The following is a 57,671-nucleotide window of genomic DNA, read 5'->3' as shown; positions in this document are numbered from 1 at the left end:
ATCCCCCTGTCTTAATTTTTTTACTTTTTATTGACAAAAGAACACATTTCCACAACTTTGCTGTCACGACATCAATAGCATGTCGCTTCTATCAAACATCACCTTATACTCATCCAATCTTTACAATGAAAAACCAGCACAAAAACATGCCAGTAACACACTGCCATTTCTCAGAAAAATGCCACCGATTGTTGATGATTAAACGTCATCAGCTTTATGGAAAGGAACGCCCTATAGCACAAGTCGCTTTGGCATTTTTGATTTTATTAAGCATTAGCTCGGGTTCTGAGCCCGTCACATTGTGGGCAGCAAACAAAGCGGCGGATTCCGCCACACCATAGACGCCAACGGTGTTATAAACGTATTCAGAACGAGAACTAAGGAAGGTCTCCATAGTAGAGAGCTGATCGGCTGAAAAGGTATGAAAGGCCCAATCATATTTTTCCGCTAACGCGATAAGATTTACTTCATCCGCTTTAATATCAATGCTACTGAGTGAATTAATATCACTTGGGGTTAAACCTTTTTGATCTAACGCATCGAGCATTAAGCTTTCAAGAAACGCCAGCGGACAACCACGCTCACACCCCATACCAAGAGTGTAAACCGGATTCAGATAAGGTTGTGCCGTCGTCATCACCAATTGGGCACCAAGCGCTTGTGCCACTTGTGCTCCCCACTCATTGGCTCCCCCCTCGTGACCAGACAAAAGCGGGATGACAAATTTGCCTTCTTCATCCAATACCAACACCGGAGGATCTTGACGCTTATTTTGGATCACAGGAGCAAGCGTTCTCATCACAATGCCAGTGGCACAGATAAAAATCAGCGAATCCCCCTGTTCAAATGCCCTTTGCACCTGCTCCGCGAATGGCTTTGGTTTATAGTCTAGGACACTGTCAGGCCAAAAAGTCCGTAAGCGCTGGGCCAGTTCTTTTCCGGCTGGCGTTAACGCAATCACTCGAATCATCGGGTGCCTCGCTCCGATTTGGTCACGACAAAAAGTGAAAAGTACGGCCCAGCACCATTTTCCAAGGTCGATACATCATGAACAATACGCTCATTGTCGCGACCGATATATTCTAGGTATTTCGCATCCTGTAGCCGATTGGTCTTACGCAAGGCCATTAAAATACGCGGACGCGCTCGCCCTGCTTTCATAATGACGACACTATCATGTTGCTCAAGTGCATTATCAATTTGCTCTGGCGAATGACGCCCACTCACTACAGCTAACGATTCTTTTAAAACCGTTAACGGGTGATTCAGGGCTGATGATGCCGCATTGATGGAGGACACTCCAGGTACTACCTGGCATGTAAAGCGTCCTTCTAAGCGCTCTAATAAATAGGCAAAAGAACCAAAAAACAAAGGATCCCCTTCGCATAAAAATACCACATCCTTACCTTGCGATAATTCATGGGCAATAGCCGTAGCACCGCGATCATAAGCGTCGTTAGCCAGCTGACGGTCGGTAGACATGGGCATCACGATGGCTATTTCATGCTGTTTATGGGCCACACCAACAAACGCTTCACAGGCAATGCTTTTCGCTTGAGAGCCTCCTTCGGCATTCGCAAGATAACTGATCACATCGGCGGATTGAATTAAACGTAAGGCTTTTAGGGTAATTAACTCTGGGTCGCCTGGTCCGACACCGACACCAATAAATCGACCCTGTTTTTCTTCTGTGTCCATGCCATTCATTGGGCGTTTTCCTTAAAGGCATTCGTGCTTTCTGTGAGAACATGATGATAATGGGGCGCGACTTTACCACTAAGCTTAGAAAAATGAAAAAGACTCACGGGCAAATTTGGACGAAACATGCGTTGCCCAGCTAGTCGCTCCCCCTTACTGATAGACAATTGCACACTCTGTTCATTTGCGTCTTGCTTTAGATCACGTTGCAGAACAAATTGCATTACTTGGTATTTAGTCTCTTCGGTCACAGCACTCACTGTCAACGTGCCACCAAGCGGTAAAATAGACCAAACACTCTCAAGTAAAACGCAGAGCTCCCCATCACTGCCGCCAATAAAGACTTTATTCGGTAAGGATAAATCCACCAGCGCATCAGGAGCCCGCCCTGCCACAATAGACAAATTCTGTACAACACCAAAGCGCTCTTGATTGGCTCTTAAACATGCCAAACGCTCGGCATGATGCTCAATGGCAATGATCCGACTATGAGGATGCCAATAGGCCAACTCCACACTGACGCCACCACAACCTGCACCAATATCCCAGACAGTATCATCCTGATTGATATTCATGTAAGACAAAACCGCCAGACGTACTTCCCGCTTGGTTATCATGCCTTTCCCTTCACCTTTATCGGTAATAAAAGACACATCTGGAATACCTGGGGCACTTGGGTAAATTGACGTTTGTTGACTGGTTTTCACCACGATCACATTCAATGGATCAAACATAGCGTCATTCTCAAGCCCCTCTTTGGCAACAAAGGTTCGTACTTTTTCGTGGGTATAGCCTAGCGCCTCACACACCGTTATTTCACTGTGATCCATCCCAGCCATGCTACATTCTTGAGCGATTTGTTTCGGTTGACTATATTGGTCAGTCAGTAACACCAAGGTTTTGTTCGACTGCAAATGGCGACGTAAACTGGCAAGTGGACGGCCATGCAAACTCACGACATGAACGTTTTGCAAAGACAAACCAAGGCGATGACAAGCCACTTGCACGCTGGACACATTGGGATAAAAACATAAGGATTCAAACGGAAAAGTACGTACTAACCAAGCCCCAATACCGTAATAAAGAGGATCCCCCGACGCTAAGACCACCACCTGCTCAGCCCCTTGGGTTTGCCACTGACCAAACAACTCTGCCAATTGTGTTAGCTTAGGTAACGCCTGTCGCTGGGCCTGATGAGCATAGTGAGCAATGGTGTCATGTTGACGAGAGGCCCCCAAGACAATGTCCTTGGCAGATAAATTCGCAAGCAGTGATTGCGCTTCTTCCGAGAGTATCGCCTGTTCCGCGACCCCAAGGCCAACAACGTGTATTTTCATCTGCACTTTTTCCATCAATTATATTTACTGCCCACTTCCATTAATAATACTCTTGAATATTGCAACGCAATAAAGCGTTACAGCTGGCGGAAGTCACTGCACTACCCCCCATGCGACCAAGCAACGTTATGCATTCGATGCCAAGCCTTTCATGGGCTTGCCACAACGCCTCTTTCGACTCAGCCGCTCCCACAAACCCTACCGGCATACCAATAATTAAAGCGGGCTTGGGCGCCCCTTGTGCAACCATCTCCAATAAACGAAACAGCGCTGTCGGCGCATTACCAATAAGTACTACACTGCCCGCTAGAGTGTCTTGCCATAAACTCAAGGCCGCCATAGAGCGAGTTTCCCCTTTGTTTTTTGCCAGTTCAGCAGTACGAGGATCGTTTAGAAAACACAAGGGTTCACGCTCTATCATGCGTTTGGTCACACCTTGCTTGACCATCTCCACATCACACAAAATGGCACAATGTTTTGCTAACGCCTCTCGCCCTGATTGGGTGGCATGTTGGCTAAAACGCATTTGGGTCGACACATCAGGAAAGCCTAAACTGTGCACCACTCGCATCACTACTTGTTGTTGATCTTGAGTAAAAGCCGATAAATCGGTCAGTTCGCGAATTTGCCGAAAGCTCTCCTGCTCAATCGCCTGAGGGTTGTTCTCATATTGATAAGCTTTGTCGGAAACCCGTTGAGAAAAAGTATCTTGAGTCACTGTTGGTTGTCTTTTTGTTGAGTTTTAAAAGTTGGAATGATGTTCCCCCAAGCCGCTAAACACGCTTGCAGGCACTTATCTGTGTCGCTGAATTCTTGATCCGCTTCCGGCAAGCGTGGCCTTGTGTGTAGCAAAACAGGGATAGATAACGCTCGGGCCGCTTCCAACTTAGCATAGGTGGCGCTGCCCCCGCTGTTTTTACTGACAATGACATCCACTTGTTGAGCCTGCAATAATTGCTGTTCTTCTTCGAGGTGAAAAGGCCCAATGGCCTTTACCCAATGTACTGCCCTAGGCAGATCAAATGCAGGCGTCACTGCCGTTCGCCACACCACATATTCAATACTTGGCAACTGTAAAATGCGCAGCAACGAGTCTTCACTCACTTGACCCGCACTCAGTAATGGACGCTTAAAATGGGCTAATTGCAAAATAAGCGCTTCATCGTCGTCATAATAACGCCATTGATCTCCCGCGACAGCTTGCCACGCTGGGCGATGAAAACGCCAACAAGGGATACCAACTTCCCTAGCGGCCTCAACCGCTTTGCTGCTCATAGTTTGCGCGTAAGGATGGGTGACGTCCAAAATAGCAGCAACATTCTGTTCGGTTAGATAGTTGGCTAACCCACCAAATTGCGTAAAGCCACCGACCACTAATTCACAGTCCACTTTAGGAACGCGCACCAAGCCAGCCAAACTGTATATCACACTGATGCCCGCTTGATGCAGCGCATCCGCCAGCCGTCTGGCATCCGCCGTTCCACCAAGTAGCAGCAGTTTTTTTGTTCGCTCTTTTGCATCCAACGCCATCATCCCCTCTATTCAATCTTTGTATCGGTGGCAAAGCCTACAAACTGGCCTTTGCGATCAATCGACCACACTTCCAATGCCATATGATCAGGAATATAGCGGCGAGCAAACAACAACGCCTGCTGACACACGGCATCCGCCAAATTTTCTTGGTTGCCATTAGCATGTTGCTTAAACAACGCCAAGGCTTCCACACTGGTATTGGCCCCTCGCATACGCGTTTGTAGTGATTCATCGGCACCCAGAGTCGCCGCAAGATCCGCCAAGGCCTCTAAATTAATACTAGAGACTCGACTGTTTAAATCCATATGCTGTTGGGCCAGTTTACTGATTTTACCAAAGCCGCCACAAATACTGAGTTTGCTTAATTGAATCGAGGCAGCGTGCTCCACTTTTCGAATATGCTTTAACACGGCGCCAACAAAGTCACCCATTTCAATCAAGGCCATGTCTGTTAAGCCATAATGCTGTTTTATTGCCACCTCACTGGCGTTGCCCGTCGTGGCCGCAATATGTGTCAGACCATTGGCTCGGGCCACATCAATCCCTTGATGGATCGAAGCAATGTAAGCAGCGCAAGAAAAAGGCCGCACAATTCCCGTGGTGCCAAGAATAGATAGCCCTCCCACAATGCCCAAACGAGGGTTCATGGTTTTCAGGGCAATTTGCTCACCATTGACCACGCCGACAGAAACGGCAAAGCCGCCGCTATAATCATAACGTTTGGCGAACTCGCTCAAATGATTCACCATCATGTTTCTAGGCACGGGATTAATGGCAGGTTCACCAACGGCTAATACAAGGCCCGTTCGGGTTACCGTACCGACCCCTTGAGCCGCAAAAAACTGAACCCCTTGCTCGGCTGTCAAACGCAGCTCAACGAACACCGTTGCACCATGGGTCGCGTCTGGATCATCTCCTGCATCCTTAACCGTTGACGTTCTAATACCCTTTTCCAAGGTTAAGTCCAACGCTTGATAGGACTCAATGGTCAGTTCAACCGTTTGCCCCTTAGGTAAAGTCACACTCACCTGTGAGGTTTGATGACCACCTAAAAGTGCTTGTGCCGCGGCCACACAACAGGCTGTTGCACAGGTTCCTGTGGTCAACCCTGTGCGAAGGGGAGCAGGCTCGTCAGCACTTTCTGGCCACATAATTACCTAGCCTTACTCGCTCACTAAGGACGAAGCTTGCTTTAAAAATAACTGCGCAGTCGCTTCCACATTAGAGGGAAAGAACAAATGTAGATAGCTCGCTGTTAACGCCTTTTGCTGATAAATAGGCTCCCCTGGCGCAGGATGACGCTGACGGCGACCATAACCCACAGGTGTAGGAGTATTGGCGCTACGGGACCGATGATGGGCATGTCCACGAATATCACCTTCTGGCATAACAGCTGTTTGCATGCCTTGGCAGCCACGCTTCCCCCGCATCGCGCCTTGCCCCTCCAGAATGCCTAACATGTGGTACTCTCTTTCCTCTAAATCCGTCAGGGTTTCTAAACTATAAAGCATGCCACCACACTCGGCTAAAATCGGCTGACCGGATTGGTAAAATGCCTGAATGGACGTGCGCATACTGACGTTTTCTGACAACGCCTTAGCATGCAATTCTGGGTAGCCACCTGGCAACCATAAAGCATCAGCTTCGGGCAACCCTGCATCATTTAATGGCGAGAAAAAGACCACCTTTGCCCCTAGATCTGTTAATACATTTACATTGGCATCGTAGATAAAGCTAAAGGCTGCATCTTTGGCAACGGCTATGGTTTTTCCCTGCAGTAATGGCTCAGTCTTTATAGTATTTACTGGTTTTTTCGCGGGTTGAAAAGACACGACTTTAGGCAGCGCTAATAAGCCTTTATCCTCACTTTGTTGCAACCAATCGACAGCGGCTTCAAAACGCAGTTCTAATTCATCTTTGACTTCCTCGGCTTGCACTAACCCTAGATGGCGCTCTGGCAACGTCACCTCTTCATCACGTTTGAGCGTTGCTAGTAAGGGCAAATTATCAGGCAATGCATCACGAATAAGTTGAGCATGGCGCTCACTGCCACAGCGATTTGCGATCAGACCCGCAATTTCAACATCATGACGAAAGTTCGCTAGGCCGGAGGCAACTGCCGCCGCAGTTTGTGCCATGCCCTTTACGTCCATCACAATAGCCATAGGGATATCAAAACGCGCGGCTAAATCGGCACTGGAGGGGTCGCCATCGAACATGCCCATCGCCCCTTCAACAAGAATCAAGTCCGCTTCTTGGGCGGCACGATAGAGTCTATCTTGGCAGTAATCGTCTCCGGCCATCCAAATATCTAACTGCTCAACAGATTGTTGAGACGCCTGAGCCAGAATTTGTGGATCCAGATAATCAGGCCCCGTTTTAAACACACGTACCACCTTACCCTGCTTCGTAAAATACCGAGCCAAGGCCGCTGTAATGGTCGTTTTCCCCTGATTGGAAGCTGGTGCGGTTAAAAAAAGTGCCGGACACTGCGCGGCAATTGACCTGGTCATGATGGTGTCCCTAAAATCGAATTCAATAATATGTATTGCGCCCCTAATTGTTGGGCAATGTCTTGTCCACGACCACGTTTAATGGCCGAGTTTTCGGTATCGATCAGTACACAGTCACCCAATAAAGCCCCATTGTCAGACCCTGAAAAGTCTGACAAATCCGCTTGGGTGCGGCCATCGGTCAAAATATAGGTGCGACTTAATAAGCCCGTTTGACGCTTATGTTGCAGGCTTAAGTATTGCCGAGCCTTGTCGATGACCAGCCGAAACGGTGTGCCGCCACCCGCGCTTAATTGATCTAGTAACTCGGTGATCTCTTTGGGGGCGCGTACTCTAGGTAAAACCGATGAGACCCCGTCCTGACCAAAACCTAAAATGGCCATGTACTCTCGAGCAAGATAGGCACGCTTTGCAATGTCAATAATCACCCCTTTGGCTTTTGCAAAACTCCCTTGACTCAACGTAGAGGCAGAAGCATCCAACAAAACAAGGTGCAAAACAGGCTGGCCTGTATTGGCCATTTTGGATGTTAGACTTTCTGGTGGCCAAGTTTGCGGGTTTTTCGTTAGACTTCGAAACCAGTCCACACTCACACTATTTGTGGAAGCATCAGGGCGATAGCCACCCTGATGTTTACCTCGGTGCTTTCCCGGCGTCACCTCACTGATCAACGAACTAGACGATGGGGAGCGAGCGGAAATATCACTTGCGGGAAGCGGTATTCGACCATGACTCTCTGCACTTTTTGGTGTCATACTACCCCATTCGCCTTGTGAGGCTTGATCCTCTTTCTGCTCGCTGCGGGTGTTGTTTGGCGCTTGTGAAGGCGGCATTTTTGGATCTTTAAAAGAGTCAGCGGGGCGGCGCGATGGCGGCACAATAGAAGGAGGGACTTGCTGATGAGGCTGTCGACGGTGGTCCAACACAAACGCTTCAACCGCTTGAATATCATCAATCGAAACCGTCAGTGCCCCGCGCCAAGCGGCATGCGCCATGGCAGCTCGCACCCAGACAATATCGGCTCGCACACCATCCACATTGGCTTCATAGCACCGAGTGGCAATATCCATACGCAAGGCATCAGCACAGCGTACTTTTGTTAGCAACTCTCTGGCTGCTTTCACACTGTGTCTGAGATTACGCTGTTTGTATTTGAACGCGTCACAGAAACCTTTAGGGTCTTGATCATACTCATCACGCAATCGCACGATTTGTACTCGTTCTTCTAAACTGTATTGGTTACTCAAGGACACCATCAAACCAAAACGGTCTTGCAACTGTGGACGCAATTCCCCTTCATCTGGGTTCATCGTACCGATCAATAAAAACTTTGCCTCATGTTCGTGGCTAATACCATCACGTTCGACACGATTCACGCCACTGGCAGACACATCCAACAATTGATCAACCAAATGGTCTGCCAACAAATTGACTTCATCCACGTACAAAACACCGCCATGGGCACGGCTTAACAACCCAGGTTTGAACACCACCTCCTTGTCTTGCAAAACCTGCTCTAGATCTAACGCCCCTAACAGACGATCTTCACTGGCTCCTAAAGGTAACGTCGTAAACGGCACAAACGCCTCATTATTCAGCGTTGGCATAACACCGGATAAACCACGAGCTAGGGTCGACTTCGCCGAACCACGTGGCCCACTAATGAGCACTCCACCAATTTTCGGATTAATCGCTACTAGAATAAGAGCAAGCTTCAAAGACTCTTGTCCGGCAACGGCGGTAAAGGGAAAATTACAATGGGCTAAACTGCTCATGTTGGCGTTACCTGTTTCATATGATCAAAAAGAGTGGCATAAACCCAATCAAGCACTCGATGAGTGACATGAAAAAACCGCCCTATTGTAGGCGGTTTTTATCCAGTTTGTCTTGTAGGGACACTAGAACAGGCCTCATTTTAAGTCAAACGCAAAGCTCTCAGCTAAACATTAACCATATGACATGACAAACATCTGTCTATTTGCTCACACATCCCCTAAATCATGCTTAATCGCTTCTGGACAATACTGTTTCACATGCCGCTCAACTAATCCTAAATCAAACTGCTCTAATGCCTGTTTGATTGCATGACGCTGCTGACTTGGCATGTTGTGATAGATGGCATGAAAACACTTTTCTGCTCGCTGCATATCACCTTCCTTGGCAGCCAGTAGGAGTGGTCGCCAATTTTCAGGGGTTAAACTCGTCACCAATGGGGCAGCTTTCATATCCTCAGCAGTCTGAAGGTAATGACCGTCATTACGTTCATCCGTCTCTTGTGCCCCTTCGTTATGAACAAAGGCCAAATCCTCAATATGGTTGACCAAACTTTGGTAAAGCTCTGCTACTTTGTAAGGTTTAGATACCACCTCCCAAAAGCCGACATCGATTAGGGCTTGGTGTTCTTGAATCAGTGTCGAAGCTGTTACGGCGATGATGGGAATATGCTCTACTTGAGGAAGCGCCCTGATTTCTTGCAGCAACTCACGTCCATCCATCTTGGGCATGCGAATATCGGTCAACACCAGATCGGGAGAATGTTGTTTGAACAGCGCCAGAGCTTCTTCTCCATTCTCAGCTTCCCAAACCTGACACCCTGCTTTTTCGAGTAATGTAACAAGAATATCCCGAGACCAATCATCATCATCTGCCACCAAGACCTGAATACTTCGATTCAAATGCAAATGGCTCATATCTTCACCAGATAATATCGGCATAATATCTTCCACCTCCTCTTTAAGAGGCAACAGGATAGTCACCTTCGTCCCTTCCTCTAAAACACTGTCGATGTTTAACTGCCCTTCCATTAACTTCACCAAAGTATTTGTTAACGCCAAGCCCAGCCCTGAACTCTTTTCAGCACCGCTATTTCGCGCTTGAACAAAGGGCGTGAACAAATGTTCGATGAGTTGTTCGTCCATGCCTACCCCCGTATCCCGAACCGTTAGACGCAAGATTTCGTTTTCATATAAAGCACTGACAGAGATATCACCCTGATGCGTAAACTTCGCCGCATTGGTTAGAATATTATGGAAGATGCGTTGTAACTTAACAGAATCCCCCCAAACACACAGACCTTCATTAATTTGATTGTCCACCTTAAGATCAAGACCTTTGTCTTTGACCATTTGGCGAATCACGTCAATCGCTTGGTTAATTTCTTTATGTAGTTTGATTTTGTGGCCTTGCAGATCCAAACGACCTGCCTCAATACGCGCAATATCAATAATATCATTGAGCATATTTAATAAGCGCTCACCTGCGGCAATAATCGCTTTGAACCTAGTATGAGCAACGCCCTCAAAGTGTGTATCTTCACTCAATAGTTGCGCGTAGCCAATAATGGCGTTTAGCGGCGTACGAATTTCATGGCTCATATTTGCCAGAAAATAACTTTGGCTTTGCTGTTGTTGAGCTTCTTTTTGTAAAGCAGGGTCAATATGCAGCTCATTAATTATGGTCGAATTATGATGATCTTTTTTAGAAGCAGAGGCCACATGGCTAGACCATTCTGTCTCAAATTCCTCCTCCAACTCCCCTTGATTTTCTCCTAGGTAATAAAGCGCTTCTTCTGTGGTCATCGACTTATTTTTACGAGAGGTCTCTTTTAAGAATGACTCTTGCAGCGCCACAAGGTGATAAATGCAATGAACGGTGCCAGCAATACAGGTCGGCTGATTATTTCCATCGCTTTCAACCACACTTCCACGCATCTCTATCCAATGAGCAACACCATGTTCAGAACTCATACTCAAACGTAAGCCAGGCTCTGAACTCCCTTCTTTTATTGCCATCAGCCAGTCAATAAAGGCTTCTTTATCATACTCACTTAAGTGCCTTAACCAATCATCTTTTGTTTGTACTTGTAGATGCAGTTCATCAAACCCTTCAATAAAATCCAAAGACAGTTCAAAGCGATCAGATGGAATAAACCATTGCCATAACCCAAACTGGGCATTATGAATGGCTCTAAAATGTCTCTCTTTTTCCAATGACAAAGCTCGCCACTGTCTAGCCAACAACAACGAACTAATAAAGAAGACCACAACAAACAAAAACAGCACCCAATCAAACAACTCAAAATCAGGCATTCCAAGCGCCTCCGCTATAATTTTTCAGGTCGATGAAAGTGATACCCTTGCCCCCATTCCACCCCTAATTCCCGTAGGGCCTCTACAATTTCTTGATGTTCAATAAACTCAGCCACCACAGGTTTTTTCAGCATTTTAGCCAGTTTAACAATAGAATCGACCATACCGTGATGAATGCTATTCACATGCATATCTCGAATAAACTCACCATCTATCTTGATCACATCGAACGGTAAGTCGGTTAGGTAAGAGAAAGACGAGAACCCTGTGCCAAAATCGTCTAGAGCAATACTGCAGCCAGACTCATGCAGCAAGGACATAAAATAGCGCGTTTCCGTGAAGTTATTGAGCGCTTCAGTTTCGGTAATTTCAAAGCAAAATTTATCCCCCTCCAATTGATACTCCTGTAAAGTATCTAGTATAAAAGAGGCAAAATCCGGCTCTCTCACAGACAAAGCCGACACATTTAGAGCCACTTGGTCAATGCTATTCCAAAGTTCAGGACGTTCAGCCAATTGCATCATAGTGTTCTGAATAACCCAGCGATCTATTTTGGAGACAATACCAAAGCGCTCTGCTGAACGGATAAAATCATTCGGATAAATAAGCTCACCCGTTTTGTCATCTCGCAGTCGCACCAATATCTCAATGCGTTTTTTCTTATCTTCATTATCGCTATCAAGGGAAAAAACCTGTTGAAAATGCACTTCAAATAAATCTTTCTCTAACCCATCGATGATGGTTAACGCCCAATTTAAATTACTACGACGTTCATCAAGGGCCAGTTCTTTTTCATCAACTACTACTCGCTGATAAGAACCAGATTGTTTCGAAGCGTAACTCACCTCATCGGCAATCATAATGACCTGTTCAAAGGTCACCATTTCTATAGTAATGGGAATCGCAATTTGCGTAATGGATGTCGGAAAGTTTCGACCATCCCAAGTAAAAACAAAATGCTCTATTTCCGTGTTGAGCTGTTCAAAAAAGGCTTCGATATCTTGTGCGCGGCTTCGGCCTACCGCGATGGCAAACTTATCGCCCGTAAGGCGCGCACAATAATATTTTTTGGGGTCTGCAATTTGATTGATAATCTGAGCGACTTGAAACAACAAACTATCGCCCGCCACGCAACCGCAAGCATCATTAATCAAACGAAACTCATTAATATCAATGAGGACAAAGTAAGGCACACTCACATTCGACTTATGCTGAACACCTGAAATCAGGTGGGTCACGTGCTCTTCTAAGGCATCTCGATTATAAAGTTTGGTGACAAAATCATGCTGGGCAAGATAGTTTAAGCGATCTTGCATATAACGGCGCTCGCTAACCTCTTTTTGCAAACTACGGTTAACGGCATTGAGATCTTGAGTTCGTTCACGCACTCGCTCTTCGAGCGTGTTATTTAACTCTTTAAGTTGTTGCAATAAATGGAAGCGCTCTAATTGGTTTTCCACCCGAGTTCGAACTTCATCGACTCGAATAGGCTTGGTGATGTAATCATTCCCACCAGCAGCAAACCCTTTAGTAATATCATCAACAAGGGCTGTGACAAAAATAACCGGCAAATCAACTAATACGGGGTTCGCTCGAATCCGACGGCAGGTTTCAAAGCCATCAATCCCGCCCATCATGACATCAAGCAGTACCAAATTCGGCTTATTTCGCTCTAAAAGCTCTAATGCTCGCTCACCGGAATTGGCAACCATGACCTGACATTCTTCGCTGGCGATAACGTCGCTCAGTACACGCAAATTCTCAGGAACATCGTCTACAATTAAAACAGTCGACATCTTTTTCATACAGACACCCTAATTCCATCCCTATAAACTCATCACAATTACTGTAGACAGTTACATTTGATAGATCGTTCTATAAATCTAGTCGATTCTGTTCCATTTGTTTGTCTTATTTTGTTGCGCATGGACAGATGTCGTGAAAAAAACCTCATACGATAAAAAAACGCCTTGACCTGTGACTTAACTCAAAGGTTTATACTGACTACTCATCCACTACTTAATGTCATCGCTCATGGAGAGGGTCATTACTATGTATCGAATTGGCGAATTGGCAAAGGCCTGTAAAATCAATAATGACACACTGCGTTTTTACGAAAAGAACGGCTTACTGAGCCCATCTAATCGTTCCGATTCAGGCTACCGTCTTTATTCGGAAAAAGACAAGGAAATACTGCAGTTCATTCTCCGCGCAAAAGGGGTGGGATTTAGTTTGGCGGAGATACGCGAGTTATTGTCCATTGAAGTGGATAAAGCCAATAACGCCTGCGCGGATGTTAAAGAATTAGTGGATGCAAAGTTGCTTGATGTGGAGCAGAAACTCGCCGAATTAACACGCTTTCAGACCTCCCTAAAACGTTTATCAGACGCTTGTTGTGGCGGCGAAAAAAGCGCCGAGCACTGTACGATTTTAGAGGCTCTGGAGTCTGATACCAGCCAGATTCGCCATGAACATCACCATTATAAGGCGCACTAAGATGATTTTTTTAGAACATTTCTACGTGCTTTTTTTAGAGTCTGCTCCTTGGCTACTCATCGGCCTTGTCCTTGCAGGCATGTTAAAGATGTTTGTTTCCATGTCTTGGATGACAGCCCAACTCGGGGGACATGACTTAAAAACCACCATAAAAGCTGCCTTATTTGGCGCCCCACTTCCCCTCTGTTCCTGTGGGGTGATTCCGGCAGCCGTGGGCTTGCGTCGTGCGGGGGCATCAAAAGCAGCCACCACCTCTTTTCTCGTGTCGACGCCTGAAACGGGAGTGGACTCCATTTCAGTGTCTTATGTATTGCTTGGGCCATTCATGGCTATTGTGCGCCCTATTGCTGCGGTTTGCAGTGCCATTATTGCAGGAATATTGGTTGGTAAAGACGAAGTCAAAGACAGTCAAACCACATCAATACCTAAAACCTGTTGCTCAAATCAACAACAAGAGACTAATACAAGCGGTTGCTCATCGAACACGAAAACAACCTCTTCTTGTTGCGGTCAAGACCATAAAGGAAAACAAGAACCCAGCAGCATTGTCAGTAAAATACGCTCGGGGCTTGTTTACTCTGCAACAGAATTGCTCGATGACACCGCCCTTTGGTTATTGATTGGCCTTGGCTTCGCAGCGTTAGTGCAAGCCTATTTACCAGACGGCTTTTTAGCGCAATGGGGCAACGGGCTACTGGCCATGCTGGTGATGGTAATCGTTTCTATACCAATGTATATCTGTGCGACCGCTTCCACCCCCATCGCGGCGGGGCTTCTCTTAGCAGGCGTTTCACCAGGAGCCGTGTTGGTTTTCATGATGGCAGGGCCCGCAACAAACATCGCAACACTTGGCGTTGTCAGCAAAGAGCTCGGTAAACGAGCCCTAATGGGGTATTTAACTGGCGTATTGGGTGGTGCACTCTTCTTTGGTTACTTGGTTGACCTAGCGGTCGCACAATTTAACATTCAAGTGATGCCACAAGTCGGCCAAGAAGAGACTCTACTACCCACTTTGGTAACACTATCAGCTGGTGCATTACTTGCTTTACTCATTCTCCTATCGTTAATCAGGAAAATGAAAAATCGAATCACTGATAGCGATTGTCATCATGCCCATGGTCACAATCACTAGATGCTTTATTAATAAAGAAGAGACCTTTGCACGATGTCACGAGCGACGCCGAGACGCGGCAAAAACAGACGAGAAAGCGGAGTTTATCGCTATAAATGAGCATTTTGAGTCTGTTTTTAACAAAGTATTGGCAAGTGCAGTAGTCGTGCAAAAGTCTCAAAGAAGATTGTTTCCTCTGATCAACTTGTAACGGCTATCCAAGCGCTAACATTACAAGCGACTTTTACCATAAACAAACGAGCCATTTTCAACAGAGGCTTGCGGGCCAGGAACCGCCTCTCCCGTTTGTGGTGAGATAGGAAAAATAGCATTGATCTGCCCCGTACCAGAGCTACCAAAGTATGGGGTCACCACTTCTACTTTTTGATCATAATCCGACCAACCTAATGCGCCCAATAACATGGCGGTATCATGCATAAATCCTTCACCGTGTCCTTTTGCGGCGTATTCAGGCAGCATTTCACAGAATGTTTTCCACTCTGCGTTTTCCCACATCTCAACGACTCTGTGATCCAAGGTTTCTAAGAATGGACTCCACACTTTGGTGGAAAAATCTGGAGCTTGCCCATTTTGCGCGAAACGGTGAGAAAGCGAACCACTGGCGAGGATCGCCACGGTTCCGTCATAGTGTTTTTCAATTGCTTCACGAATCGCCCACCCCAAACGAGCCGAGTCATTGAGATAATGCACCGTTAATAACGCCGATACAGAGACGGCTTTAAAGTGACGATCTTCATTCATGTATCGCATTGGCACTAACGTTCCGTACTCAGGTGCCAAGGTGGTTGCATCATGAGCTAAGGTTTCCACCCCTTGCTCATTACATACCTGAGCAATGATACGACCTAACTCCGGGTTACCATCCAACGCATACGGCATATTATTGATAAAGTGAGGCAATTCATTACTTGTGTATACGCCTTCCCAGTGTGGAGCACAGTTAATGTGATAATTGGCATTAACCAACCAGTGCGTATCAAACACGACAATGGTATCCACACCCAGTTCTCGACAACGCTTTGAGATCTCGTAATGCCCGTCAATAGCGGCCTGACGAAATCCTTTTTTAGGGCCATCAAGCTCTGAAAGATACATAGAGGGAACATGCGTTATTTTTGCAGCAAGGGCTAATTTACCCATACGTTTTCTCCGCTTTTTATCATAATTATCGATACAAAACTTCAGGTAGTACAAGCGCGATGGAACTGACAAACACGATCAATCCCAAGCGAACCATGTCTGCGCACCAAAAGGTGCGCTATACCTTTAAAAATTGTCTCTGTTTTTACAGTGACCATATAATCGTGAAGCGCTTTGAAAATAGGTTAAAAGTCAACTTTCTCTTCAAGGTTGGCTGAGTACTCAATAATAAAATGCAGAGAGAACCTAGCCTCTCTGCATGGTAATAGTGTCCTAGACACCCCATTTTGGAATGTGGTGACTGCCCATACTGATACAGACGTTTTTAGGTTCACAGAAGACTTCGAAACTGTAATCTCCCCCTTCTCGCCCTGTGCCAGAGGCTTTCATACCACCAAATGGGGTTCGAAGATCTCGCACGTTTTGGCTGTTGACAAACATCATTCCTGCTTCAATTTGACGCGCAATGCGATGTACTTTGCTGACATCTTGAGTCCATAAGTAAGAAGCCAGTCCGTAATCATTGTCATTGGCCATCTTCACAACGTCTGCTTCGTCCTTAAATGGGATAATCACAGCAACGGGGCCAAAGATTTCTTCGCGAGCAATTCGCATGGTATTGGTAACATCACGGAAGGCGGTTGGACGTACAAAGTGGCCGCCTTTAAGATGCTCTGGAAGCTCATCAAGTGGTTTATCAGGCCCCCCTGCAATGAGCTTGGCTCCCTCTTCAATGCCCAACTTGATATAGCCAGTGACCTTTTCCCAATGCGCTTTAGAGATCAATGAGCCCACTTGAGTTTGCATATCGTTTGGATCGCCGACTTTGATTTTGGCGGCACGAGCAGCGAAATCATCACAGAACTTGTCGTAAATAGTTTCTTGAACAAATAGACGGGAACCGGCAGTGCAACGTTCACCGTTAATGGAGAAAATGCCGAATACGGCGGCATCGAGGGCTCGCTCATAGTCGCAATCATCAAAAATCATTACGGGGGATTTACCACCCAGCTCCATGGAGAATTTCTTCAGACCCGCATTCGCAATGATGTGTTTACCCGTTGCCGTGCCGCCGGTAAACGAAATGGCATTGACACTTGGGTCCGTGATCAAGGCGTTTCCGGTTGTCCCACCAAAACCATGAACCACATTAAATACGCCCGCAGGAACCCCGGCTTCAAGGGCAATCTTACCTAAAAAGTCTGTTGTCAAAGGAGACAGTTCAGACTGCTTTATGACCGCCGTATTCCCCAATGCAAGACAAGGTGCTGTTTTCCAGGTTCCGGTCATAAAAGGAACGTTCCACGGAGAAATCAAAGCACACACACCAGTTGGCTGGTACAAACTGTAGTTCAGCATTTGGTCATCCATTGGATAAGTATGACCGTTCATTTGGCGAGACTTCTCGGCAAAGAAATAGAAATTGTTAGACGCTCGAGGCACAAGTGCATTACGAGTTTGATACAGAGGAAGACCCGTATCAGCGGTTTCTAAAGCAGACAATTCATCGACATTCTGAGCAATCAAATCCCCCATTTTTTCAATGATTTTAGAACGCTTAGCAACGGGCATGTTGGCCCAAGCTGGAAACGCAGCTTTCGCAGCGGCAACCGCTTCTGCGACTTGTGTATCGGACGCATGGGCCACTTCGGCAAGCACTTCTCCCGTCGCAGGGTTAAAGGTTTGAAACGTCTCCTTGCTTTCAACCCATTTACCATTTATTAAGTTCTTAATCATCGTCTTCATTCTCCAAGCTAGAAATTAGGTATTTTCTTTGTTACACCCAATTTAGTTAACATGTTAAATAAATTAAACTTAACTGCAATAAGGTGTCAAGCCTACACCGTTAAAGAAAGCAAATTAATTTGCGAGAGAGAAGGACACGGCTAAGCAGTACAGGTGCATTGGCTAGCAACATTGTTATGTGCGAGCAGGCTTGATACACAACCTTAATGGCTTCAGTGGCATTAAGCTCATCAACGATTCATCGATTAAAGCGCATATTGATGTTGACAAGGATTTTTTTTTACGCAAACATGATTAACATGTTAACTACATTTGGCAAGAATAATAATGTTTTACTATAGGCAAAAAGAATCAGATACAGCCATTGAAAAAACGGCCCAAGCCAGTGTTGAGATTCCCTTAGACGACACTGTCCTTCCTCCGACATCTGGCAGCGTCATAGGCGTAGCGCTGAATGATAAAGCCCTCGTTAAAACGCTTGAAACAAGCTTTCACGAGAAGCCCCATGTGCAACCACCGAAAACACCCGTTTTGTATATCAAAACAGACAATACGCACATAGGCTATGGCGCTCCAATCAAGGTGCCTACTGACAAAGGCCCCATTTATGCTGGCCCTTCTCTTGGCATTGTCATCGGCAAGCAAGCCACACGGGTAAGTGTTGAAAATGCACTTGATGTGATTCAAGGATTTACGGTAGTGAACGAAGTAAGCTTGGCAGAAACGTCGTTTTATCGCCCAGCCGTCAAGGCCAAATGTCGTGACACTTTTTGCCCTATTGGCCCTTGGGTTATTGATAAGGAATCGGTCCAGAATCCTAACAGTCTCACTATCCGCACTGTCATTAATGATCAGCAGGTCCATGAAACCAACACAAATCAGCTCATCTACTCTATTGAAGAGGTCGTGAGTTATATCAGCGGATTCATGACTCTTGAGGCAGGTGACATCATCATTGCTGGAACGCCACTGCGTTCTGCAGAGCTTGAAATCAAGCCTGGCGATAATGTGATGATAGACATCCAAGGCGTTGGCCGACTCAGTAACCCAGTGGAAATGGAATAGGAAAAAGACATGAAGAGTGCTCGTATACTATTTAACCATGAAACTTTGCATGTCACGGTGAATGAAAAAGACCAAGTCGTTACGCAAGAAGGCAAGGTGCTTGAGGAAGGTTCCTTCACTTGGCTGCCCCCTTGTGACGGAAAAATCTTTGTGCTTGCTATTAATTATGCTGACCATGCGGCCGAGCTGTCATTCAAAGCACCCGATGAACCACTTGTGTTTTTAAAAAACAACAACTCGTTGATCGGTCATAACCAACACACCTATCGACCAGACAATGTGGATTACATGCACTATGAGTGTGAGCTGGTTGTCGTCATTGGCAAACAAGCCAAAAACGTTTCTGTCGACGACGCGATGGATTACGTGGGTGGGTACACAGTGGGTAACGATTACGCCATTCGTGACTATTTGGAAAACTACTACCGTCCAAACTTACGCGTTAAGAGCCGTGACACATGCACACCAATCGGTCCCTACCTTGTCGATGCGAAAGATGTCAAAGACCCTCACAACTTGGTTCTTCGCACCTATATCAACGGCGAGCTCAAACAAGAAGGCAATACAAAAGACTTGGTTTTTAACATCCCTCAATTAATCGCTTACCTTAGTGACATCATGACCTTGTCGCCTGGGGATATGATTTTTACCGGCACGCCAGAAGGCTTGGCCGATGTGAAATCAGGGGATGTGATTACGACCGAAGTAGAAGGCGTTGGTATTCTTAAAAATACCATCATTTCAGAAACGGAATACCTAAAAACGATTAATAAACAATAAGGGGAGAGACATGCTTTCTAAAGATATTATTACCTCCTGCGCACAACGCCTTAACCAAGCGGAAAAAGAGCGCAAGCAGATTCGTCAAATCTCCCTTGATTACCCAGACATCACTTTTGAAGATGCCTACGCCATCCAGCGTGAGTGGGTGCAGATCAAACTCAATGAAGGCCGTAAAATTATTGGCCATAAAATTGGCTTAACCTCTCGTGCCATGCAAATGAGTTCTCAAATTGATGAGCCAGACTACGGCACACTATTGGACGATATGCTCTATCACGATGGCTGTGAGATTGAAACGGACAAATTCATTGTACCACGTATCGAGGTCGAATTAGCCTTCATTCTCGATAAACCGTTAAAAGGGCCTAACTGCACGATTTTTGATGTGTACGATGCCACAGGCTACGTTGTTCCAGCATTAGAGCTGATCGACGCACGCAGCCAATCTATCGATCCTGAGACTAAACGCCCAAGAAAAGTTTTTGATACGATTTCAGACAATGCTGCTAACGCCGCCATTATTCTAGGCGGCCGTCCTATCAAAGTGGATGAAATGGATTTACGATGGGCTGCTGCTATCATGCAGCGAAATGGCATTATAGAAGAAACTGGTGTGGCAGCTGGCGTGCTCAATCACCCAGCTAATGGTGTTGCTTGGCTCGCCAATAAACTGGCCCCGTTTGATGTGGAATTAGAAACGGGTCAGATTATTCTAGGCGGTTCTTTCACGCGCCCCATTGCTGCAAGAAAAGGCGATACCTTTAACGTTGACTATGGTCCACTGGGTTCTGTGTCTTGCCATTTTGCCTAGGAGGTTATGAATGTCTGCCCCAAAAAATACCTTTAAAACCGCGCTAAAAGAACGTCAAGCACAGATTGGCCTCTGGCTAGGACTCGCCAATAATTACACAGCGGAACTGATTGCGTCAGCTGGATTTGATTGGTTATTGATCGATGGCGAGCATGCCCCCAACACATTGCAAACGATGGTTGGCCAAATGCAAGCCATTGCCCCTTTTGCTAGCCACCCTATTGTTCGCCCTGCGTGGGCAGATCATGTGGCCATTAAGCAAATCCTAGATATTGGTGTGCAAACCATTTTGGCCCCCATGGTAGACAGTGCTGAACAGGCAAAACAAATTGTCAAAGCCACCCGCTACCCTCCAGAAGGCATTCGTGGCGTTGGCAGTGCACTAGCACGGGCTTCACAGTTCAATAGAACGCCTGATTATCTAAAAACCGCCAATGACGAAATCTGTGTGTTGGTGCAAATTGAATCCGTTCAAGCCGTTGCAGAGCTGGACAACATTCTGGCGGTTGAAGGGGTCGATGGCGTATTTATTGGCCCGGCGGATCTTAGTGCGTCCCTTGGTTATATTGGTCAACCCAATCACCCTGACGTGGTTAAGGTAATAGAAGAAAGTATTGCTAAGATTGTAGCTGCTGGCAAAGCCCCCGGCATTTTGATGGCAGACAAGAAACAAGCAAAACATTATTTATCTTTAGGAGCATTATTTGTCGCCGTTGGTAGTGATACTGGCTTACTGATGAATAGCACCAAGGCTTTAGTGAGTGAGTTCAAAGGTGACCCCAACTCACTAGAAGAGGCAACAGCATCCGTCTATTAGCGTCTGCTGCTTGTAATCTGGATGTCGATCTCCTCCCATACGGCATTCAGTTTTATGATCATTACTTGATCACCCTTACTTTTGCCAGCACTATGACAATTCATAGGCTGGCCTTTTTTAACAGCAATTATTCATTAATAAAAATAAGAATGCTTTACCATGAACAAAGAATGGATACCGAATATTAATATTGGTCAAGACTACGATAAAGCCTATCAAGACGCGACCATTCACTTTGATGTGCTAGGCAGGATGGCGGACTTTTTTGGCCGCGATATGCCCATGCATTTGCATGCCGAGTATTGTCAAATCCACCTTATTCTATCCGGTAAAACGCTTTTTAATATCGATCAAAACGTGTTCAAAGCTGAAGACTGTGCCGCTTTTTACACCCCACCCGCGACGCCTCATGCGTTTTTAACGGAACCAACTGCTCCTGGTTACGTGATTACCATCCATAGTAGCCATCTGCAAAAAATTATGGTTGAGCTAAACAAATACAGCAATCAAGAATCCTTGCTGATGCCCTTCTGTATTGATAAACAAAAGGCATCAGAAACAGATAACGTGTATTGGGAACAACTATTAAACCTTTTTAAGATGCTCAAAGCAGAATGGGGGAATTCTTCGCTCTATCAACAGAACAGCATCGAATCTATTGTAAAACTTATTTTTATCAATATGTTAAGACTGTCTGGTGAAGAACATCCCAAAAAGCAACACAGTCAAAATGAGATTCTTTGTTTTAGAGAATTCAGTACTCTTATTGAAAAATACTTCCTCAAAGAAAAACAAATTCAATTCTATTGCCAGCAATTGAACATCAATGAAAGCCGATTAAACTACCTGTGTAAAAAAATCACCGGTGTCAGTCCAAAGAAAATGATCAATAATCGGATTCTTTTGGAAGCTAAACGCCTACTTACCCACACCAACAAAAACTTAACTGAAATATCCTACACTCTGGGCTATATAGATCCTTCTTATTTTTCTCGCTTCTTTATTAAACACGCAAATATCAGCCCATCAGAGTTTCGGAAACACCACAGAACAGAGCCAACTTAACCTTGAATTCAACCAATTGAAGTGGATTGATAAACACTCGCCTCTTGGCAATTCAAGATACTCAGAGCCACTAGTATTTAAAGAGGCAGTGAACACTAAAATATCGATTGCGCGACCACTGCTATTAATCATGTTATCGAAGAACGAGCCTTATGAATTCGTTAAAAAGTAGACTGTTAATTCCCTTGCTTGGCTGCCTTGTGGCATTTGGTCCTTTATCCATCGATATGTACCTACCAAGTTTGCCAACCATCGCCTATGATTTAGGAACCAGCAATCAAATCATTCAAACAACCATTACTGTTTTTCTATTAGGGATGGCATTAGGCATGTTGCTTTTTGGCCCTCTATCAGATTTATTAGGTAGGAAAAGCCTCTTGATCGTGGGCATTATCTGCTACCTTTTAAGCAGTTTTGGCTGTTCTATTGCGGCCTCAGGTGAGAGTCTTATTGCCTATCGTTTTTTACAATCCCTAGGCGGTGCGGCAGCCTCTATCTTAGGTAGAGCGCTGGTAAGAGACCTATTTGAACTAAAAAGAGCCGCATCTATTCTTTCTTATATGCACGTCATTTCGATGATGGTGATGCTCGTTTCTCCTATTTTGGGTGCCGCCATTGTCGACCATTTTGATTGGCGTTGGATTTTTTACGTTCTAGCCTTATTCTCTCTTATCACGCTACTTAGCAGCATCTGGATTCTGCCTTCTGAACAGAGTAAGAAAAAGCAATCCTTTCACATTACTCACTATGTGGAAAACTATCTCATCTGCTTACGGGCACCTCTCGTGGTTCAATACGCACTAACTAATGCGTTCTCGTTTGCTGGTATGTTTGCTTTTATTGCGACCTCCTCTTTTATTTACATAGAGCATTACCATATTTCAAAGCAGCACTACGCTATGCTCTTTTCGGCCAATATATTCGCCATCATCCTAATCACGTTACTGAATTCATATTTAAGTAAACGCTTCACTGTGAAAGCGGCTCTTTATTGCATGATATTTGTTTCTTTCTCTGCAACACTAATGATCTGGTATGCGTACTTTTTCACTCAAGTGCCTATGACGCTATTTATTGCTGCAACCATGATTTATATATCGGTTACCGGCGCTATTGGCGCTAACAGCTTGGCTATTCTGTTCTCCCAATTACCTGATAAAGCCGGCACCACGTCAGGATTATTGGTTGCTGTTCAATTTGCCATGGGGAGCCTGATCAGCTACATCGCCAGCTTGCTTTTCGATGGCTCCCCGCAAATTTTACTTATTATGATGGGAAGTTGCGGCATACTATGCAGTAGCTGTTTTATTAGCACATTGATAACGCGAGCTAAGCAGGTTTGATATATTGAACGTAAAACCGCCCGATGATCACACCAAGCATTTTGACTATCGAAAAGTGTGTCTTAATTTTGTGAGTCTATCTATTTCACTTAGGGTATTGTCAAGAAATCCCTGCCATTTCTAGAGATATTCGTCTTGGTGTTTTTCTAAACAGGCAAGCACCCCATTCTAGAAAAGTCCTAACTTTTGTGAAAAAAGCACATTCATTAAATCTTTCTCCCGTCTAATACTGTTCCAATCAAAACAAAAACAAAATAGAGAGAAAAATGATGAAACGTGCTAATCCTTTATTAAAAGACCTTCAAGCTGTTCTACCAGACATCGCTAAAAACGCGACAAAAACCGAAGAACTCAGAAAAGTACCATCTGAGAATATCGACCTTCTTAAAAAAGTTGGATTACATAAAGCCTTTTTACCAAAAGCCTATGGTGGCTATGAAATATCGCTTCCTGAATTTGGCGATTGTATTGCTGCATTGGCGGGGGCTTGTGCCAGTACGGCTTGGGCGTTCAGTCTTTTATGTACCCATAATCATCAACTTGCTTTGTTTCCAAAACAGCTACAAGATGAGGTTTGGGGAAATGATCCAAATGCACTAGCAAGCAGTAGTATTGCACCCTTTGGCCGCTATGAAGAAACGGAAGGCGGTATCCTATTCAATGGTGATATGAAATGGAGCAGTGGCTGTGATCATGCCCAATGGGCCATTGTTGGCTTCTTACGTGATAATCAAGAAGGGGCTAAAGATTACTGTTTTGCGGTGATTCCCGCGACCGATTACACCATCGACGACGATTGGAATGCGATGGCAATGAAAGGCTCAGGCACAAAGACGCTGCAAATTAGAAATGCCTATGTTCCAGAACACCGCATTCAAAAAGCCAAAGATATGATGGAAGGTAAATCCGCTGGTTACGGCCTGTATCCGGACAGTGATTTATTTTATTCACCCTACCGCCCTTATTTTGCTTCTGGCTTTTCGGCCATTTCTCTTGGTATTGCCGAACGTATGCTCGAAGTTTACAAGGAAGTGACCAGCAACCGTGTGCGAGCCTACACTGGTGCAAAAGTGCATGCCGCTATTCCCGCGATTCTTCGTACCGGTGAATCGACTCACCAAATTCTTGCCGCTCGTGCTTTCCTAGAAAAAACATGGGAAGAGCATGCTGAATACGCTAAAGCCCATCGCTACCCTGATCGTTACACTCTCGCCCATTGGCGTACAAACCAAGCCTACGTGACAAAAATGTGTATTGAAGCCGTTGATAGATTATTTAATGCCATTGGTGCATCAAACTGGTTATTGGATAAAGAGGCACAACGTTTATTCCGCGATGCTCACATGACAGGTTCACACGCTTACACGGATTATGACGTTTGCGCTCAAATCCTCGGTCGTGAAGTCATGGGGTTAGAGCCGGATCCATCACTACTATAATCTCACTTTAAAAACAAAATACATACATAATAATAAGAGAGAATACTATGAGCTTTGACCCTAAAGAATTCCGACGTTGTCTGGGCAATTTCGCGACTGGCGTTACTGTTATGACGGCTAAATCATCCGATGGAAAACAAGTTGGCGTCACTGCAAACAGCTTTAACTCGGTGTCACTTGATCCACCACTTATTCTGTGGAGTATTGTTAAAACCTCCAGTAGCTATGCCATCTTTGAACAATCAGAGCACTTTGCCGTCAACATACTAGCGGCCGATCAAATAGACTTATCTAATAACTTTGCAAAACCCAGTGACGATAAGTTTGCCAACATTGAATACACTTCGGGAGTCGGCGGTTCTCCTATATTGTCAAACACTGCAGCGAATTTTCAGTGTGAAAAATACCAAGTTGTCGATGGTGGAGATCATTGGATAATGATTGGTAAAGTCGTCGCTTTTGAAAATCACGGCCGTGCGCCCCTGCTTTATGTGCAAGGAAGCTATGCTGGTGCGGTGTCATTTACTGGAGCAAAAACAGCTGCCAATAATGTAGCATCAGGAGAGACTCTAGCAAGACTCCATGACAGCGCGATTTATCTCATGCATAAGGTGCTGCAAAAAGTCCAAATGAACTACTTGCCCAAACAGTCTTCTACGGGATTAAGCACGGGTGAAGCACGTATTTTATTGGTACTGAGTGATGCTAAAAACATTACCAGAGAGGATCTAGATAACCTCGTCACCATTCCATCCAGGGATGTCACAAATGCCCTTGAAAGCCTTAAATCCTTTGGACTAATCAATGATAACTTTGAATTAACGGTAAAAGGGTTTGATGCCGCTGAGCATCTGTGGGCGATTTCTGATCAACAGCAAAGTACACTGTTTGCTGACTTTGACCATAAAGAATTAACCACATTCAAACAAAGCCTTCATCATTTAATCAAACAGCTTTCCTGACCATTTGCTCCTTTCGTAGATAACAACAATTTAGTCCAGCAGCTTGGTAAACCATTTTACTGAGCTGCTTATTAAACTTCGTACTTATAAAAAAGCCTATCTTCACTCTATACTCTGACAGGTACTTGTCACTTAAACCATTATATATTGCTTGTTGCCATTCATAACTTAACATGTAAAACTTTGATTTTATAACGAAACTCAGGAATGCGGTTGATTTTTCATTTTCGACTGCAAACCACTCAAATCGTCTTAGGATCCCCAATTATCTCATGAAGAAATTAGAAGACTCTTTACCCCTACAGTTGTTAAGGGCACGTGAATCATCAATGAACTTCTTTCGTCCGGTACTACAAAAAGCGGGGTTTACGGAACAACAATGGCGGGTACTAAGGGTTTTGAACGATCATGAAGAGTTAGAAGCTAGGCAGCTGGCTCATCTCTGTTGCATCCTTAGCCCAAGCCTAACTCGTATCGTCACACGTTTTGAAGAAGAGGGATTCATTGCGCGAAAAAAATCCCCCCAAGATCAGCGTATTTCCCTATTATCATTGACACCTAAAGCCATCTCAGTGGTTGCAGAGTTTCGTCCAGAGGTCGATGCCGCTTACCAGCGTTTGATTGGCAAATTAGGTGAAGATAAGCTCAAAGAATTAAGCCTTCTGTTAAGTGATGTCATTGCCCTAGAAAGCCATGTCGAATAACCAACTCAGCAGGCATAGCGCTTATGCCTGCTCTATGATCCTATTAGCAATACGGTTAGTTATCGTGACTTCACCTTGGGTTTACGACGCTTCGCTGACTGAGCCACGCCCCCCGCTGCTTGATGACCAGACGGCTTTCCACCATGGGCATTTTTACGACGAGCTTTTTCTGTAGCGGCATTCTTTTCCATGGTGGGGCGATTAGAGCTATGGGAGGCTCCTGTCGCCTGGCCAGCTTTTGTTTTCTTCGGCCGGCGATGTATTTGCTTATCCTTGTCTTCAGCGGGCACCAACTTATTAGCACCGTGGCCGATCAAATCTGCACGCCCCATTTTGATCAAGGTATTACGCAAATCTTGCCAATTACTGGGATCATGGTAGCGCAAAAAACCTTTCTGTACCGTCCGCTGCTTATAGTCTTTCGGCGTATAAACCTCTTCACTTTTATAGGTCACGGGTTTCAATGGGTTTTTTCCAGAGTGGTACATTGCCGTGGCCAATGACATGGGCGAAGGGTAAAAGGTTTGTACTTGATCAGGCTTGAAGTCGTTGGTTTTCAACCAAACCGCCAGATTCATCATATCCTCGTCCGAACTTCCGGGATGAGCCGCAATAAAGTAGGGAATCAAATGCTGCTTCTTGCCGGCCTCTTTGGAGAACTTATCAAACATTTTCTTAAAGCGATCATAGGTCCCCATCCCAGGTTTCATCATCTTAGATAGCGTACCTTGCTCAGAATGCTCAGGAGCAATTTTTAATAACCCGCCCACATGATATGTCACGAGCTCTCGAACATACTCAGGGTCTTCTACGGCGAGGTCATAGCGTAAACCTGAGGCAATCGATACGGTATGAATCCCTTCAACGGCTCGAGCTTTACGATATAACTGAGTCGTTGGACTGTGATCCGTATTCAAATTAGAACAAATCGTTGGGTACACACAAGACAGCTTGCGGCAGGAGGCTTGAATCTCGTCATCCTTACAATTCAAGGTATACATATTTGACGTGGGTCCACCCAGATCAGAAATATGTCCCGTGAAGCCCGGCACCTTGTCTTTGATGTCGTCAATTTCTTTTAAAATAGACTCGTGTGAACGGGATTGAATCACTCGACCTTCATGTTCCGTAATCGAACAAAAAGTACAGCCGCCAAAACAGCCACGCATGATATTGATCGACGTTTTAATCATATCATAAGCAGGAATACGCGCTTTTTTATACTTAGGATGCGGGACGCGTGCATAAGGTAAATCAAACACCCCATCCATTTCAGAAGTTTCTAATGGAATTGGTGGCGGATTCACCCAAATCTCTTTTTTGCCGTGTTTTTGTACCAAAGCCCGAGCATTGTGAGGGTTCGATTCCAAATGCAAAATACGTGATGTATGCGCATACAACACGGGATCTTTAGAGACTTTTTCAAACGAAGGAAGACGAATGTAGGTCTTCTCCATTTCTAGCTTTTCTCCTCGACGGAGCGGTGCAGGAATCACGCGAATCGGCATTACATCGCTGTCAGCTTCTCCTGTAGACTGACACTTTCCCTCTGGAATGTACTCATAAGGACTATAGATTTTCTCTACCTTACCAGGCCAATCCACTCGGGTTGAATCAATCTCAGTATAACCACCTGGAGGGGCATTACGCACAATGGTCGTGCCTCGGATATCCGTGAGTTCATCAAGCGTTTTCCCCATCGCCATTTGATGAGTCACCTCAAGCATGGCTCGCTCTGCGTTACCATAGAGCAAGATATCAGCAGTGGAGTCAATCAACACTGAACGTCGCACCTCATTACTCCAATAATCGTATTGGGCAATGCGGCGCAAACTGGCTTCAATACCACCGATCATCACAGGCACATCATGGAAAGCTTGCTTACAGCGCTGAGAATAGACGATGACAGCTCGATCCGGGCGTTTGCCGCCTATTCCATAAGGCGTATAAGCATCGTCATTACGAACTTTAAGATCCGCTGTATAACGGTTGATCATAGAATCCATGTTACCAGCGGTAATACCAAAATATAGGTTTGGTCGACCAAGGCGCATAAAATCCTCCGTATTACGCCAGTCTGGTTGGTCGATAATCCCAACTCGGTAGCCTTTCGACTCCAATAAACGACCCAAAACTGCCATGCCAAAGCTAGGATGATCGACATAAGCGTCCCCTGTGACGATGATCACATCACAGCTATCCCAGCCAAGTGCATCCATTTCTTCTCGTGTGGTTGGCAAAAAAGGCGAGATGCCATAGCACTCTGCCCAATACAAAGGGTAAGAGAAAAGCTCTTTGGCAGTTTTATGTCGTTTGGTCATTAGCGGCTCTTGGTCTTAGTCAATTTCAACACAATGGCATTGTCATATCATGAAGACATAGGTTATCAAGTGAATTTTCCGGCATTATCCCAGAAAACGACTCAGGTAAACAGCGCCAATCCCCAAAGCCATATAAAGAATATTTATTAAACCACTCATGCTATTTGTCACTAGCTTTGTTGCGGCACTATGTGCCAAACGCTCTCTTCAAAAAAAGCGTAGCCACGCTCTTTATATTGCGGGTTAGCTTGCACCAAATCTTCCGAGGCCACTTTCTGAATCGCATCCCCCCATAGGGAGACAACACTGTCATCTTCTACAGAAAATGGAGGCCCCTCTTCCCCACCACCATGTCTGGTGGAGACTAACAGTAACGTAGCGTTAGGAGATAACCGTGCTTTTGTGTGGGCTACATAGTCCGCCCGTATCTCTTCCGGTATCGCAATCATAGCGGCCCGATCATAGCAAGCATCAAAACCTTCCTCGTTAAAAAGGAAATAATCCCCCTCAACAATACGCAGTGGTAGCCCAACAACGGTATGGATTTTTAAATCCCCTACCTGTTGCGTTTCATAGGCTAAGTCGTTATCACCTAAGAACTGTACAACCGCTAACGGTGACAATTCCACTCCTGTTACTTGATACCCTTGCTCAGCAAGCCAAATCATATCATTGGACTTACCACATAAAGGCACTAGTACATGACTGCCTTTCGGCAAACTCGGCCAGTACTCAACCAGCCAAGCATTGACTCCTTCCTGATGAAATCCTATCCGGCCATTTAGCCAACGATCTAGCCAAAACTCATTCGTAATCACAACAACCTCGCGGAGTACTCACAGATTTCATTGTCTTGTCCCCTGTATTCTTAGACAATATCTAAATAAAAACAGGACACACCTTTGCGACACATACTACTATATAAGTTCGCCTCTTTATTTTTACAGGTCAAATACGACAATTAATAGACAGGAAAAAGAATGTCTCTAGACAATGCTCCCACACATATCAAGCTCGCTGTCGATCTTATCGAGATGTTAGAAGAAAGCAACATCGACAACCAAATCATCATTGATGCATTGACCATTGCCCTTACTGACTTCAAAGCAAAGCAAAAGCAAGAAGAGCAATAGCCATGGCAAAAATGCCATCAGGCTAAAAGATTACCCTTCGGCATCTACCGCGTCGATTAATTTTTGATTACCTAAAAGGATCTGTACCTTTTCTTCAAGAACCTCTGAGATTCGTCCATACTGCCATTTAGGCCGCTTATCTTTGTCCACCAACAAGGCTCTTACACCTTCGAAAAAATCGCCTTGCTTGCAGCAAGACACTGATAGCTCTAATTCTCGTGCAAAAACCGATTCTAAGGTTTGATGTTTTGCCCATTCAAGTTGCTGAACAATAATATGGGCAGAGAGAGGACTGCCTGTCAAAAAAGTATTTTTGGCTTTTATCATGGCGGGACACTCTGGTGAGTAGGCTAACATGGAGGCATAAATATTATGGATATCCCCAGTCATCAAGCTAACAACAGTGGGAGACAGGGCTGTCAACTCAGGTTTCAGCAAAGGTAAATCATCAGACTGAGACAAGGTAAATAATGCTTGTTCAATAATTAATGTGACTTTTTCAGGATTCAAATCTGCCATTTGAGCCATCATTAATTGTTGCTTTAACTCGGCACAATCTTGCTCCATTAAATAGTGTGTTGCTAATCCAATCTCACAAGCATCCGTAGCATTGACTTGATATGCCGTTAAGGCCAAAAAGCGTGCGATAGCATCATCTTCCAATTGATTCAGAAAGTAACTTGCACCAACATCGGGATACAAACCAATGCTAATTTCCGGCATGGATAAGCGACTCTTTTCTGTGACAATACGATAGTTAGAGGACATCATTAACCCCATACCACCGCCCATCACATAACCACTTCCCCAACAGATAATAGGTTTTGAAAAACGATGTAATAGATAATCAAGAGCATACTCTTCACGAAAAAACTGTTCACAATATGAAGTATCTCTTTCCTCTCCTAAACTATGATAGACATCCACCACATTACCGCCCGCACAAAACGCCTTACCTCCAGCCCCTTCCAGCCAGATAGCCACAACAGTTTGATCCATTGCCCACTCTTCTAATTGAGTGTAGATTGCTTGAATCATAGGTAATGTGAGGGAATTTAACGAATCTGGACGGTTTAATTGGATAACGCCCATTTTATACTGTTTTGCAAACGGCAGGACATCAAATACAACACTATTACTGCTCGCAGTGGCCTCCACTACGCTTAATCGATTAGCCATTACCTTCTCCTTTCTTATTGTTATGAATGGCTTGCTATCATCCTTGCTCACCATTTTGTCACAGCAAGATCTATTTTGACGACACCGCTTTACAATACTTTGTTAAACCCGTCTCAAAATGCTCATTTACGCGCTATAAAACAACTTTATTGTCTACGGCTAGCTGTTGTTTATATGGTTACTATTTAAGTGCCCATTAAGGCACCCTGTTCGGATCTAACTATAACAAGGCAACATTCTAAACATAAAAAAACCCCTTAATAAACACAAGGGGTTTTTTCGTAAATCAAAAGTAAGAGACCGTCAATAATATTCCTTATTCACCGCGCCTCCACTCGCTGTTACTTTTTCGTAGCGTATGGATTATCGCCCGACTTAAACTCAAACGAGATAGGCGTACCAGTAATATTCAACACCGTTCGAAACTTATTTTCTAAATAACGTTTATAGCTACCAGGCAGAGCATCGGTTTGATTACCATGCACTATAATACGCGGCGGATTTGATCCACCTTGGTGGGCATAACGTAACTTGATACGACGGCTGTTCACCAGTGGCGGTTGATGCTCCGCGACGGCATCTTCTAAAATTCGTGTTAAACGATTTGTAGACCATTTCGCGTAACATGAATCATAAGTCGCTTCAATTGTGTCATATAGGTTACCGACATCGGTTCCATGTAACGCGGAAATGTAGTGCACTTTTGCATAAGGAACAAAACCCAAACGACGCTCAATTTCACTTTTAATGTGCTCGCGTTCATCTTTTGTCAGGCCATCCCATTTATTTACAGCGATCACCACACCACGTCCAGCATCTAACACATAGCCAATCATATGAAGATCTTGTTCAACCAAATCTTCATGGGAATCGATCACCACAATCACTACATTGGCATCTTGGATCGCTTGCAAAGTCTTCACAATAGAGAATTTCTCTACGGCTTCTTTCACATGCTTACGACGGCGCACACCTGCGGTATCAATCAAGGTATATTCTTTGTCATTACGAACATAAGGGATATACACACTGTCCCGTGTCGTACCTGGCATGTCATAAACCACCACGCGATCTTCGCCTAGCATACGGTTAACTAGTGTTGATTTACCCACATTTGGCCGACCCACTACTCCGATACGAATGCCTCGCGCCGACAATTGAATATCATTTTTAGCCTCTGCAACTTGTTCAGCAAAAGGTAACATAACTTTATCTATTAAGACGTGAACCCCTTTACCATGGGCGGCAGCGATGGGATGTAACTCCCCTAAACCGATTGAATAAAAATCGGCTAACGCAATATCTTCATTCACCCCATCCGTTTTGTTGACAACCAAATAAACCGGTTTATTCGCACGACGCAAATGATTGGCAATCATCTCATCAGCCGGATTCAAACCATGGCGACCATCGACAAGAAACAAAACCACATCGGCCTCTTCAATGGCCAATAATGACTGACGTGCCATTTTTTCATCAATGCCCTGTTCATCGCCGCTAATCCCTCCCGTATCGATGACGATAAACTCATGTTCACCCACTTTACCATCACCGTATTTACGGTCACGTGTTAAGCCTGGATAATCGGCTACCAAAGCATCACGTGTTTTCGTCAGACGATTAAACAGCGTTGACTTACCAACATTGGGTCTACCTACCAATGCAATAACTGGAATCATTTTATTACCTATAAAAATACAAAACGGCCACCATCCCTATATCGGCATGGCGGCCTCTTTAAATGTGCTGGTTAGAAAAGCCGAAGCCGACTTCAATAACTTAATGCGGTCACATCAGAGTCTGGTGTAAGTATAAACAATTGCTTATCAGCCGACACCATACGGCTGCCCGAGGGCACATCATCATGAGCGACATCTCGTGCGATCACTTTGCCCGTTTTCAGATCCAGCAAGTGCACGTAACCACCTCTATCCATGACAGCGACATAACTTCTAAAAAACTCGGGCGTAATCAAAGCTCGATCTTTCAAGTTTTTATTAACCCAAATTTCTGAACCATTGCTAGCATTTAAACCATAGACGGTACTGTCTTGGCTAACCACAACCAGCAACTTATCTCTAAGCGCTACCCCAACATCACTTGAAATGCTACGCTGCCAAATAGGACGCCCTGTTTGCAATGACAAAGCGGCAACGGTGCCATTGTAGGCAATAGCATAAACTACACCATCTTTGACAACCAAACGACCATCCACGTCGGATAATCGCTCTATTTCATAGCGACCTTTGGGGATACCAACGGCGTATTCCCAATCCGTTTTGCCCGTTTCCAAGTCATATGCTTTCACACGACCATCAGCATAACCCGCGATGACTTTACCATCAGCAATAATGGGGGCACTTGTACCACGCACAGTCAGCGGAGGCAAATCTTCTTTAGCGCGCCAAAGCACGTCACCAGTTTTCGCATCCATTACGGTTAACCAGCCATCACCTGTTTGTACCGCTAATTTTCCATCCCCATAACCCGGACTGGATAAGACTTCCGAGCTCAAGGTTTTGACCCAGTTTACTTTCTTATCTTTTAGCGATACCGAAACAAGCTGTGCTTTATAGGTACCAAAATAGATACTATCCCCAACTTTAGTCACGCCTGCACTTGGCTTATATTTGGTGTCAATGCGCTCAATTTTATCGCCGTCTTTTTGCGACAATTGATAGACTGAACCTTCATCGGTTACAAAATACAGTGACCCCCCTTCTGCGACGATGTTATAACGCTCGCTGGATTCACCAAAGTTGCCATCAACGCCAGTCCGCCATGTACTATGCAGATCCACTTCACTCTTAATGGGCTTGAGGTCAGGTAATGCAGGAAGCGAGCTAGAACAACCTTGTAACATCAAGGCAGCCAATACAACGCCCGCGAGAAGTGACTTACTCATAATTAACCTTTCACCAAGTCTCTAAGTTTAATATCTAGCAAAGGATGTTGTACTTTGTTACCCAAAGCTTTGCTGGCCTTTTCATAAGCGGCACGCGCTTCACTACGCTTACCTTGTAACAAATAAATATCACCTGCCGTTTCTTCTCGCTGTGCCAAAAATTGCGGTTCTGTCACCTTATCCAGCGTCGCTAATGCTTTAGCATAATCAGCCTTTTGAGCCAATACTCGAGCAATACGTACATAAGCTATGGCTTTAAAAGACGCGTCATCTGTTGCTTTCGCTGCCGCTTCAAGGTCACTAATCGCTTTATCATAATCCTTATTATGAACTTCTAGACGTGCCGCAATAAGCTGGCCAAGCATGGCATATCCCGTATCGCTATAGTCTTTCTCAAGCTGATTAGAAATATAGGCAACGGTTTTTTGGTTATCCTTATCCGATAAGTCCCCAGATGCTTGAAGTAAGTTTTGGTACAAAGCAGACGCCTCACTAATGTGTGTCGCTTGGCTACGTTGCCATGCCTGCCAACCAAAATACCCACCAACGACAATGACAACAGCAACCAGAAGAATCGTACCGTACTTCTTCCACCACTGTTTTAACGCTTCGATTTGTTCTTCTTCAGTCTTTAACTCAGACACGTTTATTCCTCATTCAAAACGCCGCAAATAGGCGCTGTACGGTTATCGATTAGAATTTTGTATTAATATAAGCAACGACTGAATCGAATGAACACGTTTCCTGTTCACCCGTTTGCATATCTTTTATTTGGCAAACACCCTGATCCACTTCATCTTGACCAATAATAATGGTAAAACGCGCGCCAGAATTATTGGCCTTTTTCATTTGGTTTTTAAAATTACCACCGCCACAATGACGCATCACCACAAGATCATTGGTATGTGAGCGAATCTCTTCCGCTAGCACAAAGGAACGCACCTCCGCATCCTCTCCAAAGCTCACAATAAATAGATCAGTTGATGGCTTCGCCTCCTCGGGAATCAAATCGAGGGTTTCTAGTAATAAAACCAAACGCTCAATCCCCATAGCAAAACCGACAGCGGGTGTTGGCTTACCTCCCAAGAGCTCCACCAAACCATCATAGCGACCACCACCACAGACCGTTGCTTGCGCCCCTAAATGCGTTGTCACCCATTCAAACACCGTTTTGCTGTAGTAGTCTAAGCCACGCACCAGACGCCGATTAATTACAAAAGACACACCATTGGCCGTCAGTAAACTCTGCAAACGATCAAAATGCGCTCGCGATTCGTCACCAATAAAGTCTTCAAGATTTGGCGCATTGTCCAATATGGCTTGCGTATCGGCATCTTTCGAGTCAAGAATACGCAACGGATTGGTGGTTAAACGACGCTGACTATCCTCATCTAGCTTATCTTTAAAGCCCGTCAAATACTCTACCAACGCCGCTTTATAAGCTTCGCGCTCCGATGACTCGCCAATAGTATTAAGCTGTAATTCCACATGCTCAAGCAGCCCTAACTTTTTCCACAAACGGGCCAATAAAACAATCAATTCCGCATCAATATCTGCGCTCGCCATGCCAAAACATTCCAGTCCTATTTGATAAAACTGGCGGTAGCGGCCTTTCTGTGGTCGCTCATAGCGGAACATCGGTCCTGTGTACCACAGACGCTGAACCTGATTGAATAAGAGACCAGCCTGATCCGCTGCACGTACACAACTGGCCGTTCCCTCTGGCCGTAACGTTAATGACTCGCCATTGCGGTCTTCAAATGTGTACATCTCTTTTTCAACAATATCTGTCGCTTCCCCTACACCACGCTTAAAGAGGTCAGTATTTTCTACGATAGGAAAACGGATTTGCTGATAACCATAGGATTTAGCAACGTCGGCAACAACATTTTCTACATACTGCCAAACAGAGGATTGACCAGGTAAAATATCATTCATTCCCCTGATTGCTTGAATTTTACGAGCCACGGTGGTTCCTTAATCTTTCGCAATAATATTTGCAAGTTCACGTTCTTTCGCGACAGCTTTCTGACGAATCATTCTTTCCAGTTCATCAACAAGCGTCTCATTTTTTACTTTACCACTGGGCTTACCATCGGTATAAACCAAATTATTGGGTGTGCCGCCAGCCAAACCTAGATCCGCCTCTTTGGCCTCGCCAGGACCGTTAACAACACAACCAATCACAGCCACATCCATTGGAATGGTAATGTCTTCTAGGCGCTCTTCTAATTGGTTCATCGTTTTGATGACGTCAAAGTTTTGTCGAGAGCAGCTTGGGCAGGCAATAAAGTTAATGCCACGATTACGCAATTTAAGACTGCGCAACATATCCCAACCAACTTTAATTTCCTGCACAGGATCAGCGGCTAACGAAACACGCAGCGTATCACCAATACCATCCATTAAAAGCAGACCAAGACCAATGGAGGATTTTACCGTTCCTGAGCGTAACCCACCGGCTTCAGTAATCCCCAAATGCAGGGGGTTATCAATTTGTGAGGCAATTTTACGGTAAGCCGCAACCGTCATAAACACATCAGACGCTTTTAAGCTGAGCTTGTATTCATGAAAATCCAGTTCATCAAAGTATTGCAGTTGACGAAAAGCTGATTCAACTAATGCGTCGGCTGTTGGTTCACCGTATTTTTTCTGTAGATCTTTTTCTAGTGAGCCAGCATTCACGCCAATACGAATGGGGATGTTTTTATCGCGAGCACAATCCACCACGGCACGAATGCGATCTTTATTACCAATATTACCGGGGTTAATACGCAAGCAATCCACCCCGTATTCGGCGACTTTCAAGGCAATTTTATAATCAAAATGAATGTCAGCAACCAACGGAACGGATACCTGTTCGCGAATGTGTTTAAACGCTTCAGCCGCATCCATAGAAGGAATAGACACACGAACAATGTCTGCACCGGCATCGGTAATCGCACGAATCTGTGCAACGGTTGCCGCTACATCACAAGTTTCTGTATTCGTCATACTTTGCACGCTGATTGGGGCCCCCCCACCAACAGGTACATTACCCACCATAATCTGACGAGACTGACGACGTTTAATAGGCGATTCAAAATGCATAATATTCTCTACTTGAGCTCAAAACGAGCCAGGTCTTTATGTGTATAAGAAGAAAAGTCGAAAGACTCACCTTTATAATCAAAAGAGGAAACGCCCCGCGCGTAACCCAACACAACACGGTAAGGAGGTGTGCCAGTTAAATCCAACTTATCCCCTGCGTTTTTCACGCCAGAATATAAAATCTTACCAGTACTATCGCGTACTTCTACCCAGCAATCGGCATCAAAGGTCGCTTCAATATCATTGGTATAAGTTGGAGCTGGTTGTGCGGGTTCACCATTAGCGGAGGGTTGTGATAGATCCGCAGAGTCCACTGCCTTAGTTTCTTGCTCAACTTTTTTCGCATTCACCCCTGAGTTTTCAAGCAAAGCGATGGTTTCCGCAGACATACCTGTGGTAACACCATCGTCCTTTTGGGTATGAACTTTTGCATCAGTTGACTCATCAGCGGCGCTTGCTGCTGCCGCTTGTGATTGCGAGATATCGGTGTCTCCCGTCTTGGAAGCCGTATCACTGTCCACATCTTGCTCATTAAGAGGATCAAGAGCTGGCGGCGTGCTACTCACCACAGGAGAAGAGGTATTTCCTTGAGAAGGAGTGTTCGCTTGAGAAGAGTTTGCCACAGGAGGGTTTTTATCTATTGCTGCTGTGTTTTTACTTGAAAAACTCGGCCACCAAACGGCCAAGAAGATCAACACCGCAATAATAACGGCAGAGACCAACATGACAATAGGGTCACCAAATTTGGTCTGCTTATTAATAACTTTATCAACAGGTTTAATAGTGCTTTCAACGCCAGGTTGCATCGCATCGAAAGCAATCAAAATCTCCGTCTGATCCATTTCAAGGAAACGACAGTAAGCCTTCAAATAGCCCCGTGCGAATGTTTTAGAGCGGAAATAACCAAAGTTATTGGACTCAAGCGCCCGTACTTGATCAATCGGAATCTTAAGTTCGGTCGCCACTTCTCTTTCATCAAAGCCACGCTCAGCACGTTTTGCTTTTAATCGATTACCTATGTTGATATCAACCGTAGGCTTGTCAATTTGACTCTTTTCTACATTCGGAACGTCAGCTTGGAATTCAGTTGTCATATCAATACCTTGAGCGATCCAGGCAGGTCAAAGTGCTCGCAGATGAATAAATTGTAGGGTCAGTCTCGCGTGCGATTACTTGCCGCGACAGACAGTTATATTCATCAAAATACACACCATTTGTGGCATGTTTTGTATCAGCCTGGATATTATTTAAGATTAGGCGAGCCTTACTAAGGTTACCCCGTATTAAAACAAGATTAAGCTCTGTCATCAAACCTATCAGAGGCAAATCATCAATTTCTTTTGCTCTATTTAAGTCCTTTTCAGATAATTTTACGTCAAACTGACGCAGCTCACATCGAGACAAATTAATCCATACGGATTGTCGCGCAGAATAGCCACCTAAACTGGCTTTTTTGAACTCGTGACATGCTTTTTGCCAGTGGTTTGCCTTACCTAATAAAACACCATAGTTATTTAAAATAAAGTCATCTTCTGGATACAAAGACAAGGCCCTTTCATGCTCTGCTAACGCCTTGTTTTCTTTTCCAGCATTAAACCAGTAAAGACTCCTTAAACGCCAGTAATTCCTACCTTGGTGCGCCTCTGATACCTGATCAAGCTGGGCTTTGCTTAGCGCAAACTGCCCTAACAATATATGCGCTTGAGCAAGGGCCAGCCGGTGTTCATCCGAGATACCAGAAAGGGCGTTATCGGTACGCTGATAAGCACAGCCAACCATCACCCAACACACCACTAACAAATAGATCACTCGTATTATCTTCATTAAGACATCCTTGTCTACAATGATATTTATTTACCCGTTGTCTCTCAAAAGAAACAACCTAACACCTTAGCCCATTACTTCACTTCACGTAACTCAATGTATTTTTGACTACGGCGCGTTTTGTCATGGAAATCCCCAACCAATTGACCACAAGCCGCATCGATATCATCACCACGGGTGGTTCGAACCGTCACCGTGTAGCCAGCATCCGCCAGAATTTTCTGAAAACGACGAGTTCGATTGTTAGAGGGTTTTTCATACCCAGAATGAGGGAAAGGGTTAAACGGAATCAAGTTAACCTTACATTCCAGATCTTCCAGTAAAGCCGCCAATTCATGCGCCTGCTCTTCATTATCGTTCACACCAGACATCAAAGTGTATTCGATGGTGATGTGACGCTTATCTGGCAAATTGGCCAAATAATGCTGGCACGCTTCCAACAATTGCGCAATAGGATACTTTTTGTTGATCGGCACCAATTCATTACGCAGGGCATCGTTCGGTGCGTGCAGAGAAATCGCCAACGACACATCGGTACGTTTAACTAACTCGTAGATTTTAGGCACCACACCAGAAGTACTCAAGGTCACACGACGCTTCGACAACCCATAAGCGTTATCGTGCATCATCAAGATCATCGCATCAACAACAGGCTCAAAGTTCATCAAAGGCTCACCCATGCCCATCATAACCACGTTTGTCACGCGGCGAGGGCCATTAGGATCCATTGGACCAAAGGATTTTATCGCAATCCAAACCTGACCAATGATCTCAGCTGGCGTCAAATTACGATTAAAGCCTTGTTTGCCAGTCGAGCAAAAACTGCAATCCAAAGAACAACCCACCTGGGAAGAGACACATAACGTCGCACGATCCCCATCGGGAATAAGCACCGTCTCAACACAATCGTTTTTGCCGCCCTCAGTACGAATGATCCATTTACGGGTACCATCGCTAGAGATATTTTGCGAAACGACTTCTGGTGCCCGAATCTCACAAATCGTTTCCAGTTTCGCACGTAATGCTTTGCTGACATCCGTCATCTCTTCAAAGTTTTCCGCCCCCTTTTGATGAATCCATTTCATCACTTGAGTCGCACGGAACTTCTTCTCACCGATGGATTCAAAGAAGGCAATCAATTTTTCAGGGGATAAACCTAATAGGTTTACTTTTTTGGTGTCAGTCATAATAAATATCGCTTGCTACGAATAGCATTTAGTGTAAACGAAAAAAGCTTCTGAAAAGAAAACGCTTTTCAGAAGCCTCTGTCCATCTGTAAAAAAGCGGGCTAATGCCCGCCTTAAGCAATCAGATCGGGAGATCGATCAATTACTTACCAAAAAAGTAAGCAATTTCACGAGCTGCTGATTCTACAGAGTCAGAACCGTGAACCGCGTTTGCATCAATAGATTCTGCGTAATCTGCACGCAGAGTACCCGCAGCAGCTTCTTTAGGGTTAGTAGCACCCATTAGTTCACGGTGACGAAGTACGGCATTTTCACCTTCAAGAACAGATACAACAACAGGACCAGATGTCATGAACGCAACCAAATCTTTATAGAAAGGACGTTCTTTGTGCTCAGCGTAGAAACCGCCAGCCAATTCGTCGTCTAGTTGAACCATTTTCGCTTCAACAATTTTAAGACCAGCACGCTCAAAACGAGAGTAGATTTCACCGATTACGTTTTTCGCAACCGCATCTGGCTTGATGATAGATAAAGTGCGTTCTAACGCCATGATATAACTCCAAAATAAATTCAAAAGGGCGATGGCTAATTGGATGAAAACCATAAAAACCATGGCCCAAGACATAAAAGTTTCAGCGCGTGGATTATACGCATCTCTTTATTAAAATTGTATGCTCAACACGCGATTCTTTTGCAATTCCCAACAAAAAATACACTTTTACGCTAAAAAAGCCCTATCTAAGCGCTGTAACAGCTTTTTTAATTGTCTCCGCCGCAAAATCCACTTCTTCTTCTGTGGTAAAGCGACCCACAGATAGACGCAATGAACTGTGAGCCAAAGCATCTGGTAAACCAATGGCTCGTAATACATATGAGGGCTCTAAGCTCGCAGAGGTGCAAGCAGACCCAGATGACACGGCGATGTCCGTTAATGACATCAACAACACTTCCCCATCTACCCCAGAAAACCCCACATTGAGTACACCAGCGACACGGTTAGCTGAATCGCCATTAAGATGCACTCCAGACATTTCACTTAGGGACGTCCATAAACGCTCCCGCAAAGCTTGGGTTCGAGCACAATCTTGCGCCATCTCTTCACTTGCCAAACGAAATGCCTCCCCCATCCCAACAATTTGATGGGTTGCCAAGGTTCCAGAACGCATGCCTCGCTCATGACCACCGCCATGGATTTGCGCCTCTAGTTTCACTTTTGGTGAGCGACGTACGAATAAAGCACCAATCCCCTTTGGACCATAGGTTTTATGGGCCGTAAGAGACATTAGATCAACCTTCATTGCATTCACATCAATCGCCACCTTCCCCGTGGTTTGAGCCGCATCCACATGCAAAAACACACCATTTTTACGAGTCAATTCACCGATAGCCGCGATGTCTGTTAATACACCTAACTCGTTATTACCATGCATCAGAGACACGAGAATAGTATCTTCTCTGAGAGCGCCAGCGACTTGATCCGACGAAATAACGCCATGTACATCGGGTTTTAAATAGGTCACTTCGAACCCTTCTTTTTCAAGCTGCTTACAAGGGTCCAGTACCGCTTTATGCTCAATCATGGAGGTAATAATATGGCGACCTTTTTGGCGATACGCATGAGCCACACCTTTCAGAGCCAAGTTATTCGCTTCCGTTGCACCGGATGTCCAAACAATTTCCCGAGCGTCCGCACCAATCAAGTTGGATACTTGCTGCCTTGCTTCCTCTACCGCTTCTTCGGCACGCCAACCAAAGAGGTGAGAACGAGAAGCTGGGTTCCCAAAATTGCCATCCTGAGTTAAACACGCCATCATTTTTTCAGCCACTCTTGGATCAACAGGCGTGGTCGCTGAATTATCTAGGTAGACTGGGGTGTTCATTTAAAGCTCTCCAATAAAAATAAAATCGATTTCTTTTAGCAAACAAGAGTCGATCAAAACAACACAATACTAAGCCGCCGCTTGCGCGATACTTTTTATACGCCCCACAATAGAACGCAAACCATTGCCCCGAGTAGGACTCAAATGACGCTCAAGATCCAGCTGAGCAAAATACTCATCAATATTAAAATCCAAAATATCTTGCGGCGTTTTACGGTTGAATGCCGCTAATACCACGCCAAGTAGACCACGCACAATAATAGCATCACTGTCGACAGCAAAGGTGAGCACTTCACCCTGTTGCGGATCTTGCTCAGTACCTGGCTGAATCCATACGTTGCTTTGACAACCTTTCACCAAGCGCTCAGAGGTATGCCACGCCGTATCAAACGCTGGCAAAGACTTACCTAAATCAATAATATACTTGTATTTATCTTCCCAATCGTCAAAAAACGACAGATCGTCCACAATATCTTCTGTACTAGGTAAGGACATGACTCCCCTCTTTTTTATCAAGGCCACAAAAACAAAAACGGCGCTTAGTAATATCCAAGGCCGTTTCTTATTGTATTAGATTTTGATTCTCGACCGAAGCTATCAAAAAAAGCCACTAACTAGAAGAAAAGACCCGCTTCTAGTTGCGCTTCTTCACTCATCATTTCTCGCGACCAAGGCGGATCGAACACTAAATCCACTTTAACCGCTTCGACATTCGGCACTTTGGCAACACGATATTTCACATCTCCCACCAATACGGGTCCCATTCCACAACCCGGTGCCGTTAGCGTCATATCAATCAAAACCGTTTTGTTCTGTTGATCCAATTCCACCTTATACACCAAACCCAGTGATACCAAACTGATAGGTATCTCAGGATCGTATATGGTATCCAAGGCTTGCCAAACCTGATCTTCATTAATCTGATCCGTTCCTAGATCATCAAATTCAAGCACTTCTGGCTGTTGTCCAATGGCTTCCGCATCGGTTCCATCAATGCGCAACATATTACCCTGCCAAGTGACGGTATAGTTACCACCAAGACTTTGGTTAATCGTAATAAATTGCCCTTCTGGAATGCTAACCGGATCACCGCTAGGTACTCTACGTGCTGGACAAGCACGCTGGGTTACTACCATTTTCTGCATCTAATTAGCTCACACTGAAGCTTTCGCCACAGCCACACTCAGCCACAACGTTTGGATTATTGAATTTAACAACTTCGTTCACACCTTCACGAACCAAGTCAATTTCTGTACCCCTAAGCATTTGAGCGGATTCTGAATCGACGGCAAAAATCACATCACCAAAGGTCAGCACGTCATCGCTATCAGACGCTCCTTCGACAATATCCAACACATAAGAAAAGCCAGTACAGCCACTTTCTTTCGTGCTCAATCGAATCAATTTGCCAGGTTGCTTAGCTAATTTAGAGGCAAAATATTTCTGCGCAGAAGCGGTTAAAGACACGCTAGAGACAGGATCAAAGGTAGTTGCTGTCATCAAAACCTCCTAAGCCAACATGCTGCGCACTTTTTTCAGCGCAGCAAATAAGGCATCAACTTCTTCTAATGTATTATAAATCGAGAACGACACTCTTGCCGTACCTGGCACATTAAAACGCGCCATTAAAGGCTGAGCACAATGATCACCCGTTCGCACGGCGATACCTTGTCGATCCAGCAAAAAGCCGATATCCGCAGGATGCCCGTGATTCATCACAAAGCTCAGCACGCCCACTTTGTCTTTCGCTTTGCCTATAATGGTCAGACCTTCAAACTGTTCAGCAAGTGCCGTTGCGTGATCTAACAAGGCTTTTTCATGAGCCTCTACTGCATCTCTATCCAGCGCACTTAACCAACGAATGGCTTCGCCCATGGCAATAGCATCCCCCACATTTGGCGTGCCCGCTTCAAAACGATAAGGCAACACATTCCACGTCGCGTCTTGCAACGTCACAGTAGAAATCATCTCACCACCAGTGCGCCAAACAGGCCACTCAGCGAGAACAGACTCTTTACCCCACAAAGCACCAATGCCCATTGGCCCATAAATTTTATGCCCCGAAAAGACATAAAAATCACAACCAATATCTTGTACATCGACCTTACGATGGGCAGCACCTTGCGCCCCATCCACCAAAACCAACGCACCGACCTGCTTGGCTTTAGCGGTCATTTCTTTGATAGGGTTTACCGTACCTAATGCATTTGACACATGGGGGAAAGCGACGAACTTAGTATGTTCGTTTAGCAACGCCTGGTAAGCGTCTAAATCCAGTTCACCTGACTCAAGTACCGGCACCGTTTTCAAAGTCGCGCCAGAGGCTTTACATGCCTGCTGCCACGTCACTAGATTGGCATGATGATCCATTCCTGTTGCAATCACTTCATCACCAGCTGACAACAAAGCCCCCAAACCGTTGGCAATGATGTTAATACCCTCAGTAGTGCCCGTTGTCCAAACCACTTCTTCGCGTTTTGGCGCATTGATAAAGTCTTTTACGATGTCTCGCGCCGCTTCAAAATGGCGCGTTGCTTCATCCGCAAGTCGATGGGCACCACGATGCACATTGGAGTTACAAGTCGTGTAATACTCCACCAAAGCGTCGATCACGCACTGCGGCTTTTGTGTCGTGGCCGCGTTATCGAGATAAATGAGTGGATTACCATCAATTTCACGTTTTAATATGGGAAACTGCTCACGAATAGCTGCTACATCAAAACTCATCATTTTCTCGCTTATTCCACGTCCATTTGCGCAAAACGTTCACGAATAATCGGGCGAACCCATTCCGCTAACGCCGCATTGGGCATTAAATCTATCAACTCATTAATAAAACCAAAGTTGAGCATCACTTGCGCTTTTGAGCGACTTATACCACGAGTTTCCAAGTAATAAAGTGCTTGCTTGTCAATCTCAGCAACCGTGGCACCGTGGGCACACTTCACGTCGTCTGCGTAAATTTCCAACTCAGGCTTGGTATTAATTTCGGCTTTATCCGACATCAACAAGTTACGGTTATTCAGCTCCGCCGAGGTTTTCTGCGCATCTCGGTGAATATGGATACGACCATTAAATACCGCACGAGCACGATCTGCGACAATGCCACGGACGTTTTCTTGTGTCGTACCGTTCGCCATGGCATGTTCGACAGTAGCATGCAGATCAAAAAGCTCTTTATTGTCGAGTAAATACATGGCATTGAGCTTAGCGTCCGCATACTCGCCCGCATGTATAATATCCGTGTCTAAACGCGATAAATCACTACCAAAAGCAACAATCGAGCTGTGCATTTTGGCATGGTCATGCAGGTTAAAGTGACTCCCACCGATGGCAACATTGGTTCCTGTCTGCAAAGCAAAGCGATAATGTTCTAAGTGGGCCTTTGCGGCGACATTGTATTCAACAAATGCCGTGTTTAAGCTGTCACCTTGAGCCTGTACATCTTCAATCACCGTTAATCGAGCACCAGCGCCCAATGACACCTGAACTCGTGTATGAGATTCTGCACCTAGGCTTAGTAAAGAGCTAATACGGATAGGCTGGGCAATATCAACGCCTTCTGCAACCGTCACAATCACCACATCTTGTGCTAAGGCATCGTTAACCAAACCAAAAAGATGTCGCTGTGGCTTAATAGTTGAAAAAGCATTCAGGGCATCCGTTTGTTTTGTTGAGTCCAAATCACGCCCTAAGGCAATAGACACGCCATCAGGTAACATATCGGCCAATTGGGACGGATCAAATTTCCCGTTCACAAAGACCAATTCAATGGCCGACAAATCCGCAATGGCAATCGGCTTCAAGTTGACCTCATCAGTCAACACTTTGGCTTGCGTACGCTCAACTGGACGAAGTGGTGTATAGCGCCATGCCTCTGTTTTACGTGTTGGCCATTGGCTATTGGCAAGAAGATCTAGGGCATTAGCTCGTTTTGGAGCAAGCCAGTCATTAATACCTTGCGCTCGAGCAATGGCACTTTCTAACCATTCACTCATGCATTACCCCTCTAGTTCATCTTCAGCTGGCTCATTCTGCAGCCAAGCATAACCTTGCGCCTCTAATTCAAGCGCTAAAGAAGCATCGCCACTCTTGACAATTTTGCCACCCGATAAAACATGTACGAAGTCAGGTTTGATATAATCCAAAAGACGCTGATAGTGGGTTACCACAATAAAACTACGATCATCAGAACGTTGGCTATTTACCCCTTCTGCTACCACTTGAAGAGCATCGATATCCAAACCCGAATCAGTTTCATCTAGGATGCAAAGCTTTGGCTTTAACAGTAACATTTGCATAAGTTCGTTACGCTTTTTCTCGCCGCCAGAAAACCCTTCATTCACGCCACGTTTTAAGAATGACACAGGCAAGTTCACCTGTTTGCAAGCGGCTTTGGCTTCTTTCAAAAAATCCGCAGAAGTGATCGAGTCTTCTCCACGAGCTTGTCGCTGTGCATCAACCGCCGCCTTCAAGAATTCCAAGTTACTGACACCCGGGATTTCCACTGGGTATTGGAAGGCCAAGAATAAGCCAGCACGAGCGCGCTCTTCGGTTTCCATTGCCAATAAATCATCACCATTAAGGGTCACACTACCGCTTTCAACATGGTAACCATCACGACCAGACAATACATAACCTAAGGTACTTTTGCCCGCACCGTTCGGCCCCATAATGGCATGCACTTCACCGGGCTTAATATCTAAGCTCAAGCCTTTAATAATCTGCTTTTCTTCTACGCTGGCGTGCAAATCTTTTATCGTCAACAAACTTTTTGTGTTTGACATCACTAATAATTCCTTAACCTACAGAGCCTTCGAGGCTTATTTCTAGTAACTTGCCCGCTTCAACGGCAAATTCCATGGGTAATTCTTTAAATACTTCTTTACAGAAACCGTTCACAATCATAGAAACAGCTTTTTCAGGATCCAGACCACGCTGACGGCACAAGAATAACTGCTCATCACTCACTTTAGAGGTGGTAGCTTCATGCTCAACAATAGCGGATGGATTTCGGCTTTCGACATAAGGGAAAGTGTGCGCACCACACTGATCGCCAATTAATAAAGAGTCACATTGTGTATAATTACGCGCCCCTTGAGCCCCAGGGTTCATTCGCACAAGGCCACGGTAGCTGTTATTACTTCTACCCGCTGAGATGCCTTTGGAAATGATGGTGGATTTAGTATTTTTACCAAGGTGAATCATCTTGGTACCGGTGTCAGCCTGTTGGCGTCCCCGCGTTAAAGCGACCGAGTAAAACTCCCCTACACTGTTATCCCCTTTGAGAATACAGCTTGGGTACTTCCAAGTAACCGATGATCCAGTCTCGACCTGAGTCCAGGAAATTTTCGCGTTGGTATGACAAATACCGCGCTTGGTGACAAAGTTATAAATACCGCCTTTGCCGTTCTCATCCCCAGGATACCAGTTCTGAACCGTTGAATATTTAATCTCTGCATTATCCAGAGCCACTAATTCAACCACTGCGGCATGCAATTGATTTTCATCACGCTGTGGCGCAGTACAGCCTTCAAGGTAACTTACATGACTGCCCTCATCCGCAACAATCAAAGTTCGCTCAAATTGCCCCGTATTCTGCTCATTGATACGAAAGTAAGTAGACAACTCCATTGGGCAACGCGTGCCCTTAGGTATATAGACAAACGAGCCATCGGTAAAAACAGCACAGTTCAAGGCTGCGTAGTAGTTGTCTTTTTTCGGCACCACACTACCAATGTATTTTCTAACAAGATCAGGGTACTTGTGCAGCGCTTCAGAAATGGAACAAAAAATCACGCCCGCTTCTTCTAGCTTTTCACGAAACGTGGTGACCACAGACACAGAGTCAAACACTGCATCCACCGCAACGCCCGCTAACATCTGCTGCTCAATCAGAGGGATACCGAGTTTTTCATAAGTTCGCAGTAATTCAGGGTCCACTTCATCAAGAGATTTAGGCTTGTCTTTCATGCTCTTTGGAGCGGAATAGTAAGAGATGGATTGAAAATCGATCTTGGGATAATCCACCAATGCCCAATCGGGCTCGTCCATTTCTAACCACTCACGAAATGCGCTTAGACGCCACTCGAGCATCCATTCAGGCTCATTTTTCATTGCTGAAATACGGCGGATCACATCTTCATCCAAACCCGGCATAAAGGTTTCTGATTCCACATTAGACACGAACCCAGCTTCGTATTCTCGCGCCAGCGCCTTATCTATCTGCTCAGTCATATTAACACTCACTATTTATCGGAATAGATATGGATTACCACATCATTCACTAATGTCTACGCTACCCTAGCCAACAAGAGCGGCACTAATTTTGTCATTCTCAGAACAATTTTTAATGCTCTCGGCATTCTGGCGTCGAGCAACTTCTCGAACATCATTGCGCAAAACCAATTGTTCTAAGCTAATTTGGCTTAAGAAATCGTGTATTTGATCGCTTAAATCACACCAAAGATGATGCGTTAAACAGGTATTTCCACCCTGACAATCGCTTTTGCCCTTGCAACCTGTTGCGTCAACGGACTCATTTACCGCATCAACAATTTGTGCGACAAAGATCTCCCCTAAGGAACGGCTTAAGCGATAGCCGCCACCAGGTCCCCTAACGCTGGACACCAAAGATTGCTTTCGAAGCTTGGCAAAAAGCTGCTCTAAGTATGACAGGGAAATGCCTTGCCGATTTGAAATATCTGATAACGACACGGGACCATGATCTGAATGTAACGCCAGATCGAGCATGGCGGTTACAGCATAACGACCTTTTGTTGTCAGGCGCATAAGCTATCCAATTAAGACGGTGTATTCACACCAAATAGTACACAAAACCTACTGTTTTGATCAAGTATTTACCTGACTATTTTACTAGGTTATTTTCCAGTTACAAAAATTGGACTCATTCTAATAAGCAAAACGGGCGTATTTTACGTTGCACACCACAAAAACAAAACCTTCCCTCAGGGAATACTCATCATTTCAGCATTTATATCACCAAAAGTTCATAGAAATGAGCAAGAATAAAGCCCATAACTCAAGAAATTGTGCAAAATACCGTTATAGAGGTATAAAAACAGCATAATAAGAAATCAACATCAGACAAAATGACTTTGCCCCTAAACAGAAGTCGTAGGAGTTGAGATGGCAACATCTAGTAATAAACAGAAAGAAAAAGACAAAACAGCCCCAGAAGAACCCACTAAAAAAAAGAGTGGAAAACTCATTTTTGGCTTCATACTCTGCTTTCTAATGAGCGTTGGCGCTTCAGCAGGCATCACTTTCTTTCTGGCCCCTAAAGAAGCAAAGCAAAGCAGCACAACGGAAAATAAAGACGTCACCAAAGAGCTTGCGACATTCCAGCAAACCATCGACAGTCAAAATGAAAAACTGCAAGCTATAAAAGCGGAGAATGACATACTCAAACTGTATCTAAGGCACAGCAGTGCCACGGCATTAAAAAACATCCTGATCAATCAGGAAGATAACATTCAAGCTTTCTTAAAAGTGCTAAAAGCTTCTATGGGCGATTTAACCAAGCAACTCCAAGACAACACCCCTGAACTAAAAAATTGGAACGAGCAGTATCAGTATCAGTTGGATCTTGCTTTAAAAGGCAGCCTTGAGAGAGAGGATTTATTGAAACTATTAAAAACAGGTGAGCCCAACGAAAAAAGCCAGTAGCGCGTTAAGGCATACAAATTCGCTAAAATACATTCAAACTTGAGACAGGGTCGTGTCATTTGAGATTCTTTATAAAAGATACACAATTACTAAAAACCTATGACACAGTAAAAACCAGCTTTTGGTTTATACCTTGCCTGATTTTACTATTAACAATGTCCTGTTGTGTGATACTGCTATGCATTGATCTATATTCAGAATGCCACACAATCAGCTGGCTACATTTTTTATACCATGCAGATGCCAGCATTACCCGCGACCTACTGACCAGCATAGCTGGTAGCATCATGACCGTCGTCAGTATCACATTTTCCATCACCATAGTGGCGCTGACCACCGCTTCGTCACAGTTTGGCCCCAGGCTTATTCGTAACTTCATGGACGATACCAGCACCCAACTGGTACTGGGTACATTTATCTCACTCTTTGTATACTGCCTTGTTCTGGTACGCATGACCGACCAGTTTGCTAATGGAAATTTTCTCCCCGGCCTTACCATCGCAGGTGCCATGCTTATGACACTATGCGGCATACTGCTACTGATTTATTTTATCCACCATGTGTCACAAAATCTGCAATCAGACAATGTTATCGATAATGTTCATTTAGAGTTACAACGCACACTTGAAAAAATATTTGATCAACAAAGAGAAGATGAAAACACTGAGAATGGCCAAAACCAACCGACAACCCAGCGCACCAAAACAGGCGAGCAAAAAGAGATCATTAATCAAGCGGACGCGATTCTGCTAAAAAGTGACAAGTGTGGCTATATTCAAACTATTAATTATGCTTGTCTGTGCAAAATAATGAAGGAGCTTGATGGTTATCTCGAGGTTGTTATTAAACAAGGCGACTTTGTGGTCAAGCGCATGATAACCATGAAATGTTATGTCCCCTATCTATCAAAAGAGGACGAGCAAGCGCTACACAATTGTTTTACTTTTGGTGCCAAACGTACCCCGATCCAAGACCCTGAATTCGCCATTCACCAGCTTGTCGAGATTGCCCTAAGAGCCCTTTCCCCAGGTATTAATGACCCTTATTCCGCCATCGCCTGTGTAGACAAACTCACCGCCACCTTATGTGATATGACACACAAAACCTTTCCAAAAGGCTATGCTTGTGACGAAGACAACCTTGAACGCGTTCACTATAAAGTCACTTCATTTCATAACCTAGCCAGCATTGCCTTTGATCAGATACGCCAATATTCACAAACTTGTCTGGCCATCAGCTTACGCCAATTAGAAGGGTTGATTCACATTGCAGAGCAAGCAAACCATTCAAGCCATTGGTTTTTTATCGACCACCAAAAGCACATGATTGAGCACAGCCTAAAACAGCGACCGCTAATCGATTTAGATAAAAAAGAAGTCACTCATCGGCTGCAACACCTAGATAGGCTATTAACAACCCAAAGAGAACAGCAAGAGAAACAGGAGGCCTAGGTGATGATGAGGCCTCCACTGACAAGCCATTAAAAAAACAACAGATAGATTAAGCCAATATACAAACCGTATTGAACAAAATAGTATAGGGGTTTGTTGACGCCTTTTAACTTTCTCACCCAATTACGTGCTTTGTATAAATAGTGGAACGCTTTATTTAAAATACCTACTTTATCCCCCTTGACGTTTTTAGTCGCGGAAGCTGCCAGTAATGTATAAGACAAAAACTGATTGAACCAATCCACTAAAAAGAAAGTCACCGGACGTTTGACATCAAGAAAAAGCACGATTCTATTGTGTTCAGTTTTATTCTCAGCATGGTGAATATAGGTTTCGTCAAACATAACGGATTCACCATCGCGCCATGAGTATTTTTCACCATCCACCACAATGTAACAATCGTCGGAATTGGGGGTTACCAACCCAAGATGATAACGAAAAGACCCTGCATACGGATCTCTATGCTCGCCCAATCTTGCCCCAGGTGGCAACATGGCAAACATACCCCCTTTCACACTTGGAATACCCGACAAAAGCTCAACCGTTTTAGGACAAAGCTCCATCGCGGACTTCAGATCAGTACCATACCACTTCAAATAAAAACGCTTCCACCCTGTGCGAAAGAAGGAATTAAAGCCTAAATCATCCAAGTCATCAGAGGCTTTAATTTGCGCCGCCTCATTGAGTTTCAACGCTTCATCACGGATCATCTGCCAGTTTTCATCGACTACCTTAAGTTCTGGGAACTCATTGACGCTTATATAAGGCGTTTTTTTTACTCGTGAAAACAAGTAAAACAAGCAATTAATAGGCGCTAACAGATTTGAATGATCGGTAATTTTCCGTTTCAATCTCTGATGCTGTACAACCCCACGATTTTGAACATATATTCCACACAATATGAAAATCAGTAAAACGGCCAATCCCATGACATCATCCTTCAATACGATAAAATAAGCGAAAAACTTAACTTAAGAGGAAAAGATATTAAATAAATTCATATCAAAAATTATATTTTTTAATACTTCTTTTTTTAAAATCAATACTTGTCGGCGTAGTTTGAGGACAGATCGAAATCAAAGCCAGATAGAAAAAAGAAAAAAAAATGAAAAATAGAAAGTGACAAGATGGCTTTTTTAGGCAAAACTCGCTGTTATTCTCAGAATAATGCCCTTCTGATCAAAATAAGCAAAGAAAAGCTTATTTTTTACAAAGTAGTCTCTCGTCACTCGTTCGTATCAAAATGAGAAGGTGAGAAGAGAGGAGTTACTTGACGTGTTTTTGAAATGCATCAACAACATCGGCCACCGTCTCGTAGTAGGCCCCAGCACCAATCAACTGAGTAAGACCGGAACGATCCAACTCCATACGTACATTGTCTGCGACTTCAGCAAACACCAAGCGTATCGTTTGCGTTTGCAACGCTTCATACAAGGATGACAGTGTTTTTGCTGACGTAAAATCGATATCATCTACCGCCCCGGCATCAATACAAAACCACTGCAATGATGGCTGAGCATGATTGACCAAATACATGATCTGGTGACGCATATATGACGCATTAGCATAATACATACTGTGGGTAAAACGATAGACAAGCAATCCTGGTATTAATTGTACATTTTTATCCAACGTCACCGCACGCCAACGGCCGCCATCAGAAGGGACAATTATACTATTGTGTGGCTGATAACCATGACGTGTATGAACCAACAAAGAAAGGGCAATGGCAAGTAAAATCCCCTGCTCTACTCCCCACAAAACAACAACCAATGTGGTAATCAAGGCAACCCAAAACTCCCAAGGGCGTTCAGATAAGATACTGCGCATGCCTTTTATATCGATCAGCTCAACGCCGATTAGAAACACCACTGCAGACAAAGTCGCTTGGGGTAAATAGGTTAAGGGAGCAGTCAGTAGTAATAATACAAGAGTAACAATTGCCGCCGTAATTAAATGGGCCAGCTGGCTACGTCCTCCTGCACTGTCTACCATTTGGGTTTTGGTAGGACTACCATTGACCACAAACGAACCTGAAAGAGCCGCGCCGATATTGGCGGCTCCCAACCCAATTAAATCCCCATTATCGTTGACCGTTTCTCCATGCCGAGCGGCATAAGCTCTAGATGTAGCAGCACTTTGTGCGATAATGACAATGAACATAGCAAAAGCAGGCGGAATGAGTGCCTCAAATGTCTGCCAACTAAGAGCGACATCAGGCCATGTCAAGCGTGGCAAACCACTGGGAACCGCGCCGAGAGATTGAATCCCGTATTGCTGTAAATTAAACAACCAACTGACCAATATAGCAGTGATGACGGCAATCAAAGCTCCTGGGATACGTCTAGACAGTTGTCGTAAGCTGATGATCACCACCAAGGTCGCGATAGCAATAACCATGTTATCAATGTTAGCGATTTCCAGTTCCTGCCAGTGAACTAGAGTGTGGAACAAGTTCCCCATCCCGCCTGATGGCACGCCTAGCATTCCCGCAATTTGACCTAAAGAGACCTGGATTCCTACCCCGGTTAGGAAACCAATGAGTACCGTTCTCGACAAAAAATTAGCCAACATTCCCAAATTAAACACACGAGCAACCAGCAACATAACGCCAACCATTAAGGCCAATACTCCAGCCAACGCCAAATATTCTGGTGACCCAACCACGGCTAACCCAGCTAACGCCGTCGCCAACATCGCTGCGGTTGCGGAATCCGCCCCGACCACCAGTTGACGAGAAGAGCCAAACAGGGCGAACAAAAACATCGGCAATAACATAGTGTAGAGCCCTGTCACCACAGGCACGCCTGCAATTTGCGTGTACCCCATCACTTCAGGGATAGCAAGGGCGGCTAGCGTTAATCCCGCCATAACGTCTTGCGGAAACTGAGTCCACTTAAACGGCAATACACCTTGAAAAAACCGATAATGCTTATTGCTCATTGCCATACCAACACTCTTCTTAGCGATCTGCCGTATTAGATTGCGATTTCCATTTACGGTATCACCGCCTCTTTGTTAATGACCATTGTCTGGTTTTATCTGGACGATACGATTTTTAGCGACAGGCTGATGGGAAAATGATCCGATGAATGAATATCGCTATGCACATGCACATCCACCACGTCTAAGCCGCGGCAATAAACATGATCAAGATGTTTAAAAAAATGGCTTAGCCTTGGCTGACGAACCAACTTGACTTCTTCTAAAAGAAGCGACATCGCAAGCTCATTAAAATATGCCAATCTTTTTCTATTCCAAGTATTAAAGTCGCCAGCCAATATGATCGGACCACTATGATTTCTCAATACTTGAAAAACTTGATCCAAATGGGTTCTAAATTTTTTCAAAGAAACAAAGTTGATAATGTGGGTATTCACCACCAGCAACGGAGACTCAGTACAAGATGTATCGACATTAATAATCGGATACTCAGTCGCCAATAACATTTTTTTGGTTCTGGTTATCGGCTCACTGTAGGGAGAAGCGGAACAAAAATATCTATTAGCGGTGACGGATGACCCAGTTTTAATACCTGTTTCAACACTGGTTTGCAGATTCTTAAAACTGCGCGCCATTATCCATTGATGCTGAGTTGACTGACTGAATAGCAAATCGAATGGGGAATTAAACACCGCTTCTTGTAAGAGTACCAAATCTTTATCATGAATGAGTGACAGAAAGTCTTCCTGCCACCCCTCTTTGCGGCACTTAAAAATATTCCATAATAACACGTCAATGTTTGGCCCCATTACCGCTTTCGATGCACTTCCCATTATCTTTAGGGATTCTATTTTTCGATAACGACTTTTCATCATGGAATATTCGCCCTTATTAAGAATCGTGCTAGCCATTTCTCACAGGTAAGGCGAGAACAAACGAACCAAATTATTGCGAACTTTTTTATAATTCGGCACAGCCCTAACATCGCTCTCAGTAACCAGAGACGCGTTCTGTTTCTTTTCCAGAAAGAACTCCGTTAACTGCTTATTTAGCCCCGCATCAAAACACTCTAAATTAATTTCGAAGTTAAACTCTAAACTTCTGGCATCCCAGTTTGTCGAACCTATAAACGACCATATATCGTCAATCATCACAATTTTACTATGATCAAAAGGCCGCTTATTTTTATAAATTTGTATTCCATGCTCCATGATTCGAGAAAAATTCGCTTCCATCACCCAATCAATAAACGGAATATTACTGTGTTCAGGTACAATAATTTCGACCGAAACACCCCGCAATGCAGCCGCATGGAGAGACGTCATCAAGGTTTGATCTGGGATAAAATAAGGCGTCATAACCTTAACGCTTTTCTGCGCACAACCGAGTGCGCTTATTAACGTCCAATGTATTCTATCATGGTATTCATCTGGCCCATCTTGAACCACTCGGGCAATAACAGGTTTATCTACCATTGACGTTTGCGTATCTGGACGATACAAAGGAAATTCAATTAATTCGCTAGTTGCAAAGAACCAATCTTCGATAAAAACTTGACTAATTTGATCGATAACAGGGCCAGTCACTTTAAAATGGATGTCATCAATGGGGTGCTTAGACGACGAAACCAAGTTGTCTTTACTGACATTCATGCCGCCAATGTAAGCCTCTTCGCCATCGACACACAATATTTTTCGGTGATTCCTTAAGTTAATAAATCGCGTACTGGTGAGTGAAATGGCGGGTAAAAAACGAGCGGTTTTAACCCCTCGCTTTTTTAGGGCTCTATCAGACTTATGCCAACTGTAGCCAATGCCCACACCATCCAATAACACATTGACGATAACACCTCGTTCATGGGCTTTGGCTAATGCATCGACAAATTGATGGCCAAGAGAGTCATAATCAAAGATATAACTGGATAAAACAATATGACGCTGTGCACGATCAATGGACTCAATCATCGCCGGATAAGCCATATCCCCATTGATGAGTGGCACCACCCTGTTACCTGCAACATAATTAACAGAGTGAATAGCGTATCCTGCCGTAATGGCGGAATGCCAATTTTTCGGGAGTTGGTGGAAATCCACCGTCTTTTCTTCTGGACGAAAATCTTGTTTAAGGGTTTGCGGGTGCTCCTTTCGCGCCAAACGCTTGATACGATTGATCCCAAACAGCCAATAGAACAAGCTGCCCACAACGGGGGATAATATAACAAGGCCAATCCAAGCCAATGATGTACGTTCGTTCTCCTTAAACAAGAGGACATGCAGTGATGTTATAATCGATAAACTGACATGCAAAACAACAATGATTGTGACTAAATGGAAGTCAACCCAACTAAACAACACCTCAAATATATGCATAAACCTCAACTCAAATAGTATTCAGCTAAACCATCCATATCGCGCACATCGGCAACTTCTATCATATCCTTTATAGTGATAAGTTACACGATTAGTCAAATGGATAAAGCACTTTATAAAACAATCACAAAGCATGGGGTTAGGCCCAGAAGCAGACCACTAAAGAACAGTAAAACGGATGACCACACCATGATAGATAATCGCAATATTATTGCCAAACTACGCGAGAACATCCCTTCGTTTGCATGCAAACCGGGCTGTCATGACTGCTGCGGCCCCGTCACAGCGTCCTCGGAAGAAATGTCGCGCCTTCCCGTCAAAACAGAGGCCGAACACGACGCCGCCTTAGCCGATTTTAATTGCGTACACTTGGGCCCCAATGGCTGTGAAGTTTACGATGAACGTCCACTGATTTGCCGACTCTTCGGCACAACACCACACCTGGCTTGCCCAAATCACTGCCGTCCTGACAACATGATTGATCCGGACATTGAAGCTCAGATCCATCACTATATAGCGAATACACGACAAGTACTGGTGTAATCTTTCAGTGTTCACTTTTAAAAGTATAGATACAGCCAATAAAGGAAAAAATCATCCCAATAATGGCACCAAGCTCAGGCAGTGTTCTAAATAAAGAATAGGCAATAATTGGCTCAACGAGCAGCATGCCAAAAATGGAGACAACCACAACGAGCCAGATAGACTCAAACGCTTTGATGCCATAGGAATACCCCAATAGCACTAGAATACCTCCCACCAGAATGATGGGTAAGTTATCAAAAAAGATATCGAAAAAAGTATCTTGATGGATGGCAAGCTGGTGTGCGGCATTCATTTCGGCAAACACAAAAGCGCTTTCGCCCACGATCAAAATCAAAGAAGCAACTATTTTTCCAAACATTGGAAATATCCTTATATTAAAGCAGCATGGCACTTAACAGTCCGAGCACAGCAAACACCAAGGATTTTTTGGTGGCGGAATCTGGTGCATAGCGATATATACCGTAGGCAATAATGGGCTCAAT

General features: G+C 44.6%; 54 protein-coding genes (1 of these 54 only partly in view). 15 read left to right on the top strand and 39 right to left on the bottom strand.

The annotated features are described in order from the left end of the window. Positions 1-214 precede the first annotated feature (214 nt). The 10 genes from JHD45_RS04180 to JHD45_RS04135 form a co-directional block, all read right to left on the bottom strand. Positions 215-970 (bottom strand): cobalt-precorrin 5A hydrolase, encoded by a 756-nt coding sequence (locus tag JHD45_RS04180; RefSeq protein ID WP_199475114.1) that lies wholly within the window; start codon positions 968-970, stop codon positions 215-217. Next, positions 967-1,707, bottom strand: coding sequence for a precorrin-2 C(20)-methyltransferase (gene cobI, locus JHD45_RS04175; protein WP_199475112.1), 741 nt, complete (start codon positions 1,705-1,707; stop codon positions 967-969). Before cobI ends, JHD45_RS04180 begins: the two co-directional genes overlap by 4 nt. Next, complete coding sequence (gene cbiE / locus JHD45_RS04170; RefSeq protein WP_199475110.1) at positions 1,704-3,035, bottom strand: precorrin-6y C5,15-methyltransferase (decarboxylating) subunit CbiE; 1,332 nt, start codon at positions 3,033-3,035, stop codon at positions 1,704-1,706. The genes cobI and cbiE overlap by 4 nt, the downstream gene beginning before the upstream one ends. 40 nt (positions 3,036-3,075) lie before the next feature. Next, positions 3,076-3,753: a precorrin-8X methylmutase gene (locus tag JHD45_RS04165; protein WP_199475108.1), complete on the bottom strand. Its 678-nt coding sequence runs from the start codon at positions 3,751-3,753 to the stop codon at positions 3,076-3,078. Next, the gene (locus JHD45_RS04160; protein WP_233407565.1) at positions 3,750-4,568 is read right to left on the bottom strand and encodes a precorrin-6A/cobalt-precorrin-6A reductase; all 819 of its coding nucleotides are present in this window, start codon (positions 4,566-4,568) and stop codon (positions 3,750-3,752) included. The genes JHD45_RS04165 and JHD45_RS04160 overlap by 4 nt, the downstream gene beginning before the upstream one ends. Before the next feature lie 5 nt (positions 4,569-4,573). Further along, complete coding sequence (locus tag JHD45_RS04155) at positions 4,574-5,719, bottom strand: cobalt-precorrin-5B (C(1))-methyltransferase (RefSeq protein WP_199475106.1); 1,146 nt, start codon at positions 5,717-5,719, stop codon at positions 4,574-4,576. Between the two features lie 12 nt (positions 5,720-5,731). Continuing rightward, positions 5,732-7,081, bottom strand: a complete 1,350-nt coding sequence (locus JHD45_RS04150) for a cobyrinate a,c-diamide synthase (protein WP_199475104.1) — start codon at positions 7,079-7,081, stop codon at positions 5,732-5,734. Next, positions 7,078-8,856, bottom strand: coding sequence for an ATP-binding protein (locus tag JHD45_RS04145; protein ID WP_199475103.1), 1,779 nt, complete (start codon positions 8,854-8,856; stop codon positions 7,078-7,080). Before JHD45_RS04145 ends, JHD45_RS04150 begins: the two co-directional genes overlap by 4 nt. Positions 8,857-9,063: 207 nt before the next feature. Next, positions 9,064-11,169, bottom strand: a complete 2,106-nt coding sequence (locus tag JHD45_RS04140) for a hybrid sensor histidine kinase/response regulator (protein WP_199475101.1) — start codon at positions 11,167-11,169, stop codon at positions 9,064-9,066. 14 nt (positions 11,170-11,183) lie between these two features. Beyond that, the gene (locus JHD45_RS04135) at positions 11,184-12,974 is read right to left on the bottom strand and encodes an EAL domain-containing protein (protein WP_199475099.1); all 1,791 of its coding nucleotides are present in this window, start codon (positions 12,972-12,974) and stop codon (positions 11,184-11,186) included. A gap of 247 nt (positions 12,975-13,221) precedes the next feature. Between JHD45_RS04135 and zntR the strand changes: the two genes are divergently transcribed. Beyond that, positions 13,222-13,665 (top strand): Zn(2+)-responsive transcriptional regulator, encoded by a 444-nt coding sequence (gene zntR, locus JHD45_RS04130; protein WP_199475097.1) that lies wholly within the window; start codon positions 13,222-13,224, stop codon positions 13,663-13,665. Between the two features lies 1 nt (position 13,666). Further along, positions 13,667-14,797 (top strand): SO_0444 family Cu/Zn efflux transporter, encoded by a 1,131-nt coding sequence (locus JHD45_RS04125; RefSeq protein ID WP_199475095.1) that lies wholly within the window; start codon positions 13,667-13,669, stop codon positions 14,795-14,797. A 210-nt stretch (positions 14,798-15,007) separates the two neighbouring features. On the opposite strand, the gene hpaD is transcribed toward JHD45_RS04125, so the two are convergent. Continuing rightward, positions 15,008-15,937, bottom strand: a complete 930-nt coding sequence (gene hpaD / locus JHD45_RS04120; RefSeq protein ID WP_199475088.1) for a 3,4-dihydroxyphenylacetate 2,3-dioxygenase — start codon at positions 15,935-15,937, stop codon at positions 15,008-15,010. 273 nt (positions 15,938-16,210) lie between these two features. Next, positions 16,211-17,674 (bottom strand): 5-carboxymethyl-2-hydroxymuconate semialdehyde dehydrogenase, encoded by a 1,464-nt coding sequence (gene hpaE / locus JHD45_RS04115; protein ID WP_199475080.1) that lies wholly within the window; start codon positions 17,672-17,674, stop codon positions 16,211-16,213. A 336-nt stretch (positions 17,675-18,010) separates the two neighbouring features. On the opposite strand from hpaE, the gene JHD45_RS04110 reads away from it, so the two are divergent. From JHD45_RS04110 to hpaR, 9 genes are all read left to right on the top strand, one after another. Continuing rightward, the gene (locus JHD45_RS04110; protein ID WP_199475073.1) at positions 18,011-18,748 is read left to right on the top strand and encodes a fumarylacetoacetate hydrolase family protein; all 738 of its coding nucleotides are present in this window, start codon (positions 18,011-18,013) and stop codon (positions 18,746-18,748) included. 9 nt (positions 18,749-18,757) lie between these two features. Continuing rightward, on the top strand, positions 18,758-19,528 hold the full coding sequence (locus JHD45_RS04105; protein ID WP_199475066.1) for a fumarylacetoacetate hydrolase family protein: 771 nt from the start codon (positions 18,758-18,760) through the stop codon (positions 19,526-19,528). A 10-nt stretch (positions 19,529-19,538) separates the two neighbouring features. After that, the gene (gene hpaH, locus JHD45_RS04100; protein WP_199475058.1) at positions 19,539-20,342 is read left to right on the top strand and encodes a 2-oxo-hept-4-ene-1,7-dioate hydratase; all 804 of its coding nucleotides are present in this window, start codon (positions 19,539-19,541) and stop codon (positions 20,340-20,342) included. 10 nt (positions 20,343-20,352) lie between these two features. Continuing rightward, complete coding sequence (hpaI, locus tag JHD45_RS04095) at positions 20,353-21,159, top strand: 4-hydroxy-2-oxoheptanedioate aldolase (protein ID WP_199475056.1); 807 nt, start codon at positions 20,353-20,355, stop codon at positions 21,157-21,159. 159 nt (positions 21,160-21,318) lie between these two features. Beyond that, complete coding sequence (locus JHD45_RS04090) at positions 21,319-22,224, top strand: helix-turn-helix domain-containing protein (RefSeq protein WP_199475054.1); 906 nt, start codon at positions 21,319-21,321, stop codon at positions 22,222-22,224. A gap of 152 nt (positions 22,225-22,376) precedes the next feature. Continuing rightward, on the top strand, positions 22,377-23,567 hold the full coding sequence (locus JHD45_RS04085; protein WP_199475052.1) for a multidrug effflux MFS transporter: 1,191 nt from the start codon (positions 22,377-22,379) through the stop codon (positions 23,565-23,567). A gap of 266 nt (positions 23,568-23,833) precedes the next feature. Continuing rightward, a complete protein-coding gene (locus JHD45_RS04080; RefSeq protein WP_233407564.1) occupies positions 23,834-25,006 on the top strand; it encodes a p-hydroxyphenylacetate 3-hydroxylase oxygenase component in 1,173 nt (390 codons plus the stop codon). Between the two features lie 47 nt (positions 25,007-25,053). Then, entirely contained in the window at positions 25,054-25,968 is a 915-nt protein-coding gene (locus JHD45_RS04075) for a p-hydroxyphenylacetate 3-hydroxylase reductase component (protein ID WP_199475050.1), read from the top strand. Positions 25,969-26,240: 272 nt separating this feature from the next. Continuing rightward, a complete protein-coding gene (hpaR, locus tag JHD45_RS04070) occupies positions 26,241-26,672 on the top strand; it encodes a homoprotocatechuate degradation operon regulator HpaR (protein WP_199475041.1) in 432 nt (143 codons plus the stop codon). A gap of 59 nt (positions 26,673-26,731) precedes the next feature. Here hpaR and JHD45_RS04065 read toward each other — a convergent pair whose 3' ends face one another. Together JHD45_RS04065 and JHD45_RS04060 are read right to left on the bottom strand one after the other, a co-directional pair. Further along, positions 26,732-28,993: a YgiQ family radical SAM protein gene (locus JHD45_RS04065; RefSeq protein ID WP_199475039.1), complete on the bottom strand. Its 2,262-nt coding sequence runs from the start codon at positions 28,991-28,993 to the stop codon at positions 26,732-26,734. A 170-nt stretch (positions 28,994-29,163) separates the two neighbouring features. Continuing rightward, positions 29,164-29,811 carry a thiopurine S-methyltransferase gene (locus JHD45_RS04060; RefSeq protein WP_199475037.1) on the bottom strand — a complete coding sequence of 216 codons (648 nt, stop codon included), beginning with the start codon at positions 29,809-29,811 and terminating at the stop codon, positions 29,164-29,166. Positions 29,812-29,973: 162 nt separating this feature from the next. On the opposite strand from JHD45_RS04060, the gene JHD45_RS04055 reads away from it, so the two are divergent. Continuing rightward, a complete protein-coding gene (locus tag JHD45_RS04055; RefSeq protein ID WP_199475035.1) occupies positions 29,974-30,126 on the top strand; it encodes a DUF2496 domain-containing protein in 153 nt (50 codons plus the stop codon). A 30-nt stretch (positions 30,127-30,156) separates the two neighbouring features. On the opposite strand, the gene JHD45_RS04050 is transcribed toward JHD45_RS04055, so the two are convergent. The 19 genes from JHD45_RS04050 to iscR form a co-directional block, all read right to left on the bottom strand. After that, positions 30,157-31,305 carry an enoyl-CoA hydratase/isomerase family protein gene (locus JHD45_RS04050; RefSeq protein WP_199475033.1) on the bottom strand — a complete coding sequence of 383 codons (1,149 nt, stop codon included), beginning with the start codon at positions 31,303-31,305 and terminating at the stop codon, positions 30,157-30,159. 341 nt (positions 31,306-31,646) lie between these two features. Next, positions 31,647-32,984: a ribosome biogenesis GTPase Der gene (gene der, locus JHD45_RS04045; protein ID WP_199475031.1), complete on the bottom strand. Its 1,338-nt coding sequence runs from the start codon at positions 32,982-32,984 to the stop codon at positions 31,647-31,649. A 92-nt stretch (positions 32,985-33,076) separates the two neighbouring features. Then, entirely contained in the window at positions 33,077-34,210 is a 1,134-nt protein-coding gene (gene bamB / locus JHD45_RS04040) for an outer membrane protein assembly factor BamB (protein ID WP_199475022.1), read from the bottom strand. Between the two features lie 2 nt (positions 34,211-34,212). After that, positions 34,213-34,854, bottom strand: coding sequence for a YfgM family protein (locus JHD45_RS04035; protein ID WP_199475020.1), 642 nt, complete (start codon positions 34,852-34,854; stop codon positions 34,213-34,215). Positions 34,855-34,903: 49 nt separating this feature from the next. Then, positions 34,904-36,178 (bottom strand): histidine--tRNA ligase, encoded by a 1,275-nt coding sequence (gene hisS / locus JHD45_RS04030; RefSeq protein ID WP_199475018.1) that lies wholly within the window; start codon positions 36,176-36,178, stop codon positions 34,904-34,906. A 9-nt stretch (positions 36,179-36,187) separates the two neighbouring features. Next, complete coding sequence (gene ispG, locus JHD45_RS04025; RefSeq protein ID WP_199475016.1) at positions 36,188-37,300, bottom strand: flavodoxin-dependent (E)-4-hydroxy-3-methylbut-2-enyl-diphosphate synthase; 1,113 nt, start codon at positions 37,298-37,300, stop codon at positions 36,188-36,190. An 8-nt stretch (positions 37,301-37,308) separates the two neighbouring features. Then, positions 37,309-38,394: a RodZ domain-containing protein gene (locus tag JHD45_RS04020; protein WP_233407563.1), complete on the bottom strand. Its 1,086-nt coding sequence runs from the start codon at positions 38,392-38,394 to the stop codon at positions 37,309-37,311. 1 nt (position 38,395) lies between these two features. Further along, complete coding sequence (locus JHD45_RS04015; RefSeq protein ID WP_199475014.1) at positions 38,396-39,124, bottom strand: hypothetical protein; 729 nt, start codon at positions 39,122-39,124, stop codon at positions 38,396-38,398. A 74-nt stretch (positions 39,125-39,198) separates the two neighbouring features. Then, a complete protein-coding gene (gene rlmN / locus JHD45_RS04010; protein ID WP_199475012.1) occupies positions 39,199-40,311 on the bottom strand; it encodes a 23S rRNA (adenine(2503)-C(2))-methyltransferase RlmN in 1,113 nt (370 codons plus the stop codon). 142 nt (positions 40,312-40,453) lie between these two features. Further along, on the bottom strand, positions 40,454-40,861 hold the full coding sequence (gene ndk / locus JHD45_RS04005; RefSeq protein WP_199475003.1) for a nucleoside-diphosphate kinase: 408 nt from the start codon (positions 40,859-40,861) through the stop codon (positions 40,454-40,456). A gap of 184 nt (positions 40,862-41,045) precedes the next feature. After that, entirely contained in the window at positions 41,046-42,191 is a 1,146-nt protein-coding gene (locus tag JHD45_RS04000; RefSeq protein WP_199475001.1) for an IscS subfamily cysteine desulfurase, read from the bottom strand. Between the two features lie 69 nt (positions 42,192-42,260). After that, positions 42,261-42,686 carry a SufE family protein gene (locus tag JHD45_RS03995; protein ID WP_199474999.1) on the bottom strand — a complete coding sequence of 142 codons (426 nt, stop codon included), beginning with the start codon at positions 42,684-42,686 and terminating at the stop codon, positions 42,261-42,263. Positions 42,687-42,805: 119 nt separating this feature from the next. Then, the gene (gene sufT, locus JHD45_RS03990; protein ID WP_199474997.1) at positions 42,806-43,336 is read right to left on the bottom strand and encodes a putative Fe-S cluster assembly protein SufT; all 531 of its coding nucleotides are present in this window, start codon (positions 43,334-43,336) and stop codon (positions 42,806-42,808) included. Between the two features lie 4 nt (positions 43,337-43,340). Next, positions 43,341-43,691, bottom strand: coding sequence for a HesB/IscA family protein (locus tag JHD45_RS03985; RefSeq protein ID WP_067014341.1), 351 nt, complete (start codon positions 43,689-43,691; stop codon positions 43,341-43,343). Between the two features lie 9 nt (positions 43,692-43,700). Then, on the bottom strand, positions 43,701-44,918 hold the full coding sequence (locus JHD45_RS03980; protein ID WP_199475458.1) for an aminotransferase class V-fold PLP-dependent enzyme: 1,218 nt from the start codon (positions 44,916-44,918) through the stop codon (positions 43,701-43,703). An 11-nt stretch (positions 44,919-44,929) separates the two neighbouring features. Next, positions 44,930-46,189 carry a Fe-S cluster assembly protein SufD gene (gene sufD, locus JHD45_RS03975; RefSeq protein WP_199474995.1) on the bottom strand — a complete coding sequence of 420 codons (1,260 nt, stop codon included), beginning with the start codon at positions 46,187-46,189 and terminating at the stop codon, positions 44,930-44,932. A 3-nt stretch (positions 46,190-46,192) separates the two neighbouring features. Then, complete coding sequence (sufC, locus tag JHD45_RS03970) at positions 46,193-46,978, bottom strand: Fe-S cluster assembly ATPase SufC (RefSeq protein ID WP_199474993.1); 786 nt, start codon at positions 46,976-46,978, stop codon at positions 46,193-46,195. Positions 46,979-46,991: 13 nt separating this feature from the next. After that, positions 46,992-48,428: a Fe-S cluster assembly protein SufB gene (sufB, locus tag JHD45_RS03965; protein ID WP_199474991.1), complete on the bottom strand. Its 1,437-nt coding sequence runs from the start codon at positions 48,426-48,428 to the stop codon at positions 46,992-46,994. 66 nt (positions 48,429-48,494) lie between these two features. Beyond that, complete coding sequence (gene iscR / locus JHD45_RS03960; protein ID WP_199474989.1) at positions 48,495-48,983, bottom strand: Fe-S cluster assembly transcriptional regulator IscR; 489 nt, start codon at positions 48,981-48,983, stop codon at positions 48,495-48,497. 357 nt (positions 48,984-49,340) lie between these two features. Between iscR and JHD45_RS03955 the strand changes: the two genes are divergently transcribed. Together JHD45_RS03955 and JHD45_RS03950 are read left to right on the top strand one after the other, a co-directional pair. After that, positions 49,341-49,880 (top strand): hypothetical protein, encoded by a 540-nt coding sequence (locus tag JHD45_RS03955; RefSeq protein ID WP_199474987.1) that lies wholly within the window; start codon positions 49,341-49,343, stop codon positions 49,878-49,880. A gap of 59 nt (positions 49,881-49,939) precedes the next feature. Continuing rightward, positions 49,940-51,331: a DUF2254 domain-containing protein gene (locus JHD45_RS03950; protein ID WP_199474985.1), complete on the top strand. Its 1,392-nt coding sequence runs from the start codon at positions 49,940-49,942 to the stop codon at positions 51,329-51,331. 29 nt (positions 51,332-51,360) lie between these two features. Here the strand turns inward: JHD45_RS03950 and JHD45_RS03945 are convergent, their stop codons facing one another. The 4 genes from JHD45_RS03945 to JHD45_RS03930 all read right to left on the bottom strand — a co-directional run bounded on the left by JHD45_RS03945 (position 51,361) and on the right by JHD45_RS03930 (position 56,643). Continuing rightward, entirely contained in the window at positions 51,361-52,260 is a 900-nt protein-coding gene (locus tag JHD45_RS03945) for an aspartyl/asparaginyl beta-hydroxylase domain-containing protein (RefSeq protein WP_199474983.1), read from the bottom strand. Between the two features lie 337 nt (positions 52,261-52,597). Next, entirely contained in the window at positions 52,598-54,280 is a 1,683-nt protein-coding gene (locus JHD45_RS03940) for a SulP family inorganic anion transporter (protein WP_199474975.1), read from the bottom strand. 89 nt (positions 54,281-54,369) lie between these two features. Next, the gene (locus tag JHD45_RS03935) at positions 54,370-55,149 is read right to left on the bottom strand and encodes an endonuclease/exonuclease/phosphatase family protein (protein ID WP_199474973.1); all 780 of its coding nucleotides are present in this window, start codon (positions 55,147-55,149) and stop codon (positions 54,370-54,372) included. A 39-nt stretch (positions 55,150-55,188) separates the two neighbouring features. Next, the gene (locus JHD45_RS03930) at positions 55,189-56,643 is read right to left on the bottom strand and encodes a phospholipase D-like domain-containing protein (protein ID WP_199474971.1); all 1,455 of its coding nucleotides are present in this window, start codon (positions 56,641-56,643) and stop codon (positions 55,189-55,191) included. A 189-nt stretch (positions 56,644-56,832) separates the two neighbouring features. On the opposite strand from JHD45_RS03930, the gene JHD45_RS03925 reads away from it, so the two are divergent. Beyond that, positions 56,833-57,186, top strand: a complete 354-nt coding sequence (locus tag JHD45_RS03925) for a YkgJ family cysteine cluster protein (protein ID WP_199474969.1) — start codon at positions 56,833-56,835, stop codon at positions 57,184-57,186. 4 nt (positions 57,187-57,190) lie between these two features. Here JHD45_RS03925 and JHD45_RS03920 read toward each other — a convergent pair whose 3' ends face one another. Together JHD45_RS03920 and JHD45_RS03915 are read right to left on the bottom strand one after the other, a co-directional pair. Next, entirely contained in the window at positions 57,191-57,547 is a 357-nt protein-coding gene (locus tag JHD45_RS03920) for a hypothetical protein (protein WP_199474968.1), read from the bottom strand. Between the two features lie 16 nt (positions 57,548-57,563). After that, positions 57,564-57,671, bottom strand: partial view of a hypothetical protein gene (locus JHD45_RS03915; RefSeq protein ID WP_199474960.1) — the final stretch only. 240 nt of this gene lie beyond the right edge of the window; the window shows 108 of its 348 coding nt (coding positions 241-348); its start codon lies beyond the right edge, outside the window — the gene reads right to left on this strand; its stop codon occupies positions 57,564-57,566.

Source organism: Marinomonas spartinae, from assembly GCF_016461715.1.
Lineage (GTDB): Bacteria > Pseudomonadota > Gammaproteobacteria > Pseudomonadales > Marinomonadaceae > Marinomonas > Marinomonas spartinae_A.
This window is presented reverse-complemented; position numbering and strand designations above follow the sequence as displayed.

Bases quoted from the DNA above. Each gene is read 5' to 3' on its own strand.
- JHD45_RS04180 (WP_199475114.1), bottom strand. From the start codon at position 970: ATGATTCGAGTGATTGCGTTAACGCCAGCCGGAAAAGAACTGGCCCAG.
- cobI (WP_199475112.1), bottom strand. From the start codon at position 1,707: ATGAATGGCATGGACACAGAAGAAAAACAGGGTCGATTTATTGGTGTC.
- cbiE (WP_199475110.1), bottom strand. From the start codon at position 3,035: ATGAAAATACACGTTGTTGGCCTTGGGGTCGCGGAACAGGCGATACTC.
- JHD45_RS04160 (WP_233407565.1), bottom strand. From the start codon at position 4,568: ATGATGGCGTTGGATGCAAAAGAGCGAACAAAAAAACTGCTGCTACTT.
- JHD45_RS04155 (WP_199475106.1), bottom strand. From the start codon at position 5,719: ATGTGGCCAGAAAGTGCTGACGAGCCTGCTCCCCTTCGCACAGGGTTG.
- JHD45_RS04150 (WP_199475104.1), bottom strand. From the start codon at position 7,081: ATGACCAGGTCAATTGCCGCGCAGTGTCCGGCACTTTTTTTAACCGCA.
- JHD45_RS04145 (WP_199475103.1), bottom strand. From the start codon at position 8,856: ATGAGCAGTTTAGCCCATTGTAATTTTCCCTTTACCGCCGTTGCCGGA.
- JHD45_RS04140 (WP_199475101.1), bottom strand. From the start codon at position 11,169: ATGCCTGATTTTGAGTTGTTTGATTGGGTGCTGTTTTTGTTTGTTGTG.
- JHD45_RS04135 (WP_199475099.1), bottom strand. From the start codon at position 12,974: ATGAAAAAGATGTCGACTGTTTTAATTGTAGACGATGTTCCTGAGAAT.
- zntR (WP_199475097.1), top strand. From the start codon at position 13,222: ATGTATCGAATTGGCGAATTGGCAAAGGCCTGTAAAATCAATAATGAC.
- JHD45_RS04125 (WP_199475095.1), top strand. From the start codon at position 13,667: ATGATTTTTTTAGAACATTTCTACGTGCTTTTTTTAGAGTCTGCTCCT.
- hpaD (WP_199475088.1), bottom strand. From the start codon at position 15,937: ATGGGTAAATTAGCCCTTGCTGCAAAAATAACGCATGTTCCCTCTATG.
- hpaE (WP_199475080.1), bottom strand. From the start codon at position 17,674: ATGATTAAGAACTTAATAAATGGTAAATGGGTTGAAAGCAAGGAGACG.
- JHD45_RS04110 (WP_199475073.1), top strand. From the start codon at position 18,011: ATGTTTTACTATAGGCAAAAAGAATCAGATACAGCCATTGAAAAAACG.
- JHD45_RS04105 (WP_199475066.1), top strand. From the start codon at position 18,758: ATGAAGAGTGCTCGTATACTATTTAACCATGAAACTTTGCATGTCACG.
- hpaH (WP_199475058.1), top strand. From the start codon at position 19,539: ATGCTTTCTAAAGATATTATTACCTCCTGCGCACAACGCCTTAACCAA.
- hpaI (WP_199475056.1), top strand. From the start codon at position 20,353: ATGTCTGCCCCAAAAAATACCTTTAAAACCGCGCTAAAAGAACGTCAA.
- JHD45_RS04090 (WP_199475054.1), top strand. From the start codon at position 21,319: ATGAACAAAGAATGGATACCGAATATTAATATTGGTCAAGACTACGAT.
- JHD45_RS04085 (WP_199475052.1), top strand. From the start codon at position 22,377: ATGAATTCGTTAAAAAGTAGACTGTTAATTCCCTTGCTTGGCTGCCTT.
- JHD45_RS04080 (WP_233407564.1), top strand. From the start codon at position 23,834: ATGATGAAACGTGCTAATCCTTTATTAAAAGACCTTCAAGCTGTTCTA.
- JHD45_RS04075 (WP_199475050.1), top strand. From the start codon at position 25,054: ATGAGCTTTGACCCTAAAGAATTCCGACGTTGTCTGGGCAATTTCGCG.
- hpaR (WP_199475041.1), top strand. From the start codon at position 26,241: ATGAAGAAATTAGAAGACTCTTTACCCCTACAGTTGTTAAGGGCACGT.
- JHD45_RS04065 (WP_199475039.1), bottom strand. From the start codon at position 28,993: ATGACCAAACGACATAAAACTGCCAAAGAGCTTTTCTCTTACCCTTTG.
- JHD45_RS04055 (WP_199475035.1), top strand. From the start codon at position 29,974: ATGTCTCTAGACAATGCTCCCACACATATCAAGCTCGCTGTCGATCTT.
- JHD45_RS04050 (WP_199475033.1), bottom strand. From the start codon at position 31,305: ATGGCTAATCGATTAAGCGTAGTGGAGGCCACTGCGAGCAGTAATAGT.
- der (WP_199475031.1), bottom strand. From the start codon at position 32,984: ATGATTCCAGTTATTGCATTGGTAGGTAGACCCAATGTTGGTAAGTCA.
- bamB (WP_199475022.1), bottom strand. From the start codon at position 34,210: ATGAGTAAGTCACTTCTCGCGGGCGTTGTATTGGCTGCCTTGATGTTA.
- ispG (WP_199475016.1), bottom strand. From the start codon at position 37,300: ATGCATTTTGAATCGCCTATTAAACGTCGTCAGTCTCGTCAGATTATG.
- JHD45_RS04020 (WP_233407563.1), bottom strand. From the start codon at position 38,394: ATGACAACTGAATTCCAAGCTGACGTTCCGAATGTAGAAAAGAGTCAA.
- JHD45_RS04015 (WP_199475014.1), bottom strand. From the start codon at position 39,124: ATGAAGATAATACGAGTGATCTATTTGTTAGTGGTGTGTTGGGTGATG.
- rlmN (WP_199475012.1), bottom strand. From the start codon at position 40,311: ATGACTGACACCAAAAAAGTAAACCTATTAGGTTTATCCCCTGAAAAA.
- ndk (WP_199475003.1), bottom strand. From the start codon at position 40,861: ATGGCGTTAGAACGCACTTTATCTATCATCAAGCCAGATGCGGTTGCG.
- JHD45_RS04000 (WP_199475001.1), bottom strand. From the start codon at position 42,191: ATGAACACCCCAGTCTACCTAGATAATTCAGCGACCACGCCTGTTGAT.
- JHD45_RS03995 (WP_199474999.1), bottom strand. From the start codon at position 42,686: ATGTCCTTACCTAGTACAGAAGATATTGTGGACGATCTGTCGTTTTTT.
- sufT (WP_199474997.1), bottom strand. From the start codon at position 43,336: ATGCAGAAAATGGTAGTAACCCAGCGTGCTTGTCCAGCACGTAGAGTA.
- JHD45_RS03985 (WP_067014341.1), bottom strand. From the start codon at position 43,691: ATGACAGCAACTACCTTTGATCCTGTCTCTAGCGTGTCTTTAACCGCT.
- JHD45_RS03980 (WP_199475458.1), bottom strand. From the start codon at position 44,918: ATGAGTTTTGATGTAGCAGCTATTCGTGAGCAGTTTCCCATATTAAAA.
- sufD (WP_199474995.1), bottom strand. From the start codon at position 46,189: ATGAGTGAATGGTTAGAAAGTGCCATTGCTCGAGCGCAAGGTATTAAT.
- sufC (WP_199474993.1), bottom strand. From the start codon at position 46,978: ATGTCAAACACAAAAAGTTTGTTGACGATAAAAGATTTGCACGCCAGC.
- sufB (WP_199474991.1), bottom strand. From the start codon at position 48,428: ATGACTGAGCAGATAGATAAGGCGCTGGCGCGAGAATACGAAGCTGGG.
- iscR (WP_199474989.1), bottom strand. From the start codon at position 48,983: ATGCGCCTGACAACAAAAGGTCGTTATGCTGTAACCGCCATGCTCGAT.
- JHD45_RS03955 (WP_199474987.1), top strand. From the start codon at position 49,341: ATGGCAACATCTAGTAATAAACAGAAAGAAAAAGACAAAACAGCCCCA.
- JHD45_RS03945 (WP_199474983.1), bottom strand. From the start codon at position 52,260: ATGGGATTGGCCGTTTTACTGATTTTCATATTGTGTGGAATATATGTT.
- JHD45_RS03940 (WP_199474975.1), bottom strand. From the start codon at position 54,280: ATGGCAATGAGCAATAAGCATTATCGGTTTTTTCAAGGTGTATTGCCG.
- JHD45_RS03935 (WP_199474973.1), bottom strand. From the start codon at position 55,149: ATGATGAAAAGTCGTTATCGAAAAATAGAATCCCTAAAGATAATGGGA.
- JHD45_RS03930 (WP_199474971.1), bottom strand. From the start codon at position 56,643: ATGCATATATTTGAGGTGTTGTTTAGTTGGGTTGACTTCCATTTAGTC.
- JHD45_RS03925 (WP_199474969.1), top strand. From the start codon at position 56,833: ATGATAGATAATCGCAATATTATTGCCAAACTACGCGAGAACATCCCT.
- JHD45_RS03920 (WP_199474968.1), bottom strand. From the start codon at position 57,547: ATGTTTGGAAAAATAGTTGCTTCTTTGATTTTGATCGTGGGCGAAAGC.